Annotated in this window: 44 protein-coding genes and 4 pseudogenes; 36 read left to right on the top strand and 12 right to left on the bottom strand. The window is 36.7% G+C overall.

All coding sequences use genetic code 11. From position 1 onward, the window contains the following. Positions 1 to 653: 653 nt before the first annotated feature. Together ACHABW_RS17495 and ACHABW_RS17490 are read left to right on the top strand one after the other, a co-directional pair. On the top strand, positions 654 to 1,208 hold the full coding sequence (locus ACHABW_RS17495; protein WP_435757089.1) for a hypothetical protein: 555 nt from the start codon (positions 654 to 656) through the stop codon (positions 1,206 to 1,208). Next, a complete protein-coding gene (locus ACHABW_RS17490) occupies positions 1,189 to 1,449 on the top strand; it encodes a hypothetical protein (protein ID WP_435757081.1) in 261 nt (86 codons plus the stop codon). Before ACHABW_RS17495 ends, ACHABW_RS17490 begins: the two co-directional genes overlap by 20 nt. Positions 1,450 to 1,782: 333 nt before the next feature. Here ACHABW_RS17490 and ACHABW_RS17485 read toward each other — a convergent pair. After that, positions 1,783 to 2,689 (bottom strand): annotated as a pseudogene (locus tag ACHABW_RS17485) (IS1380 family transposase); the annotation flags it as partial. Positions 2,690 to 2,935: 246 nt separating this feature from the next. Next, positions 2,936 to 3,094 (bottom strand): hypothetical protein, encoded by a 159-nt coding sequence (locus ACHABW_RS17480; RefSeq protein WP_435757079.1) that lies wholly within the window; start codon positions 3,092 to 3,094, stop codon positions 2,936 to 2,938. A gap of 286 nt (positions 3,095 to 3,380) precedes the next feature. On the opposite strand from ACHABW_RS17480, the gene ACHABW_RS17475 reads away from it, so the two are divergent. Beyond that, the gene (locus tag ACHABW_RS17475) at positions 3,381 to 4,496 is read left to right on the top strand and encodes a Gfo/Idh/MocA family protein (protein WP_435757077.1); all 1,116 of its coding nucleotides are present in this window, start codon (positions 3,381 to 3,383) and stop codon (positions 4,494 to 4,496) included. Positions 4,497 to 4,752: 256 nt separating this feature from the next. On the opposite strand, the gene ACHABW_RS17470 is transcribed toward ACHABW_RS17475, so the two are convergent. After that, a complete protein-coding gene (locus tag ACHABW_RS17470; RefSeq protein WP_435757075.1) occupies positions 4,753 to 5,820 on the bottom strand; it encodes an alanine/ornithine racemase family PLP-dependent enzyme in 1,068 nt (355 codons plus the stop codon). Continuing rightward, positions 5,817 to 6,905, bottom strand: a complete 1,089-nt coding sequence (locus ACHABW_RS17465; protein WP_435757073.1) for a DUF1611 domain-containing protein — start codon at positions 6,903 to 6,905, stop codon at positions 5,817 to 5,819. The genes ACHABW_RS17470 and ACHABW_RS17465 overlap by 4 nt, the downstream gene beginning before the upstream one ends. A gap of 403 nt (positions 6,906 to 7,308) precedes the next feature. On the opposite strand from ACHABW_RS17465, the gene ACHABW_RS17460 reads away from it, so the two are divergent. Beyond that, positions 7,309 to 7,980 carry a hypothetical protein gene (locus tag ACHABW_RS17460; RefSeq protein ID WP_435757071.1) on the top strand — a complete coding sequence of 224 codons (672 nt, stop codon included), beginning with the start codon at positions 7,309 to 7,311 and terminating at the stop codon, positions 7,978 to 7,980. Positions 7,981 to 8,139: 159 nt separating this feature from the next. On the opposite strand, the gene ACHABW_RS17455 is transcribed toward ACHABW_RS17460, so the two are convergent. After that, positions 8,140 to 9,294 carry an MFS transporter gene (locus tag ACHABW_RS17455; RefSeq protein WP_435757087.1) on the bottom strand — a complete coding sequence of 385 codons (1,155 nt, stop codon included), beginning with the start codon at positions 9,292 to 9,294 and terminating at the stop codon, positions 8,140 to 8,142. Positions 9,295 to 9,429: 135 nt separating this feature from the next. Beyond that, entirely contained in the window at positions 9,430 to 10,140 is a 711-nt protein-coding gene (gene ric, locus ACHABW_RS17450) for an iron-sulfur cluster repair di-iron protein (protein ID WP_435757069.1), read from the bottom strand. Positions 10,141 to 10,606: 466 nt separating this feature from the next. Between ric and ACHABW_RS17445 the strand changes: the two genes are divergently transcribed. Further along, positions 10,607 to 10,804: a hypothetical protein gene (locus ACHABW_RS17445; protein ID WP_110934680.1), complete on the top strand. Its 198-nt coding sequence runs from the start codon at positions 10,607 to 10,609 to the stop codon at positions 10,802 to 10,804. A gap of 15 nt (positions 10,805 to 10,819) precedes the next feature. After that, positions 10,820 to 11,125, top strand: a pseudogene (locus ACHABW_RS17440) (peroxiredoxin family protein); the annotation flags it as partial. Between the two features lie 124 nt (positions 11,126 to 11,249). On the opposite strand, the gene ACHABW_RS17435 reads toward ACHABW_RS17440, so the two are convergent. Beyond that, the gene (locus tag ACHABW_RS17435) at positions 11,250 to 12,014 is read right to left on the bottom strand and encodes a DeoR/GlpR family DNA-binding transcription regulator (RefSeq protein ID WP_435757067.1); all 765 of its coding nucleotides are present in this window, start codon (positions 12,012 to 12,014) and stop codon (positions 11,250 to 11,252) included. Positions 12,015 to 12,280: 266 nt separating this feature from the next. On the opposite strand from ACHABW_RS17435, the gene ACHABW_RS17430 reads away from it, so the two are divergent. Continuing rightward, positions 12,281 to 12,877, top strand: a complete 597-nt coding sequence (locus ACHABW_RS17430; RefSeq protein ID WP_435757065.1) for a YesL family protein — start codon at positions 12,281 to 12,283, stop codon at positions 12,875 to 12,877. Positions 12,878 to 12,931: 54 nt separating this feature from the next. Continuing rightward, a complete protein-coding gene (locus ACHABW_RS17425) occupies positions 12,932 to 13,855 on the top strand; it encodes an ROK family protein (RefSeq protein ID WP_435757063.1) in 924 nt (307 codons plus the stop codon). A 128-nt stretch (positions 13,856 to 13,983) separates the two neighbouring features. Here the strand turns inward: ACHABW_RS17425 and ACHABW_RS17420 are convergent, their stop codons facing one another. Continuing rightward, complete coding sequence (locus ACHABW_RS17420; protein ID WP_435757061.1) at positions 13,984 to 14,442, bottom strand: hypothetical protein; 459 nt, start codon at positions 14,440 to 14,442, stop codon at positions 13,984 to 13,986. Positions 14,443 to 14,447: 5 nt separating this feature from the next. Next, positions 14,448 to 15,234, bottom strand: a pseudogene (locus ACHABW_RS17415) (hypothetical protein). A 312-nt stretch (positions 15,235 to 15,546) separates the two neighbouring features. On the opposite strand from ACHABW_RS17415, the gene ACHABW_RS17410 reads away from it, so the two are divergent. Further along, complete coding sequence (locus tag ACHABW_RS17410; RefSeq protein WP_435757059.1) at positions 15,547 to 16,089, top strand: CBO0543 family protein; 543 nt, start codon at positions 15,547 to 15,549, stop codon at positions 16,087 to 16,089. Positions 16,090 to 16,141: 52 nt separating this feature from the next. Then, complete coding sequence (locus ACHABW_RS17405) at positions 16,142 to 16,282, top strand: hypothetical protein (protein ID WP_435757057.1); 141 nt, start codon at positions 16,142 to 16,144, stop codon at positions 16,280 to 16,282. A gap of 15 nt (positions 16,283 to 16,297) precedes the next feature. Here ACHABW_RS17405 and ACHABW_RS17400 read toward each other — a convergent pair whose 3' ends face one another. The 3 genes from ACHABW_RS17400 to ACHABW_RS17390 form a co-directional block, all read right to left on the bottom strand. After that, positions 16,298 to 17,125: a squalene/phytoene synthase family protein gene (locus ACHABW_RS17400; RefSeq protein WP_435757055.1), complete on the bottom strand. Its 828-nt coding sequence runs from the start codon at positions 17,123 to 17,125 to the stop codon at positions 16,298 to 16,300. 442 nt (positions 17,126 to 17,567) lie between these two features. Further along, positions 17,568 to 17,897 (bottom strand): cyclic-phosphate processing receiver domain-containing protein, encoded by a 330-nt coding sequence (locus ACHABW_RS17395; RefSeq protein WP_435757053.1) that lies wholly within the window; start codon positions 17,895 to 17,897, stop codon positions 17,568 to 17,570. Between the two features lie 193 nt (positions 17,898 to 18,090). Next, on the bottom strand, positions 18,091 to 18,945 hold the full coding sequence (locus tag ACHABW_RS17390; protein ID WP_435757051.1) for an AraC family transcriptional regulator: 855 nt from the start codon (positions 18,943 to 18,945) through the stop codon (positions 18,091 to 18,093). 143 nt (positions 18,946 to 19,088) lie between these two features. On the opposite strand from ACHABW_RS17390, the gene ACHABW_RS17385 reads away from it, so the two are divergent. The 26 genes and pseudogenes from ACHABW_RS17385 to kduD all read left to right on the top strand — a co-directional run bounded on the left by ACHABW_RS17385 (position 19,089) and on the right by kduD (position 48,634). Further along, positions 19,089 to 19,928 carry an amidohydrolase family protein gene (locus ACHABW_RS17385; RefSeq protein WP_435757049.1) on the top strand — a complete coding sequence of 280 codons (840 nt, stop codon included), beginning with the start codon at positions 19,089 to 19,091 and terminating at the stop codon, positions 19,926 to 19,928. Between the two features lies 1 nt (position 19,929). After that, positions 19,930 to 20,892, top strand: coding sequence for an aldo/keto reductase (locus ACHABW_RS17380; protein WP_435757047.1), 963 nt, complete (start codon positions 19,930 to 19,932; stop codon positions 20,890 to 20,892). After that, entirely contained in the window at positions 20,889 to 21,905 is a 1,017-nt protein-coding gene (locus ACHABW_RS17375) for a zinc-binding alcohol dehydrogenase family protein (RefSeq protein WP_435757045.1), read from the top strand. Before ACHABW_RS17380 ends, ACHABW_RS17375 begins: the two co-directional genes overlap by 4 nt. Positions 21,906 to 21,922: 17 nt before the next feature. Continuing rightward, positions 21,923 to 23,847, top strand: a pseudogene (locus ACHABW_RS17370) (glycoside hydrolase family 95 protein); the annotation flags it as partial. Positions 23,848 to 23,907: 60 nt separating this feature from the next. Beyond that, positions 23,908 to 24,204, top strand: coding sequence for a glycoside hydrolase family 95-like protein (locus tag ACHABW_RS17365; protein WP_435757085.1), 297 nt, complete (start codon positions 23,908 to 23,910; stop codon positions 24,202 to 24,204). A gap of 190 nt (positions 24,205 to 24,394) precedes the next feature. After that, positions 24,395 to 25,225: a 5-dehydro-4-deoxy-D-glucuronate isomerase gene (gene kduI, locus ACHABW_RS17360; protein WP_435757043.1), complete on the top strand. Its 831-nt coding sequence runs from the start codon at positions 24,395 to 24,397 to the stop codon at positions 25,223 to 25,225. 152 nt (positions 25,226 to 25,377) lie between these two features. After that, positions 25,378 to 26,010: a bifunctional 4-hydroxy-2-oxoglutarate aldolase/2-dehydro-3-deoxy-phosphogluconate aldolase gene (locus tag ACHABW_RS17355; RefSeq protein ID WP_435757041.1), complete on the top strand. Its 633-nt coding sequence runs from the start codon at positions 25,378 to 25,380 to the stop codon at positions 26,008 to 26,010. Positions 26,011 to 26,015: 5 nt separating this feature from the next. After that, the gene (locus ACHABW_RS17350; protein WP_110934697.1) at positions 26,016 to 27,011 is read left to right on the top strand and encodes a sugar kinase; all 996 of its coding nucleotides are present in this window, start codon (positions 26,016 to 26,018) and stop codon (positions 27,009 to 27,011) included. Between the two features lie 101 nt (positions 27,012 to 27,112). Then, entirely contained in the window at positions 27,113 to 27,937 is an 825-nt protein-coding gene (locus tag ACHABW_RS17345) for a sugar phosphate isomerase/epimerase family protein (RefSeq protein ID WP_435757039.1), read from the top strand. A gap of 440 nt (positions 27,938 to 28,377) precedes the next feature. Beyond that, positions 28,378 to 29,913, top strand: coding sequence for a tagaturonate reductase (locus ACHABW_RS17340; RefSeq protein WP_435757037.1), 1,536 nt, complete (start codon positions 28,378 to 28,380; stop codon positions 29,911 to 29,913). A gap of 90 nt (positions 29,914 to 30,003) precedes the next feature. Further along, on the top strand, positions 30,004 to 30,546 hold the full coding sequence (locus tag ACHABW_RS17335; protein ID WP_435757035.1) for a hypothetical protein: 543 nt from the start codon (positions 30,004 to 30,006) through the stop codon (positions 30,544 to 30,546). 98 nt (positions 30,547 to 30,644) lie between these two features. Next, a complete protein-coding gene (locus ACHABW_RS17330) occupies positions 30,645 to 31,601 on the top strand; it encodes a bile acid:sodium symporter family protein (protein ID WP_435757033.1) in 957 nt (318 codons plus the stop codon). 265 nt (positions 31,602 to 31,866) lie between these two features. Then, positions 31,867 to 32,190 (top strand): hypothetical protein, encoded by a 324-nt coding sequence (locus tag ACHABW_RS17325; RefSeq protein WP_435757031.1) that lies wholly within the window; start codon positions 31,867 to 31,869, stop codon positions 32,188 to 32,190. Between the two features lie 116 nt (positions 32,191 to 32,306). Further along, complete coding sequence (locus tag ACHABW_RS17320; RefSeq protein ID WP_435757029.1) at positions 32,307 to 33,596, top strand: glycosyl hydrolase 115 family protein; 1,290 nt, start codon at positions 32,307 to 32,309, stop codon at positions 33,594 to 33,596. A gap of 84 nt (positions 33,597 to 33,680) precedes the next feature. Further along, on the top strand, positions 33,681 to 33,959 hold the full coding sequence (locus ACHABW_RS17315) for a hypothetical protein (protein ID WP_435757027.1): 279 nt from the start codon (positions 33,681 to 33,683) through the stop codon (positions 33,957 to 33,959). A 69-nt stretch (positions 33,960 to 34,028) separates the two neighbouring features. Beyond that, a complete protein-coding gene (locus ACHABW_RS17310) occupies positions 34,029 to 35,324 on the top strand; it encodes a Gfo/Idh/MocA family protein (protein WP_435757025.1) in 1,296 nt (431 codons plus the stop codon). A gap of 25 nt (positions 35,325 to 35,349) precedes the next feature. After that, positions 35,350 to 36,477, top strand: coding sequence for an SGNH/GDSL hydrolase family protein (locus tag ACHABW_RS17305; RefSeq protein ID WP_435757023.1), 1,128 nt, complete (start codon positions 35,350 to 35,352; stop codon positions 36,475 to 36,477). A gap of 19 nt (positions 36,478 to 36,496) precedes the next feature. Next, positions 36,497 to 38,515, top strand: a complete 2,019-nt coding sequence (locus ACHABW_RS17300; RefSeq protein WP_435757021.1) for a beta-galactosidase — start codon at positions 36,497 to 36,499, stop codon at positions 38,513 to 38,515. A 304-nt stretch (positions 38,516 to 38,819) separates the two neighbouring features. Continuing rightward, positions 38,820 to 40,205 (top strand): ABC transporter substrate-binding protein, encoded by a 1,386-nt coding sequence (locus ACHABW_RS17295; RefSeq protein ID WP_435757019.1) that lies wholly within the window; start codon positions 38,820 to 38,822, stop codon positions 40,203 to 40,205. Positions 40,206 to 40,494: 289 nt separating this feature from the next. After that, positions 40,495 to 41,391 (top strand): carbohydrate ABC transporter permease, encoded by an 897-nt coding sequence (locus ACHABW_RS17290; protein ID WP_435757083.1) that lies wholly within the window; start codon positions 40,495 to 40,497, stop codon positions 41,389 to 41,391. A 2-nt stretch (positions 41,392 to 41,393) separates the two neighbouring features. Further along, positions 41,394 to 42,239: a carbohydrate ABC transporter permease gene (locus tag ACHABW_RS17285; protein ID WP_435757017.1), complete on the top strand. Its 846-nt coding sequence runs from the start codon at positions 41,394 to 41,396 to the stop codon at positions 42,237 to 42,239. A 51-nt stretch (positions 42,240 to 42,290) separates the two neighbouring features. Continuing rightward, complete coding sequence (locus ACHABW_RS17280; protein ID WP_435757015.1) at positions 42,291 to 43,316, top strand: glycoside hydrolase family 88/105 protein; 1,026 nt, start codon at positions 42,291 to 42,293, stop codon at positions 43,314 to 43,316. 204 nt (positions 43,317 to 43,520) lie between these two features. Continuing rightward, positions 43,521 to 44,186, top strand: a complete 666-nt coding sequence (locus tag ACHABW_RS17275) for a YesL family protein (RefSeq protein WP_435757013.1) — start codon at positions 43,521 to 43,523, stop codon at positions 44,184 to 44,186. Between the two features lie 163 nt (positions 44,187 to 44,349). Further along, the gene (locus ACHABW_RS17270; RefSeq protein WP_435757011.1) at positions 44,350 to 46,077 is read left to right on the top strand and encodes a cache domain-containing sensor histidine kinase; all 1,728 of its coding nucleotides are present in this window, start codon (positions 44,350 to 44,352) and stop codon (positions 46,075 to 46,077) included. A gap of 30 nt (positions 46,078 to 46,107) precedes the next feature. After that, entirely contained in the window at positions 46,108 to 47,745 is a 1,638-nt protein-coding gene (locus tag ACHABW_RS17265) for a response regulator transcription factor (RefSeq protein WP_435757009.1), read from the top strand. A gap of 133 nt (positions 47,746 to 47,878) precedes the next feature. Next, positions 47,879 to 48,634 (top strand): 2-dehydro-3-deoxy-D-gluconate 5-dehydrogenase KduD, encoded by a 756-nt coding sequence (kduD, locus tag ACHABW_RS17260; RefSeq protein ID WP_110934711.1) that lies wholly within the window; start codon positions 47,879 to 47,881, stop codon positions 48,632 to 48,634. Positions 48,635 to 49,179: the final 545 nt, after the last annotated feature.

Here is a 49,179-nt window from a genome sequence, read left to right as displayed (position 1 = left end):
AAAGAAGCAAATGCAGTACTTGAAAAATACCTAGGAAACTTCTCAGAAGGTCCGATGTTTGGAATGATGAAAACGATGAAAATCAATACGCTTGCTACCATAGCGGAAGACGTATTTACTGAACAAATGATCTATCGCCTAAATAGAGAGTTAACAAAAATTAAAAAGTAATAGATAATTGAACACCTCGTATCGTGATCGATAAGAGGTGTTTCATTAATCATTAATTGCAAAAATATTTTCGGAAACTTTGTTTTTTTATCGACATGCTTGCAGAAACACGGTCTTTTTCCGAGAGAAGTGAGTCGGCAGACGAACCAAAAAATAATAGGCGAATCTGAATTCTAAGGAACATATAATGAAAATGCATGGTGTGATATTCGAGAAACAAAAAAGATAATATATTTAACCGAAGTGTATAATCAAAGGATACTATGTACGATTATCGCATTGTATAAAGAACCACCACCCCGGCTTAAGGCAGGTTGGTGGAGTATTAGAATCATCCGATAATAAGGCGTTGAAGGATGTGTCAGTTTAATGGGGACGATTAATGAACAATCTCTAGTTTCTTTAATGATTATTGCAATCGGTTATATTGTGAAACGAACAGGTTTAGTGACAAAAAAGAGGGTCAAACATTAAATAAACTTATACTCAATATTACCTTACCAGCGCTTATACTAGTAACGATTTCAGAGATGACGATAGAACCAAAACTCCTGTGGTTGTCATTGATTTGTATTGTTTATGGAGTGATTTTATTATTTTTTACAAAGACAATATTCAAAAGAGAAGTTCGACCGAATCAAGGGATATTTGTCATCTCGTTGCTAGGATTCAATATCGGTTTATTTGCTTATCCATTTGTTGAAACAATTTGGGGAACGAAAGGACTAAAGTATATTGCATTTTTTGATATGGGTAATGCTTTTCTTGTTTTTGGACTTGCCTACATCGCAGCTGTAATGTACGCGCCAGGGAACAAACAAGTCGACTTTCGCTATATTGCTATGAAACTAGCAATATTTTCCGCTATTGACCTACATTGCTGCATTAATGATAAGTTTCTTTCATATTTTATTACCGAGCTTAAGCATTCAAGTGTTGGATGCGGTTGGCATCAGCCAATAGGTTCTCATATTATTTTTACTAGGAATATATTTAGAGTTTCATTTAGAGAAGGCCTTGTGGAAGCCGTTTATTAAAGTAATCGTAATTAAATATGGCGTGGGACTAGCTGCAGGAATTATCTTATTTTTTGTTTTACCATTTGATGATATGTTTCGTGCGACCGTATTACTTGGGTTAGTTCTTCCAACAGGAATGGCTGTCATTCCTTACGCTGTTCAAAATCAATTGAATGATAAACTCGCGGGAGGGATTGTTAATTTAAAAAATATTATAAGCTTTATATTTATGTGGGTGATCTTTCTTGTACTGACTTAAGACGTAATGTAAAGAGTGGAGATTACTTCATCATCCCTTCTACTGTAGATGTAATTAGTAGTAACCATCTCTAATTGTATCGAAGACGTCAAAAGCCTGAGTAAATCTAGTTTCTTATTCCTGAATTATTCATACTTCCTAGTTCAATTATGAATATATCCGAAATCATACATTGTCTTTTTTTTCCATTGGGAAAAACCTGATGATTTCGCTACTTTTTGTTGTTTTCTATAAGGACTGCTTAAAATAGTTGAATTTTTGGGCAGAGTACTCGCTTGGTCGCACACTGAGTTTTTAAAAGCTGAGTTCAGGGTGGTTTACTCTCGCTGTAGGGTAGTTCTCCATCGTTCCTCTTTTCTGATAAGTAAGGACGATATCTTTAGGAGAAAGTGCATCTACCAAATTAGTCACAATAAAGGAGTGAATATAAAATAATTCCCCTGTAGGTCTTACGGATTTGATAATCACTTTTCTAGGCTTAGACCAGGATCTCGCTTGGCAGATTGTTTCTTCGAAATAACATAATAAACTGATTCCTTTTCACACAGTCATACAAAGCCGGAATGGCAAAACCGCTGTCTCCTCGAATGAAAGGGGGGAGTCTCTGGGAACTTTTCGTTGTAATGTTCCAAGAGAGGTTTTATAAACTCTATTACACCATTGGAGGTATACACGTTTCCAGGACGTAGCTCCATTTTGAGAAAGTCCCGGTTATGCCATCAAAAGCAACTAGTGGATGGAAGCCAACTGTTCCATAATGGGCATTATAAGCCGTGAATTCTTGATCCTCATATGTATCGGAATGCGTAGAATCCAAATCAGAGATAAGTGCCTTTGACTCTCTGAATTGATGGATGTTGTCTATAAGTTACTGATAGGCTTGATTTAATAGTTCGAGCGTTTGATGATCAAACCGTCTGAAATAACGGGACAGACTAGGTTGAGAAGCTAACGCATTAGTGCCAATGATTTGTGTGAATACTGGATCTTTTGCCAATTGATCTGCGGCGTCATCTTCGGAATAACCAGCAATCATTTGATACATATTTTGACGAAGCAAATTGTCATTTGAATGAAAATAGAAAAGCTTTTTGTCTTTTAGCTAGCGTTTTTGAAAAAACAATTTTTTCATCGAATCCCCTAAAATAAACTCACCCGTGTCAGAGGAAAGGGAACCCCCATTAGTAGATAATTTAACCTGATGATTTAAATCGAGCGCTAATTGCGGTAAAGTAGCCATTATAAGAATCCTTTCTGTTCGTTATTTGTTAGCACTTAACCCTATCAGAAATGGATTCTTTTTTCATTAGTTGATAACTAGTCGAAATCAACTAATTGCTTGTTCGCATTGCATTAGTGAGTAATCAAAGCTTTACTATGAATAATTCAGGTGAATGAAATAGAGTGTACTTCTAAAAAATATTAGAGCTAAAAAGAGCTATGAAAAAGTTTATATCAACTTTTTCATAGCTCTTTAAATAGGTACTCACCTTAGAAGGAAAGATATAGAAATGATGACAACGGCAATATAAAATACAATCTCAAACCAAGGTTTCATTCGACTGTTCAGCAAGTTAATAGCCTTATAACCACATCTGGCAATGACTATTAGCCAAGCAATTTGAATAATGATTGTTGGAATCATGACATCCCTCCATAAAGTAAGTCAATTCTTTCTATACTTATGCAGAAACCAACATTACAGAACGGACAATCTATAAAATAGTTCGAAGGGATTGTTAAATCAGAATGCAATCAAAAAGAATTTCCGCTTTATTAGGATTGACAAGATATAAATGCCGGTTTATCATAAAATAACAACGTTGTCAATCAAATATGATCATTGAAGTAGTACATGTGAACAAAATCTATAAAATGCTAGCTGCTTGCTGAGTTTTCCAATGATATGTGTGCAGAAGGGGAGTTAATTAATGGGAAATGTACGGATTGGCATTATTGGTTTCGGATCAATAGGTACTAAACATGCAGCTTACATACAAGAGAAACATATTAAGGGAGCAACACTAACCGCTATCTTAGTGAAAAGAGTGGAGCAGGCAAAGACTTTTGGAGAAAAATCAGGTGCAAAGATCAAAGTGTTTACAGATGAAGATGCTTTTTTCAATTCAGGTATAGTAGATGCAGTAATTATAGCAACACCACATTATTTTCACTCCGACTTAGCGATTAAAGCATTTGAACATGGGCTCCATGTATTATGTGAAAAACCAGCAGGCGTATATACGAAACAAGTACGAGAAATGAATGAAGCATCCAAGAAAAGCGAAAAAATCTTTTCGATGATGTTTAACCAACGGACAAATCCGCTTTATCAGAAAGTGAAAGATTTAATTCAATCGGGAGATTTAGGAGAAATCCGCAGAATAAACTGGATCATTACAAATTCTTATCGGTCTCAAAGTTATTATGACTCGGCTAGCTGGCGTGCAACTTGGGATGGAGATGGCGGTGGTGTCTTAATCAATCAGTGTTCACATCAGCTTGATTTATGGCAATGGGTGACTGGAATGATGCCATCTCGTTTAAGAGCTTTTTGTCACTTCGGTAAGTATCGAAATATTGAAGTTGAAGATGATGTCACAGCATATTTAGAGTACGAGAATGGGGCAACAGGTGTTTTTATTTCAACAACCGGAGAGGCACCAGGTACGAATCGGTTAGAAATTTCCGGTGATCAAGGAAAAATTGTAGTAGAAAATGGAGGATTAACTTTTTGGAGACTCCGTATTCCAGAACCTGAATTTAATCTTGAATTCAAAGGAGGGTTTGGTGAACCAGAGTATTGGAAGATAGATGTACCAGTCGGTGGCACATCAACTGGACATCCAGGAATCATACAAAACTTTGTCGATGCAATTACTATGGATTCAGCCTTATTATCACCTGGTGAAGAAGGTATTCAAAGCCTTGCACTGTCCAATGCCATGCAACTATCAACATGGTTGGATAATTGGATAGAGTTTCCTATCGATGAAAATTTATATTATGAGAAATTACAGGAGAAAATAGTGAATTCTGCAAGATAATAATTATATTTAACAAAGGCATCCTTCTATTCTTAGTAATAGTAGAAGGATGCCTTTGTTGGATAAGGGGACTATTAAATCGACATTCACTTAAGAAAAACGGCATAGCCGTCTTTTATTAAATACAGCGTCAGCTTCCACCGCCATCTTGGGTTTCCCTTGACACGTGCGGTGTGAAGGTAGCTGCCAATTTTATAAATTCTTATCACTTAAATAAAAAACCGTGACTTAGTAAAGCAGTCACAGTTCCTAAAACTCATATATATTTTTTAGCTACATAAGGAGAGGTCATTGCTGAAAGCAGTGCTCCATAAGAAAGGTTGAAGTCAACTTCATCTCCCACTTCCAAACGGACCTCTTTTGGGTTAAGCAAGGTATGGTCACTGCTTGATCCCAGGACCTCCAGATTTAGCTTAGGTTCCAATCCTGAAACAAGTACATCCTGCGAACCGACGCCAAGAATGGTTCTTTTCATTGGTCCTTGATCTGTAAATTGGGGATGGTTCCCGAACGCATCCTGTCCAATCTCTCCGTATGGCAACGATGGTTTTAGTTTAGACTCGATAACTTCGGCAACGAATGTAAATGCATCTGTATATAACCCTGGAATAGCACTGCGGTCAAGGGTTTCGCAGCCTAAGTAGATAGATTCACCGATTCTTAAATTCGTAATATTACCAGTATCTTCGGTGTTCATAAACCAATTGTAATTAGCTGAATTACCACCTGAAATACAAGAAAGTGGAATGTCGTATGTTCTCCTGATAATGTCCGCCAGTGAGGATAATTCAGCTAACTTATCTGTACTTGGTTTGACACCTCCGAAACAGGCAAAGTTAGCTCCTATACCTCTGATTTTAACTCCCGGAAGCGTTAATACTTCTTGAATCACCTCATCGAGATCAGCTGGCATAATCCCCTCCCGTAAATCGCCCATTTCAATCATTAGGATAATTTCATGGACGGAGAGAGAATGGGCAGCTGCTTCAGAAAGCTTTTTAATAACTTCTAGCTCGGTGTTCATGCTAATATTAGCATATTGAACTACCGAATTTATTTCACTTAAAGCTGGCGTCCTTAATAAAACAAATTCTGCTTTAATGTTAGCCTCGTTCATTTTTTGTAAGTTTGCCAATTTGGTGTCTGCAATAAGTCGAATTCCTTTATCAACCATTAGCTTAGCAATAGCTGGACTTCCACAAACACCTTTTGTAACACCCATAATATCGAGTCCCTTAGTTCCATATAAATGGATGAGTTTATCTATATTATGAGCAATTTTAAGAAGGTTGATTTCAACTCTGGGCGTACCAGAATTGATCAATTATAAAGTGCTTTTTTCTGCTTATTTTTCAAATCAGGATAAGTTTCAAAAATAGATTCAATGAGTTTACCACAACCATGCTTTAGCACATCGGAAGTAGAGAGTTTAAGATCACGTTCGTATTCTGTTACCGCATCCTGTATCTCTTCATCTGACATATTCTCATGATTAATCGTTATCGCGATAACTTTTGCTTGTGAAAAGCCTTCAATAAGTTCGATTTCACTTTCAATGGAAGGCATTGGCATATATTCAAAATCACCTAGATTTTTTCGTTTTGGCGGATGCTGAATAATAACTGAACCAGGTCTTGATCCTCTTATAATTCCACATGAACTTATATATGCAGGATGACTTAGTGCTCCTTGACCCTCCACAATAATGATGTCAGGCTCTTCATTTTCATAAGCTCTTAAAACTTGATTCTCAATCTCTCCGGTCATAAATTGAGACGGTATCGCATCAATCGCTACTCCGTATTTTGCACCTTGAATAAGTCCCGTTTGTCCAGTTGCAACAAAGGCAACGTTCAAGCCCATATCTAATAAAGCCTCTTCAAGCAGTACGGATGTTGTTCTTTTTCCTACGGCACTATCTGTGCCTAAAACAGCTACGATCGGTGTTCTTACATCTAATATTCTTCCTGAAAAAAGATGCATGTCTTTTTTAGCAGGCGGTTTTCTAACATCATTTATGCGAACATTACATTTCTCAGCGTGATTCATAAATTCTTCGTCATCCGTTAAGAATTCATGCAAAGGATTTACGATATGCAATCCATTTTCCATTGCTTGAAACACAATGTTTCTTTCCTCATTTTTTAGAAGTCCTTCAGAAGGAGCAAGTCCGAATACGAATTGATCAGGAATCCTTGGCAAGTTTTCGAAAGCGCTATCAAGATTCTCAAATATAGGAATACCATTCTTAACATTCTCCAGATACTCTCCAGCATCCATACCAGCTTTAGTACTATCAATCACACCGGCAATCTTGTAATTCCTAGAGCTTCTAACTAGCCCGTTTGCAGTTTTCCCGTCCATCGTTCCAAATTTACCTTCACAATAAATAATTGCAGTTTCCTTCATGCTTCCACTCCTATCATATTTGCCCGTTTCGCCTTTAAGAGGAAAAATTTTATGGCAATATATATAACAAAAAAACACCTATCCATTTTAGTAGAAAGCTAAGCAGACGAATGGGCAGCAAATGTAAAGGTGTTTTTAATATAAATATCAAACTTTTCTCTCGAATCCCAGTATAACACAGTTAAAGAAACACCCTTTTAAAAGTTCCACTAATTTACATGGAAAAGACTAGTTAAACTGTTAATTATTCAAAAACTGATGATATTCGAGCGATTAATCTAGTTCCTTAGTAACAAAAAAAAGATTATGTGAAATTATTTAAAGTATTTCGTTGTTTATCAATGAGAGAGAAGCTAATGTGATAAAGTAAGAGAATATATTATTTTTCTTGAAGGGGAACCGTATGATACAGGAACCAGATTATGAAAAGGAAAGAAAGGGCATTCTCGAATTGATTTATGAAGGCTGTATGGTCATATTGGCTATAGGTGCAGTGGCAACCATTTGGTATCAAACGAAATATGATTCCGTGATTATATGGGGAACGTGGGCGATATTTTTCGTTGATTTCCTATATAGAATCTATCGTGTCGAGAATAAATTGCAGTTTATTAAAAGTAATCCATTTATCATCATTGCCATTATCCCCTTAGATGCGATATTTCAAATGGCAAGGATTGCAAGAATTCTTCATTTTTTAAGATTAAAAGTAATTACAAAATACTATACAAAACCAGTGATAGAAAAAATACGAAAGCAACACTTTTCACACATTATACCTGGAGTTTTTTTCGTTTTATTTGCAAGTATTATTCCGTTATATCTACTAGAACCAGGGTTAGAAAGTTATGTTGATGCATTTATAGGTGGCCTCGCATCTCTAGTTTTTTTCGGTTATTCAACGATTGATCCGCAAACAACAGTTGGAACAGTAATCATTACCTTACTGACTATTTTCGGAGTCATTATGCATGGCGTTATTCTAAGCTATTTGTTTAGTATTATTGGATCTTTGAGTGTTGTGAAGAAGTGGAAAGAAAAGAGTAAAATGAATAAACCTCGTAATCATGCCTGACATGGATACGAGGTTTTTGCTTTACTATTAGTCCAGTAACAATAACGGTTACGTAAACGAAGAATCCACGGAAAGAGAGCGGTCATTCTTCCAAACGACCTTCCATAATAATATAGCAACAAAATAGATATTTGATTCTTAGTTATTTAACAAAAGACGCTACGCGTTTTTCTTAGATAGAAATAATGCTGAAACAATAATGACTAGCAAAAGTGCACTCACTAAAAAAGACGAAGAAGGAGTGAGTGCCAGAGATCCGGCAAAAAATGAGCCACCAACAACACCTAAGGAGAAACAAGAATAAAAGACTCCAAATGCTTTTCCTCGTTCCTTTTCCTTTGAAAACTCGATGACAGTCGCACTAGTAGACGGGAAAAGTAAGGCAAATCCTATTCCGTAAACCACCATTGCAAATACCATATGGATCAGAGTGGATGATAATGAAAGAAGGAATAAGGCCAAAGCTATCGTTGCTAGTCCGTAGTTCATCAGTAATGACTTATTCAGCTTATCAAATAATTTATTCGTAGGAAGAAGAAAAAATAATATGGCCACCGTTCCAAAGGCACTTAATAGAATACCTGTTATCTCCGAGCTGATCAGAAGTGCTTCTACCTTTAGAGGTAGTGAATATGTTAGAACTCCTAGTGTGAAAAGAAGTAAGAAAATGGATATGTATGCGTGAAGAAGCGGTTTTTTAAAAAGAGTAAAACCAGTCTTAGTGACAGGCTTTATTTCTTGTGATTTTATAGAAGTTTCCTCACCTGTATTCGGTTTGTCTTTTAAGAAAAATACGGCAAGTAACCCGAAAAAGATCATCGCTGAAGCAATGATATAAAAGAGCCAATCAAACCCGAGTCTGGCACTAATTAATGCTCCGGCAGCTGGACCTAGGATTGCAGCAGTTCCCACAGAGGCACCGGAAAAGGCCATTGTTTTTCCATTAGATTTTCGTTTATCTTTAGAGCCAAAGAAAGTAAATGCTGCGGGAACAATAAATCCTCCTGCTATTCCGTGTAAAAATCGGACGAATAATAACTGATATGGGGTAGTGACAACGGAGTAAAAGAAGACAATCACTCCGACTGTAAGCATTCCGATGCAAAGAACCTTCTTCGGGCCAATTTTATCAGTCCAAATTCCTGATAATATATTGCCGATAATATTAGAAAACGAGTACATTCCAATGATAATACCTATCAAGAGTGGAGTTGCACCAAGACTGCTGGAAAAAGGTGCGATAATAGGCAACTGAGAAAATGTATCGATAAATGCTACTGCAATAATGATGTAAAGTAATTTCAATGGTTTCACCTCAAGCGAAATATTTGAAGTCATCATACCACAAAAAGCGGTATAGAAATAAACGTAATCACTTAGATTAACCGTGAATAATACAAAAAATACACGAAGGGTTTCCCTCCGTGTATTTATAAATGCTAACCGTTTTTATAATGCTTCGTTTGCCAGGCGTGGAAATAGGATATTGTTTTCAAGGTGAATGTGCTGAAATAAATCTGATTCAACCTCATCTAATTTAAGGTAGGTTAAGGTATACGTAGTGCAAGCACCTTCAGGCAGCAAGTAATCATTCGTTACTGATCGAAGTTCTTTTAAAATATCTCCATCAGCTTCATGTTCTGACTCCAACACTTCAATCGTTCCAAGGGCAGCATCCAAATCTGACTTAGATCCATTTTTTTCATAAGCAAGTATCTTTGGAAAAACTCTTTCTTCTTCTTGAATCAAATGATGTTCCAATTCCATTTTAAGCTTATGAAACAGGTTGAAAACAGCTTCCAATTCAGGATGTCGTTCCCCGTGTACTCGGTATACTTTTGTCAAAAATCTGCTTAATTCAGGCAAAACATCATTTAGATAAGCGTGATGTATATTTATAATATGGTCAATTAACGTGGAGTAAGTTGCTTCGTTCCAATTCGTGTTTTGATTATTCAATCGTTTTGCTTCTTTGTATAATGTATTTAGTGTTGTTAAGACTTCTGTTCCGTCTAGATTTTTTTCTTTAATGGCTTCGCCGATTGGACGGTTTCCACCGCAACAAAAATCAATTCGATATTCTTTAAAAACTTGACTAGCTTTAGGAAAACGGGTAACAATATCACCAGTTTTTGTAGTTTCATTAAATACAGCTTCCATATAAATTCCTCCTTTTTTCTTGTAAGTTAAATGTATCGTATTCGTTTTAGTGTAGCTGTGATTTACATCACAAACTAGAAATATTATTATTTATAGGTCTCTATAAAATCCGAACTTTGTTTTTTAAGAATCCTTGAGACCCTGGTGAGCGGATTCGAGCAAACACACTGTTCTAATTAAAGTAACCAAATTCAAGTAAATACCCTTCCTAAAAATAACATTCAATGAACTATGTCTTTTTTAAAAGATAATTTATAAAATTGGCAGCTATCTTTACGCCACAAGTATCAAGGGAAACCCATCCTTGATACTTAAGTGATGGTGGCTAAAGATCACGCTGTATTTAATGAAAGACGGCTCTGCCGTTTTTCTTATAGTCACAATGTTTATAACATCCTGTTTCCTTGTGAAGATCTTCGTTTAAATGGTAATCTAGGATATAGTAATTCAAGAAAGGGGTTAAATAATGAAGAAATTAATGTTTCGTGGCATAAGTGCTGTATTATTCTTATTAATTGTTACAGCTTGTGCTTCTGATGATGAATCCGGAAGTGAATATAATGCTGATGACTATGACTTTACTCTGTTGAATTCGGCAGGAGAGGAAGTTGATATTTTTACTGATGAAAAAGCATTGTACCTGTATTTTACTGGAGTCACCTGACAACAATGTTTATCTCAGCTAGTTCAGCTGAACTCAAAGTTAGAAGAAATTGAAGAACTTGGTTATTCGGTTTATGCGATTAGTCCAAGTGATCCAGAAAGCCACTTAACACTTCGAGAAGTGAATGGATTGGAATTTCCGGTGCTGTCAGATACAGATTACGCAGTGGGAGTTGAATTTGGCTTCATTGAACTGGAAGAAGAAGCAGTTTACCGAGGTTTTACCGCTGTTAATCCCGAGACTGAAAAGATGACTACTAGGATTGATTATTTAGTAGGAGACAACTTTGAGGAATTATCGGGAATTTTAGAAGACCTTTAAGGGAGTTTTCTTCTTCCATATAAAAAAATGTTGTTTGGAAGAATCCGCGAGACTCCTGCGGATCATCCGCGGAAAGGGAGCGGTAATTCTTCCAAACAACCTTTGATGATAAAGATGTATGAAATTAAAAACTAGCTCTAGTTACAGGAACTCCTGATTGCAAAAACTTTTGATAGAGATCATTATTGAGAGAAACATCCGTAATAATATGACTAAGATCTTCGACACTGGCAAATTGAATGAGTGCATCCTTTTCAAACTTCGTTGCGTCAGCTAAGAGAGTAACATGTTCGGAACAAGAAAGAGCCTCTTTTTTCCAATCGGCGTGGATGCCATTAAGCACCGTAAGACCATTTTCAAGAGAAATTCCAGTTGTCCCAAAAAAGATGTTGTTCACCCGAATTCGTTTTAGAAGATTAGAGGCTTCGGATCCAAAAAGAGAACCAGAAGTCCCAATCCGGGTGCCACCTACCATCATTAACTGGACACGTTCTTTCGTTAACAACTCGTAAGCGATGTTAATATCATTTGTGATAACAGTGACAGGGAAGTCGCCTAATAATGCTGCAAGTGCTTGTGTAGTACTTCCACCGTCAATTAACAAGGTGTCGTTTTCTTGAATCATTTTCAACGCTTCTTCTGCAATTGCATTCTTCACTTCCCCATGTTGCAATTGTCTTTTTTTAATTGGCAAAATTGGATTCTCTTCCTCTAGAATGGTTGCCCCACCATGAATTCGTTTTAAAAGTCCGTTTTTCTCTAATGTTTCTAAATCAATCCGAATCGTTTTTTCCGTGACTTGAAGCAGTGCGCTCAAGTCAGACACTTTAATAATGGTATTCTTATCTAGTTGATGTAAGATTTTTTCGTGACGTTCCACTGAAAGCATTGTTTCCCTCCGTAAGCGCGTATTGTATCCCTCTATTATATGAACAATAATGAATGTTTGTAAACATTACGGAACAAATAGTGTCTTGATAAGTTAATATTGCGTATTTTTACACTGCGTGATGTGTTAAATTAAAGATAGCTCTTCCATGCAGGTTTTCGTATGGATGATCAACGAGTATCTTCGAGCTAAATGCTCTGCGGCGTCTCACTTAAATCGATCAGAACTTAATAAATCTAAAGAAGCTGTAAAAGGAAGTTGATTGTATGGACAATAAAGGATTAATTGGTGGTTTTTATAAATTAACAGAGTGGATTATGAGATTAGCCTATTTAAATATTCTTTGGGTTGTATTTACATTAGTCGGGTTAGTCGTGCTTGGCTTAGGTCCAGCAACGGCAGCAACGTTTGCTGTAACAAGAAAGTGGATCACGGAAGACGTGGAGATAGCGATTTTTCCGACATTTTGGCGTTCATATCGAACGGAGTTTTTGCGAGCAAATTTCTTTACGTTAGGAATGGCTTTTGTCGGGTGGATACTTTATATCGACTATTCGTTTATCATTACGTTTGAAGGAACAACGTTTTATTTTTTAATGGGAGTATTTTATATCGCTGTATGTATCTTTATTTTGATGTCTTTTTTCCTGTTCCCTGTGCTTGTACATTTTGACCTTAAAACTTTTACCTATTTAAAATATATGATGCTTATTAGTATTTCGTTTCCGCATATGGTTTTTGCGATGCTTGCAGGAACGATTATTATTTTTTATCTTACTTTGAAATTTCCTGCCCTACTTTTCTTTTTTGCGATAAGTACGACAAGTCTATGCATCATGTGGTTCGCAATGGTAACATTTTAAAAAATGGAAGCTAAAAAAGAGCAAGAATAAAATAAGTAAAGGAGAAATTTGACGATGAAAGAGTATGCGGTAGGGATTGATATCGGTGGAACTAAAATTGCAAGCGGTATAGTAGATAGCTTTGGTGAAATACATAAAAGTGAAACGATCAAAATGGATAAACTAGCAACACCAGATCAAATGGTGAAAAAAATTGCTGCATCTGTGAATCAATTATTGAAAGAAAGTAAGTTGACCGCAAGTGATTTACGTGGGATAGGCATTGGAGCACCTGGTCCTCTAAATCCTAAAAAAGGAATCATTACTGCTCCTCCTAATTTACCCGGATGGTGGGACTATTACCTAGTAAAAAACTTGCAGGACTATTTTCAATCAGGAACAAAGATCATATTAGAAAATGATGCAAATGCAGCAGCTGTTGCAGAAAAATGGATAGGTGCTGCTACCGATAGTAAAGATTTCGTTTATTTAACGATCAGCACTGGCATAGGTGCGGGCTTTTTCTCCGATTCCAAGCTTTTCCAAGGAACATCAGGAAATGCAGGAGATATCGGACATATCGTCATCGATCCATCTAGAGGGACATGTTCTTGCGGGCAAAAAGGATGTTGGGAATTTATTGCATCTGGAACAGCTATTGCCCGAAGAGGCTCTGAACTTCAAGGTCAGAGCCTCACAACGCAAGAAGTTTTTGAACTAGCAGACAAAGGTAACCGAGAAATGCAACACTTGGTCGAGCAATCCTTTGAATATATTGGGATGGGATGCGTGGCTCTGATTAACATGCTTGATCCGGAAAAAATCGTTATCGGAGGCGGTGTATCCCAGATAGGAGATCCATTGTTCCAGGCTATTAAAAACTATGTATCGAAATTTGCCTTGAATCCTTCCGGAAGAACAACAGAAATTGTGCCAGCGGGACTTCAACAAAATTCAGGACTCATCGGGGCAGCTTCACTCATCCACGCTAATTATTGAGGAGTTATAGAGAGGACTCGTAACTTCTCTATGCGGCACACCGATTCTACTGCATTTCTAAAAGCGCTCCATGAATCAGTGAAACAAAATGGATATAAAAGACTGCTATTTTTTGTAGGGGAACATATTCAAACTACTTTGTCTACACCCAAAGCCAGGTGTTCCCATAAAATACTTTCCACTAAATCGCCTTCTGTATCTTCACATTCAATAATGAGAATGACCTCAGATTGTTTTCCTCTTAGAACTCTCCTTCGCTTCTTAAGGATAAATTCCGTATAGAGTCTAATCGCAAATCCTATGACGAAGCCAATGAATGCAGCGATTAATCCACAAAAAATAGGGCCCCATGCCAATTCAAAACCCATACTCGCACCTACAACTGAAAAAGCGGTTGCGAGTGCTGCTGCTATATCAATCATAGAGGTACCATCTGACTTATGAATACTGTCAAAAAGCTTCCGTTCTTCAACACGATTATCCAGCGGGACTGCATAGATTTTTTCTTTTTTTATCCCTTTCTTTTCAAGTATCGAAATGGCCATTTCTAAATAAATGTTGTTTTCGAAAGTGGACAACAATTGCATAATGATTACGTCACCTTTTTTCCTTGTGAAATTCGGAAACTTTGATGCTGATAATTTTCTTGCAGAAATTTCCGTTGCTCTTTTTCAAAAAGTTTATTATTTTCTATTGTATTTACATAGGAATCATAGATTGAAAAACCGTATGTTGAGGGTAAGAATAAAAACCATTGGACATTTAAAACTGCGGTTGACTGTTGAATATCCCCTAAAAATAAGAAAACTATGGCTTCAAGGGCATGAGAAAAGTAAAAGAACACGACAGTCCAAATTATCACAAAAAAAGCCGTAACAATTCTATGAATATAAAGCTGACCTAAACCTGGAATAAATAATGACCACATAGCTGACACGACAGGATTTCTTTTGTCCAGATAATTAATTTCCAGTGCCCCAATACTAAATGTATTGAAGGTATGCTGCTCCCGCTCTGCAAGGATATAGATTTTGTTCAAGTCTACTGTTGTTCGATAGCTATCCCATATGCCAAAAAAATAAACAGGCGTATATAATAACCCACCTCGTATCTAACACACTTATTGCCGATTCGAAATTCCCTTGAAAGGAATAAGCAATTGATAAATTAATATGCGCTTGAACATTTACAATAACTTCCCAGATAAAAAGTACGAATCCACGAAGGTACTTAGATAAAAGTAAGTGTCCGAAGCCTGGAAAAGCTGCGCTCCACCAGGCAATGGCATAAGGGTTTCTTTTGTGTAATTGTGTTGTACCAAGAATGCTAACGTGAGCGGTATATCGCCTTGCAGTGTTATCATTTCTATAATTATCCATATAAAAAACCCCTATAAGAAAAACGGCATAGCCGTCTTTTATTAAATACAGCGTGATCTTTAAGCCACCCCCCGAGTAGCACCTACGTAGTGTGTGTAGGTGCTACTCGAATGGATGTGGTTTTCCCTTGATACTTGTAGCGTAAAGACAGCTGCTAATTTTATAAATTCTTATCTTTAAAAAAAGTCCCTTGTTAAAGGATAGGTTTTCCTTAAAAACACCATTTATCCTTGAAATTATTTTGCAATGTATATATTATTTTAGAATACAAAACATAGAGGATAAATAGCATTGGAAAGGTGACTTATATGAATGAATCCCGAAATTATAAATGATATTATTGAAGTAAAGGAAAACTATACTTATTCACAAAAAGAGCACTTTTTTGAAAATGTTCTTTTTTCCTATCAATGGTGGATTCTTTTAATAATTACTATTGCCCTATGGATGATCTGGGTAATTGTGGTGGATCGCAAACGGATAAAATCGATTTTAGTGATAGGGTTGAGTGCAAGCACGTTAGCATTATTACTGGATGATATAGGTGCTACATTAGGATTTTGGGTATATCCTTATAATCTATATTCTTCTTTAGATCAGTTATATACGGTTGATATCGCGATCGTTCCAGTAAGTTATATGCTTTTGTATCAATATGCTAAATCTTGGTTAGCTTATAGTATTTTCTTGATACTTTTAGCTTTTTTTGCAGTTTTTGTAGCTGAACCAGCATTTGTGAAAGTGGATATTTTTATTCCGTTACAATGGAAGCTTTGGTATGCCGGGCCTATATATGTTGTTATTGCGGTAGTGTTGAAATGGCTAGTTGATCGGTTAGAAACGAAGTTTTTATAGAGGAAGGTATTGGATCCGTTCGAGGTGGACGCCTTCAGTAGGCAATGCTTCAATGGGTACGCGATTATATGTCACATGCAAACAGATTGTTTCTATTCCTGCAGAACTCGGTGAGAGAAAAAAAGAAAAAGGGAACTGTCACATGGTTTACGTGACAGTTCCCTTTTTGATGGCTACTTTGGCCATCGAATAAAAAAGTGATTCAATTTTATCGCTGATTTACCTTGCGAATCTCATCTACAGTTTCTTCTACTTCAGTTCTGGACATCTTTTCTCTGCCGCTTTTCAATGCTTTAAGTGTTTTCTTTGCTAATTCTAACGGAATCTTACAAAATACGAGGATACTCCGGCTGTTTATATCTTTCATGTATTCATCACCTAACGCCAAATTATTCTCTGCGTATTGGAACGTATCATCGATGTCCCAACCATAAGGTATAAAAGAAACACCGCGTTCTTTATCTTCCTCGATATTGCGTAAAATATTAACTGTTTGCAAACCACGGCCATAACCTATCGCAAATTCTCTGTCTGTTTTGGTGCCATCGCGCCATTCCCAAATGTCTGAAAGCATGACACCAACTAAGCCGGCTACATAGTACGTATAATCATTTAGATCTTCTTTTGTTTTTATATGCCAGTTTTTCTTTGCCCAAAGTGCCATACCCTCGGCCATCGTACTTGTTGACTCTTTTACTTTTTCAACTATACCAGTGGGACAGAAGGCAAGCCAATCACCAAGTCTTACTGTCACTTCGGGAAGAAGGCTTTTATATGGAGCTAGTAATTGAGTGTAAGCTTCATTGTCAAAGGTGTTCTTTAAAAGAAGACTTGTCTCTTTTAACAAATGTTGTTTTGTTGCTGAATCAAGTATTTCATTATCTTCAATTTCATCTATCGCACGCATACACAAATACGCGGAGGCTACAGCCTTTTTTAATGTAGGTTCTAGAAGAGTGATCGGTATGTAAAAAGTTCTGCTAGTGAGCTTTAACATATGCATAGCTTCTTTTTGCAATTGCTTTTCGTTACTCAACTTATTCTCCCCCTCAGACATCTTTCTTCATCAAATTAGATTGATGCTGTCTCATTGATTTCAATTTCTATACTCTATTATAACTAATTTGAGGCTTGAAGTCATAGATAATAAATGACAATTTATTATCTCCATCCATAAACTGAAATCAACTTTATCATTTTCGTATGATACTAATCAACTGTTTCGTTATAAGTATTTATGAAATAGGTTATTAAAAATAAAAGGTTTAGATGAATCAATTAACTTTAGCGAAGGCTGAATGAAGGAAGAGATATGATATTTGCAATTGGAAGGAAATAAAATAATGAGGATATGTATGAAGCACCTAAACGGATACATAACGGTCATTAACCCGTTTAAGTGCATGATAGTAATAAGTCTAGGTAAAAGAATTGTTTGAAGTGTTCATTATAGTAGGACAAGATTCAACAAATCGTTCCTATCTTAAAGGTAGTGGACGTAATTTTATGATAATGTTCTGCGGCATTTTCCATTCATCTTGAGCGCTTTTTAAGTACTTATACATCGCTTTTCCGGCACCTGCATTTGCTGAGTGAATCGTAATACTCTCCGCAAAAAGTTGTTTGGCGACCATCATTTCCACAAGCATGAAACCATTACGATACTTATTTTCTAAGTCATGATCTAATGATAGATGGTTTATTTCATTATCCTTCATCATTAGAAGACAATCATCAATTGTTTCCACGAGAAAATAATCTACTGGGCACGTCCGGTAATCATCAAGAAATACATTGATTTTATCCATACTGCCTCCTCTCATGTTCACTTAAAATATTAACATATTATTCTCTGTGTTAATACATGTATATTTGAATATACCTAGTAAGAACCCTTTATATAAAGGGTTCTTACTAATATAAGATACTAAATTAAGATCTGTTTCAGGTCAATTACTACAGGGTGGGAGATTTGTTTTGAAAGTTCTCGATTTTGAAAATTCACTGTTTTTTGCGGAACTCTCTTGGAGTGAGTTTTGTGTATTTCTTAAAAGTCCTAAAAAAATGAGGCATACTTGTAAACCCTGAATTTCTCGCAATTGCTTCAATAGTGTCACTTTCCTCGCTAAGTAATTTTTTAGCGAGGGAAATTCTTTTCATACGAATGAATTCATTAATATTCATTCCGATATGAAACTTAAAGACTCTGCTGAAATGTGAGGAGGAAACAGCTGCTCTTTTAGCTAATATCTCTAAAGATAGTGAACAAACTAAATTGCTATCAATGAATTGAATAGCTTCCTGTATCCAAGGTGTTTGATTCAACTTTTCATTTTTTGTGTTGGGAACAGAATACCGGTGAATGTCTATAAGAAACAGATGTAGTTGTAATATTACAGCTTGTTTGTAGTCAGATCCCATTTCTATATTTTCTTCATTTAAGTTCGATAATTGGTGTTCTAATTCAATGCTATGCTTTGCTGAAAAAGTGTAAAAAAAATTTGATTGATCTTCTTCATTGGATTGAAAAAGCTTAGTGTAAGCAAGATCATTGAAAAATTGAAATTTAGTAACTAGTTCAGGTTTAAAAAATAAGGCCGTAGATGTGATCAACTTAGAAGCATTGGGTGAGGTGAAATGTACTGTGTTTGCGGGAACAACTAATAAATTACCTGCATTCACCTCGTAGAATTCAGGGCTAATATAAAATGTTCCACTGCCTTGATGAATATATATGATTTCATGCCAATCATGAAGGTGATTAGGTAATTCTTGTTGAGCTTCTTTTGTATCTTTATATACAAGGAAGAAAGGAAGGAGATTATGTTCAGGCATTTTCTTACGAATAACGGTCATTTTCATGTCCTCTTTCGTTTAGGAAATTATGTTAAGGCTAAATCTCATCATATCAAAAAAAGGTATAAAGTAAACGGTTATAGCTATAAATGTATCTTTTGATTGATGGTATGATAAATGGAAATACAATTGGAGGTTGTGCTATGAGAATAGATGCCCACCAGCATTACTGGGATATCTCACGTGATGACTACGGATGGATCACACAAGATCTTTCATTGCTTTATCGCAACTTTTATCCTAGTGATTTAAAAAATGAGTTATTTGATCATAATATTGATCGGACAATTCTTGTTCAGGCAGCAGCAAGTATTTCAGAAACAGAGTTTCTATTAAAATTAGGTAATAAGGAAGATTCTATTGCAGGAATAGTAGGTTGGTTGGATCTAGAAAAGGACAATTACAAAGAGCAGCTTAAAAGCTTTCAGTCAAATTCTAAGTTTTTAGGCATTAGGATCATGATGCAAGATATGGAAGATGAAACAATTGTTTTAAATCAACGATACTTAGAGGCTTTTACCTATTTTGCTAACATCGGTTTGCCAATAGATATACTTGTAACTCATCAACAACTGGGAACCCTCGTAAAACTGATGGAGGAAGTACCGAATCTGCGAGGTGTCATTGACCATTTAGGCAAACCTGATATTCACAGGCAACTCTTACATCCTTGGTGTGAAGAAATGAAAGCCTTATCATCCTATCCGGAGCTCTTTTGCAAAATATCAGGAATGATTACGGAATCCCGACCAAATTGGAAAACAGATGATTTTAAACCTTATATTGATCACATCATAGAGTGCTTTGGTTCTCACCGAATCATGATGGGAAGCGACTGGCCGGTATGTTTGTTAGCCGGTAGTTATACGGATGTCATTACGATTATAGAAGAAAGTTTACGTGAAAAGCTTAGCAAACATGAAATGGAACTACTTTTCGGAACAAATGCATACGAATTCTATAAATTAGGGGAAGGTGATTAATTTGAAGTATAGAGCTTTAGGAAAAACTGGACTTTTTGTTTCGCCCTTGAGTTTTGGAGCATCTTCCCTGGGGTCTGTCTTTCGGGATATTGATGAAAAAGAAGGAATAAATACCGTACATGCTGCAGTTGACGCAGGGATGAATTATATCGATGTATCGCCTTATTACGGCGCAACAAAGGCAGAGATTGTACTAGGAAAAGCACTAAAGGAGCTTCCTCGAGACAAAATATTTTTATCCTCGAAAGCTGGCAGATATGGTGGGGATTTGTTTGATTTCTCCTATGACCGGATTATTAAAAGTGTACAGGAAAGTCTACATCGATTAAATACGGATTACCTAGATATTCTTTATTTACATGATATAGAGTTCGGAAGCTATGCCGAAGTGATCGAAGAAGGTATCCTGGCACTTCAACATTTAAAAGAACAGGGCTATATTAGATTTTTTGGTGTATCTGCCCTTCCTTTACCACTCTTAAAAAAAGCAATGGATGAAACGAACTTGGATGTGATTCTATCGTATTGCCATTATTCTTTAAATGATACGTCATTACTAGAACTGATTCCCGCCTCAATTAGCAACCAAGTAGGTGTGGTTAATGCGTCGCCTTTATCTATGGGACTTCTACATTCCAAAGAAACTCCTGCATGGCACCCTGCAGATCAAGAGATTATTCGTACTTGTAAAAAAGCTGCAGACTACTGCTTAACTCATGGTGAAGACATCGCCAAGCTTGCCATTCAATTTTCTACAAGAAATGAACAAATACCAACAACGTTAGTGAGGAGTGCAAGTGTAAAGAATATGCAGAAAAATATAGAGTGGATGGAAGAGACGGTTAATGAGAGTTTACTTCAAGAGGTTCTTTCTATCCTAGCCCCTATTAAAAATAGAACATGGCCTAGTGGAAAGCCTGACTACCATCAGAGAGTTTCTCGACTCGGAGGAGAATATCTATGAAGCAAATAATATGTAATGAACCTGAGAGACTTTCTTTCATAGATGTAGAGAAACCACTCCTGGCTCCAAAACATGCACTGGTAAAAATTCAACGTATTGGTATTTGTGGAACGGATTTGCACGCTTTTAAAGGAGACCAACCTCTTTTTACCTACCCTAGAATTCTTGGGCATGAATTATCAGGAACGATTGAAGAAGTTTACCAGAAGGAATCAAATTTTGAAAAAGGGGATCAAGTAGCAATTATTCCGTATCTCCATTGTGAAAATTGTGCAGCATGTAAACTAGGAAAAACAAATTGTTGCGCAAGGTTGAAAGTAATTGGGGTGCACAAAGATGGAGGTATGCAGGAATACCTTGCCGTGCCACTGCAGAATTTAATTCAGATTAATGATTTGACACTGGATGAAGCTGTATTACTAGAACCACTAGCTATAGGCGCTCATGCAATCAGGAGGGCCAAAATAGAGGAAGGGGATGAGATTCTTGTAATTGGGGCCGGACCTATCGGTTTAGGAGTAATGCTATTAGCTAAAGAAATTGGTGCAAAAGTTATGGCTATGGATGTTAATAAACAGCGGCTAAAATTTTGTGAAGATTGGTTGGGGGTCGAGGAGACAATAGATGCTCTAGGGGCTCCCGCCGAAGAACTGACATGCATCACAAACGGAATGTTTGTTCCGACTGTATTTGACGCAACGGGAAATAAACAATCGATGGAAACCGCTTTTAATTACATATCCTATGGAGGACAACTTATATATGTAGGTCTTGTCAAACAACCTATCCAATTTTATGATCCGGATTTTCATAAACGTGAAACAACATTATTGGGAAGTCGAAACGCCACTTTGGAAGATTTTCAATTCGTCCATGATGTTTTGAAGAAACGAAACATTGATATTTCTGCTTTTATCACACATCGAACATCTTTTCACAACGTGATTAAGACTTTTCCAAGTTGGTTAAAAACAGACTCAAACGTGATAAAAGCTGTTGTAGAGTTAAATTAATCAAGGAGGTTGAAGACATGAGACATAAAAAACTTTGGTACAAAGCCCCTGCTAAAGAATGGAATGAAGCATTGCCGATTGGGAACGGACGACTCGGTGGGATGGTATTTGGAACTGTTGAGACTGAAAAAATTCAATTAAATGAGGATTCTGTATGGTATGGCGGACCTCGAGATCGAAATAATCCAGATGCTTTATTGTATTTACCTGAGGTTAGAAAACTATTGTCAGATGGGAAACTTAAAGAAGCAGAAGATTTAGCAAAGCTTTCGTTTCCAGGCTTGCCATCGTCCCAGCGTCATTATGAACCATTAGGAGAATTATTCTTAACCTTGACAGATAGTGAAAATAATATCTCGGATTACCATAGAGAACTAGATATGAAAACCGGTATCGTTCGAGTAGAGTATACAATGAACAACATCGATTATAAGCGGGAAGTTTACACCAGTTATCCTGATCAAGTGATGGTTATAAGACTTACTTCTTCCGTAAAAGAATCCATTTCTTTTCAAACTTTTTATGATCGCGGTAAAACGAGAAATATCGATAGTTTGGAAGGGTTGTCTTCGGGTAAAATCGTAATGAGGGGAGTGACGGGTGGTCAAGGAGGGATTTCCTTTCAAAGTGTTGTGCAAGCAATTCCTGAGAATGGGACTGTAAAAGTCATTGGTAACAGACTTATTGTTGAAAATGCAGATGCAGTTACGTTGCTCTTAACAGCAGCAACATCTTATCGTTTTGAAAGTGTCGAGGCGCAGTGTGTCAACACTCTCCGACGTGCTTTAAATAAAAAATATGCTTCTTTATTGCAAACACATCTAGAAGATTACCAATCACTCTTTGACCGTGTTGATTTACGGATAGGTGAGGAAGAAAGTTTTCACCAATTAGCAACTGATGAAAGATTGGAACGTGTAAAAAATGGGGAAGAGGATGATGATTTAATCAACCTGTATTTTGATTTTGGCCGTTACTTATTAATATCATCTAGTCGCCCGAACTCACTACCAGCAACTCTCCAAGGGATTTGGAATGAGAAAATGATTCCACCTTGGGATAGTAAATACACGACAATGTAGAGATGAATTATTGGCCGGCAGAAGTTTGTCAGCTATCCGAGTGCCATAAACCCTTATTTAACCATATAGAGTCGATGAGAAAACCAGGAAGGGTTACCGCTAAAAAGATGTATGGCTGTCGCGGTTTTACAGCTCATCATAATACGGATATCTGGGGTGATACAGCCCCTCAGGATATTTATATGCCGGCTACCATATGGCCATTAGGGGCAGCGTGGATGAGTTTGCATTTATGGGAGCACTATGAATTTACAGAGGATATAGAATTTCTGGAAAACGCTTATGAAACACTTAAAGAAGCGTCATTGTTTTTTGTGGACTTTTTGGTCGAAAATAAAGATGGATTGCTTATAACGACTCCATCTGTTTCACCAGAAAATATGTATATACTGCCAAATGGTGAAAAAGGAACGCTCTGCGAAGCGCCATCAATGGATAGTCAAATTATTTACGCTTTATTCACAAGTTGCATAAAAGCGAGTGAGATCCTTGAAAAGGATAATGAATTTCAAAATGAATTGAGAAAATCACGAGAAAAACTTCCACCTTTTAAGATTGGCAAATACGGACAAATTCAAGAATGGTTAGAGGACTACGAAGAGGCAGATCCTGGACATCGGCATATATCTCACCTTTTTGCGTTGCACCCAGGAGATCAGATTACCCCTACGAAAACACCGGATTTGGCAGATGCTGCAAAAATAACGTTAGAAAGACGCCTATCACATGGTGGAGGCCATACAGGATGGAGCAGGGCTTGGATTATTAATATGTGGGCACGTTTAGGTGAAGGTGATTTAGCATACGAAAATATGATGGAGTTACTATCTTCTTCGACGCTACCGAATTTATTTGATAATCATCCTCCTTTCCAAATTGATGGAAATTTTGGAGGTGCAGCAGGAATTATAGAAACATTAATGCAAAGCCACGCTGGAGAAATACATCTTCTCCCGGGGTTACCAAAAAAATGGTCATCAGGAACAGTTAAAGGTTTACGAACAAAAGGGGCATTTGAAGTTGATATGGAATGGAGTAATCATACGCTTCTGCGTGGTAAGGTTCGTTCATTAAAAGGAAACAAATGCACTTTAAGAGTGAAGGGATCAATAAAAATAATCGATGAAAAAGGAGAAGTTAAAGTAGATAAACTAGAAAATAATGTTTACCAATTTCAAACAAAGATCGGGAAAGATTATATGATATTGCATGAATAGCTTAAAAGGCAGTAGCTAGTTCATATCTTAAAGTGACTGACCAGTTATTTTCGCTAACCTCTCTCTTTTCTAACCTATCGGTTGCCATTTTCTAAAGCCCTTGTTATAATCGAACTATAACGAACAAAAACAAACTAAAACAATCAGTTTAGAATCAATTATCGATTATTTTTTGAGAGGAGAATGTTAAATGGAAATTAGACATGCAACAAATCCGGAAGATTTCAAGCAGTATACGACGGATAAAATTAAAAAAGAATTCATGATAGAGTCTCTGTTTCAAACGGGGGAACTCAACATGGTTTATTCTCATTATGATCGTGTAGTAGTAGGAGGGGTTATTCCTACCAATAAAACTCTAAAGTTAGATGCGGGGGATGCTCTTCGGACGGAGTATTTTTTAGAACGCCGTGAAATTGGTATCGTTAACATTGGACCAAAAGGGAAAGTTGTTGTTGATGGTGAGGAATTTGAATTAAACAAACGTGATTGTCTTTATATAGGTTTAGGAAAAAAGGATGTTACATTCCACAGTGAGGATCCTTCAAATCCTGCAAGGCTATATTTTGTTTCAGCTAATGCGCATAAGGAATATCCAACGAAGAAACTTCCGATTAGTGATGCAGCACCTACCAAGCTCGGATCAGATGCAGAATCTAACAATCGTACAATCTATAAATATATTCATGGTGAAGGAATTCAAAGCTGTCAGTTAATGATGGGAATGACGTTACTAGAGCCTAATAACATGTGGAATACAATGCCTGCCCATGTTCATGACCGCAGAGCAGAAGTATATCTCTATTTTGATATGGAAGAAGAATCGCGAGTGTTCCATTTTATGGGCAGACCCGATGAAACTCGTCATTTATTAGTGAAAAATGAACAAGCAATCTTATCACCACCGTGGTCCATTCATTCAGGTGTTGGAACAAATAACTATACATTTATTTGGGCGATGGCCGGAGAAAATTATACGTTTAAGGACATGGATTTTGTTCCAATGGATGATTTAAAATAATCAATTAATTACATTTGTCGTACCTGTTTATAAATTCATGCAGGTGCGATTTCTTTCTATTTAGTAGGAAAAATCTAAATTAATAGATTACTTCTATTAAAATGTAAGCGTTCCATGTTAAAATAAACAAAAACACGAAAAAGAGGTTGATTATGGCTAATCTAGTAGAACAACTACAAGCTAAAAAGATTGTTGCAATTATTCGAGGGATTTCATATGAGCAAGGAGACCCAACGGCTCAGGCGCTTTTAGATGGAGGGGTTCATTTTCTTGAAGTAACCTTGAACACAGATGGTGCTTTGAAAATGATCAGTGAAATGAATGAGAAGTATGGAGATAAGTTAAGTATAGGTGCCGGGACTGTGTTAAACCTGGATATGGCTAAAGATGCCGTAGCGGCAGGTTCAAAGTATATTGTTTCTCCTAATTTAGATGAAGCAGTTATCGATTACGGGGTGTCAAAAGGTATCGAAGTTTGGCCGGGAACGTTGACACCGACGGAAATTGTTCGCGCATATGAGATGGGAGCATCAGCAGTTAAGGTCTTTCCAATTGGTTCAATGGGAGATGACTACTTGAAAAATATTCGGGGCCCTCTTCCCCATATACCAATGATGGTAACTGGTGGTATAACCATTGATAACATGAATCACTATTTTTCTCAGGGAGCAATTGCAGCTGGCCTAGGAGGGAACCTCGTAAATAAATCGCTTATTCAACAAGGCAAGTATGAGGAAATCATTAAACTAGCAAAACAATATATCGATAAAGCGCAGGAGGGGTAACCCATATGGCAAATGGAAATCAAGTAGATGTTGTTACGATTGGCGAAAGCATGGTCTTGTTTCAGCCGATGCCAGAGGGGACAATTACTTATGCGCCTTTATATGCGAAGTCAGTCGGAGGAGCAGAATCCAATGTAGCTTTAGCTTTGTCCCGACTTGGCAAAAGAACCCGTTGGATAAGCCGGTTAGGAAATGATCCTTTTGCTGATATTATTTTGTCTACACTAGCTGGTGAAGGGGTCGATATTTCTCAAGTAATTAAGGATCCGGAAAACCAGACGGCTGTTTTTTTCAAAGAGTCAAAAGGTTATGGAGATCCAAACGTATATTATTATCGTAAAAATTCAGCCGCAAGTATGTTATCAAAACAAGATATTGCCGAAACTTGGTTTGAAGGTGCTAAGCATTTACACGTAACTGGAATTACTCCGGCTTTAGGGGAATACACTACAGAGATGATCAAGGAATCGATGAAGCAAGCGAAAGCCAGTGGTTTAACGGTTTCGTTTGATCCTAATCTTCGGAAAAAGCTATGGAGTGAAGAAAAAGCAAAAGAAACGCTGCTCTCACTCATTCCTTTATGTGATATTTTCATGCCAGGGTTGGATGAAGCGGAGTTCCTTTTAGGGGAAAAACAAGAAGCGGATTATTTACATTTATTCCAGCAAATGGGGCCGAAAGTGGTCGTCTTAAAACTAGGTACACGAGGTTCTCTGATTCAATATGGACAGGAACAAAAAAAGGAAGAGGTTTATAAAATAGATCATATAGTAGATACCGTAGGAGCAGGAGATGCTTTTGCTGCTGGTTTATTATCCGTCATCCTGGATTCAGAAACTCCGCTTGCGGATGAATCTTTAAACAAGAGTGTGCCGAAAGCGATCAAACGAGCAAATCTTATGGGAGCATTGGCAACTCAATTTAAAGGTGATTGGGAAGGTTCGCCTACACTTGCAGAAGTCGAGAGTCTAGCCGAGGGGAAACAACATACAACTAGATAGGTAGCAAAACCACTTCCCTCTTTAAAAGTTTAAATTCCAATAGTATCTCAGAATCTTACTACTTAAAAAATAGTGAAGGATTACAAAGGAGAGAAATATGTATGTCAGTTGGTGTTCTTGCACATTTATTTGGAAAATTACCTTATAAGGAACTAGCATCGAATATAGGTGAATATGGCTTTGATCATGTTCAATTAGCGCTTTGGAAGGGGATAGATGATTATGATTTCTCTAAACCTGGTTTATTAACACCTAATTTCGCACAAAAAATAGGAGATGCTTTTAATAAAAATGGCGTGTCTATTTCGGTTTTAGCTTGCTATTTACACTTATTTGAAAGAGATGAAAAGGTTAGAAGAGAAAATTTGGAAAGATTCAAAGAACTTATCCGACATGCAAAATTCATGGGTGCTCCAATGGTAGCAGCGGAAGTTGGAAAACCAGATGGCAAAGTAGAAGCAAGCGATTGGAAAACCTTAGTGCAATCTATTGAAGAACTCACTGAGGAAGCGGAGAAGTGGGGAGTCTATCTCGGAATAGAAGCTGCGAATGGTCATTTAATTGGTACAGCTCCAGAATTAAAACAGCTTTTGGATGAGGTTCCTTCTTCAAATATTGGAGTCGTATTAGATCCGGGAAATTTAATGGATGAACAGAATTTTAATCATCAAGACCAAGTAATAGAGGAAGCTTTCTCATTACTCGGTAACCGTATTATAGCCGCTCACGCAAAAGATAGAAAATGGAATGGAAAAACTCTCGATGTGTTACCTGCCGGTCAAGGTACAATGAATTACGAAAAATACCTGCAATTATTAGAGCAATACAAGCCATTTGCACCAATTATTATGGAAGAATGTAAAAAAGAAGAGTTATTGGACTCTAAAACATTTATTGAAAACATTCAATATAAGCTTCGTAACTAGGACAATGTTCATTGTGAGTTGTGTGAAATAGAATAGTCAGTTTAAGACCCCACGGAACAGATTTCCGAAAGAGCGCTGAAGAGGTGTCCGCGGAAAGCATTCATCTGGAGTGAATTAATTAAGCGTGAACAACCTTCTGATAAGCAACACTTGTATCTGCGGGGTCTGTAGCTGCTGAGCGATTACTCATCTACTCCTAAAAATAACAACGTTGTTATTTTTAGACATCTTTTAGAAACATAGTCTTTTAAAAAAGATGATTTTTAAAAGATAATTTATAAATTGACAGCTATCTTTACGCCACAAGTGTCAAGAGAAACCAGACTCATTTCGGGTAGCACCTACACGCAAAACGTAGGTGCTACCCGCGGCGGCGGAAGCTGACGCTGTATGTAATAAAAGACGCTACGCGTTTTTCTTAGATAAAAGGAGGAGTTACAATGGAACGATTAAACGCCGCTATGTCGAGAAAAGAAATATCTGAGGACGTTATTGATGAGAGAATAGCAAATTTACCTGAAAAAGCAATACAATTTGGTGGGGGGAATTTCCTTCGCGGGTATTTGGACTGGATGATCCATCAACTGAACAAACAAGGTCTTTTCAACGGGTCTGTAGCAATTATACAGCCGAATTCCGTCGGTGGAACTATGGAGAAATTAAAAGAACAAGATGCATTATACACGGTTATATTAAAAGGTAGAAAAGACGGAGAAATTGTTAATCAAAGTGAGATTATCTCATCTGTATCACGCATATTAAATGCAAAAAATGAGTGGAATAATATCCTTGAGATAGCTGCCTCTTCTGAGCTTTCGTTCATTTTCTCTAATACAACCGAAGCTGGAATTACGTATAGTGAAGAAGCTTATCCATCCCTTAATGAGGTGCCAGAATCCTTTCCCGGGAAATTAACTGTGTTCTTATATGAACGCTATCAAAAAATACAAGACAGAAAAACTAGCGGGTTAACGATTATTCCGTGCGAATTAATTGAAGAAAACGGTACAAGGCTGAAGGAAATTGTGTTGAGAAAAGCAAGTGACTGGAATTTATCAGATGATTTTAAAAGTTGGGTAGAACAGAATAATCAATTTTGCGATACATTAGTAGATCGGATCGTAACTGGCTATCCAAAGGATTCCATTAAAGAATATGAGAATTCACTTGGCTATAGCGATCTTGCATTAACGGTTGGAGAACCTTATCATATGTTAGCGATTGATGGAAATAACACTGTAAAAGAGGCGTTGCCCTTGCATCAAGCCGGGATAAATGTAAATTGGGGAGATATTACACCTTATAGAGAATTAAAGGTTAGACTATTAAACGGACCACATACGATGATGTTTTCAGTTGGTTATCTTTATGGAATTGATACGGTTTTGGGGGTAATGGAAGATAACCATTTAAGTGAGTTTGTTCAATCAGGATTCGATGAAATTCTTCCAACAGTTGATATGCCGAAAGAAGAAAAAACAAAGTTTGTAGAAGAGGTCAAGGAGCGTTTTCTTAACCCTTTTAATAAGCATTATTTAACCGACATAGGTTTGAATGCTTTTTACAAGTTTAATTCTCGATTAATTCCAACCCTAAAAAAGTACACAGAGCAGTATGACGAACTGCCAAAAACAATTGTATTTTCGTTAGCAGCATTAATTGCTTATTATCGTCCTGAAAAACAAGAAGAAGATAGTTTTTATGGACAACGAAACGAACAGCTGTATCCGCTTAATGAAAAAGAGGAAGTACTATTATCCTTAGAAAACTGGTGGATAAAAGTCAAAAATGAAGAGATTACATTACTCGAACTTATTAACAATGTTTTAAGATATGAGCTCATTTGGGGAGAAGATCTTACGAAAATAGAGGGGCTTACTCAACTGACAGAAGATTATTTAAAGCAAATTCAAAACAAAGGGATGTCCTCTTCTGTGAAAGAATTACTCGCTGAGAAGGGGAATGAGGTAAATTAAATATCCCTAAAAAATAACTAGTATTACAGCTCTATTAGATTACCAAAATATGATACAATAAACCCAACTTATAGAGCTAGGGTGAAGAACATGAAAAAACTGATGATAATATTAATATTTGCTGGCAGCGCCTTCTTACTGAGCGCATGTGGAAATGAAGAAGAAGAATTTACTGTTTTGTTTTTTACGGAAGAGTTGAACGAAAAGATTGATGAAGAAGAAATCGAAAAACAGATTCTAGAACGGATGCCAGAGATCGATGAGGAAAATTTCTCAATAGTTTTTCAAGTTCCTATGCTGGAAAAATTATTTATGGAAATTGCGGCACACCAAGGTGTTCTTCTAATAGTTGATGAACATTTATTAGATGCTACTGCTAATCCCGATGGAATACTTCAGTTAGATAACATTGCTCCTATTTCAATTAAGGGCTCCATGAAAGAACCTTATCTGCAAAGGAATCCAGAAACTGGAGAAGAGGAACTGTATGTATTACCGATAAATAATGATACAACTGTTATTCAAGAACTAGGATTGGAATTAGAGCATCAAGTAGGCGGATTCATTCCAGTCTATGTAGATAATGAAGAACTGTCAAAGGAAGTCTTGGAGTTTTTGGTTAAACAGGATTGATTAGTTGAAAAAATGTCGAAGGGATTGAAAAATTGAGTATAACTTTTCAGTCCCTTTATCTGTGTTAAATATAATCGCAACCTGGAGTGAAAAAGATCATGGATAAAGTAAATCTATTTTTGAATGAGAGAATGGCGATAGTGACTCCTATCGTTTTATTTGTTGGTATCTCAGCCTCTTCATGGATTGGAAATTGGACATTCATTGTTCCCTGGTTATTCATGATCATTACGTTTGCGAGCAGCACAAAGATCGCGCCGATGGAACTGGTTAGAACCATAAGGTCTCCATTGCCAATCATCCTTTGTATTATTGCACTACAAATCATTGTTCCTTTATTAGCATATGGTATTGGAAGTTTATTTTTTTCTGATGATCCGATGACGCTGGTTGGAATTGTGTTAGCTTTTATCATTCCTACAGCAATCGCAAGTTTACTTTGGGTATCCATCTATAAAGGTGATACATCCTTAGCTTTAACGATTGTATTTATCAATACGTTAGCAGCGCCAATATTTATTCCAATAACGTTATACCTTCTATTTCAAACTTCCGTATCATTTGATATACCGGCCTTAGTATGGGGGCTCATCCAAATGATTGTCATTCCTTCTATTTTAGGTATTCTTGTAAATCATTTTACAGGAAAAGAATTTGTAAATTATCAAATTTCTCTTGATCTCATTGCGAAGTTTTGTTTGTTAACTGTGATTTTAATTAATGGGTCAGTAGTAGCTCCTTATTTTATTCCTTTACAAAGTAATGTGGTGATCATTACTGGATTGATTTTTTTGATATCTGTTATTGCTTATATGATAGGTTTTGTTCTGGCGAAATTGTTTAAATTTAGTTTTCAAAAGTTAATCGCTGTGATGTTTTGTACAGGGATGCGTAACATTGGAGTTGGATCTGCGCTTGCAGTAGTATATTTCCCTGCAGCTGTCGCTCTACCAGTTGTTATTGGAACACTGTTTCAGCAATTATTAGCTTCATTTATGGGGAAGGCTCTGATAAAGTTCAGTGTTGAGAATAAGATAGATTCAAAAAAACAATAAAATGATTTGGTTTACAATAAAATAAGGAGAAGGTCTTGGCTTGATAAATATAGTTTGCTAAATTAGATGTATAAGAATAATAGCTATTCCTCTTTGAAATTTTTCATTGAAAGTTAGTTGACAGCTGTCTTTACGCCACATGCATCAAGGGAAGTTCGTCCTTGATGCTTAAATGATGGTGGCTTTAAAGATCACGCTGAATTTAACAAAAGATGCTACGCGTTTTTTGTTAAATGAAATCGCTTACTAAGGACGGGGTGATCAGATGTGGAAAGGTCAATACTATAGATTAACAGAACATACAGTAATCGATCCACCACGAGAATATTCTAAAGCTGTACAACACGGATTAGATATATTTTGCCGAGATATGACAATTGTCTTTGGAAAAGAACCTAAGATTCATGATACGTCTTCAGGGAGTATTCTTCGTCTTACATATGCAGCTAAAGAAGAATCACTAGGACGGCCGGAAAGCTATCAAATTAAATTTTACGAGGATGTTGATCAGCAGTTAGTCATGGAAATTTCGGGTGAAGATGATCTAGGAATAATTTATGGGTTACTTTATCTTGTGAGACATATTTAGGAATCGATCCCTTTTGGTATTGGGCAGACCTTCCCATTACGAAGCATAACTATGTTGACATTCCAATGGAGCATTATAGTTCTCCTGAATCTATAGTGAAGTTCAGGGGCTGGTTTGTGAATGATGAAGTCTGCTTAATAGGTTGGAAAGAAGAGTATCCTCCCACGAAAGAAGTATGGCAGCCTGTTTTCGAAACACTCTTAAGGTGTGGAGGGAATATAGTGATTCCTGGTACGGACTTGCCTAAAACAGGGATTCATCAAGAGCTGGCGGTTGAAATGGGGTTATGGGTTACCCATCACCATGCAGAACCTTTAGGAGCAGAAATGTTTTTAAGGGCTTATCCGAATGAAACAGCTAGCTACAAAGAAAATGCAGCTCTTTTTGAAAAATTATGGATCGATGCGATTAACAAGCAAAAGAATGACAAAATTATCTGGACGCTGTCTTTTAGAGGACAGGGAGATACACCATTCTGGAGTACAGATCCAAGTTTTGATACGCCTCAAAAAAGAGGGAAACTGATTTCAGAAGTGGTTCATCGACAGTTCGAATTAATTAAAGAAAGGGTTAATAATCCTGTATGTTGTATGGCTTTATATGGTGAAATTTCAGAGCTTTATAAAGGTGGTTATATTAACGTACCTGAAGATGTCATTAAAGTCTGGGCGGATAATGGGTATGGAAAAATGGTTTCCAGACGGCAAGAAAATGAAAATCTAAGAATTTCCTCATTACCTATGGATAATGACACTTCTCCTCAAGGGATTTATTATCACGTTACATTTCATGATTTGCAAGCATCCAACCATTTAACGATGACCCCGTTACCGATAGGTATTCTCACGAATGAACTTGAAAATGTTCTGGAGACAGGCGGAAAAGATTTGTGGTTAATAAATAGCGGTAATATACGTCAACATTTATACCCACTCGATCTGATAAAGGAAATGTGGAAGAAGGGGAAAATAAACTCGAGTGACCATCGTGGTGAATTTTTAAAACGAACGTATGCTTCTGATTCTAAGAAACTCTCATTACTCTATGAAAAATACAGTGAAGCAACCTTGTATTTCGGGAATCATGAAGATGAAAAGGCAGGGGAACAATTCTATCATCATCCAGCAAGAAGAATAATTAGTCACTGGTTAAGCGGTGAAACCGATACTGCAATGAAATCTCTAAAATGGGCAACTGGTGAAATGTCATTTGAAGAGCAAATCACATGGTTTAAAGACAGACTAACTGTTGGTTTAACGGACTTGCAATTGTTAAGAGAACAAGCAAACGAAATAATGGATACATTATCAGAAGAAAATAAACAAAGATTCCATGACCAGTTGATGGTATCGATCATACTCCATGAATCAGGATGCAGAGGATTTTTATTGTTACTGAAAGGATAGGTTCACAGCTATTCAGGAAAATATCCCGAAGCTTTTGTTTATGTAACAGAGGCACATCGAGCTTACAAAGAAAGTTTACTTGCTTTGCATCAATCAGAACACGGCAAGTGGCGAGATTTTTATCGTGCTGATTGGCTCACGAATATTGCTAGTACGATAGATAATGTTAATACCGTTCGAAAGTTCTTGCGAATGCATGGAGACAGTCCAGACTTTTTTCAATGGTATAAAGCATTTATAATGCCTGAGACTGAGAAACATATTTATTTAGAAAATACGCATCGTAGAGTCAGGTCAGATGATGAACTTTCCGATCTGCTTAAAGAAGAATTTTTGAAAGATGGCAGAATAAAGCTTATCTAGTTTTATTCTACTTGGTATTAACAACGTTGTTAATTAAGTGTGCTCAAAATAAATTCAGGAGGAATGAAGATGAATAGAATAGCAGTTTGTGGGTTAAGTAACCGTTCAATGGGGATGTTTATCGAGCCCTGTGTAAAAAAGTACAGTTTAGAAAATAAAGTCGTTGGTTTATTGGATATGGATGAAAAAAGGGTGGCGATCACAAAGAGACGCATTCCAGAATTGGCTGATGTCGCATCTTATAACCCAGACCAATTTCATCAAATGATCGATGAGACAGAGGCTAACACAATCATTGTTACTGGTCGCGATGATACGCATATTTTCTATATTTTAGAAGGACTGAAGCGTGATTTGACAGTTATCACGGAAAAACCAATGGTTACTACTGCCTCTGATGCAGCGAAGGTCGTCGAAGCTGAAAAAAATAGTGACGGAAAGGTTATTGTCGCATTTAATTATCGCTACAATGCCTTTCACAGAAAAATAAAAGAAATTATTTTGGAAGGTAAAATTGGCAGAGTCACATCGATTGATCTAAATTGGTACATCGATACGTATCATGGCGCAAGTTATTTTAAACGATGGAATCGAATGAGGGAATTTTCCGGTGGATTATCGATTCACAAATCTACGCATCATTTTGATTTGATTAATTGGTGGGTGGATCAAAACCCGGAGCAAGTGTTTGCATTTGGCGCCTTGAATTACTACGGTCCTGAAAGCGAGCATAATCCTAGTAAACAAAACGGGAGACATTGTGTGACCTGTAGTGAGCAACTTGATTGTGATTATTATTCACGTTGGTTTAGTCGTACGAGTGGAACGACGACTGCAAAAGATGATCATCTTCAAGGAAACAGTTTTGAAGGGGCTTATAATGATTACACAAACTATAGACCGGATCAATGTATTTTTGATGAGGAAATAAAGATTGAGGATACGTATACTGCTACTGTGAAATATGATAAAGGAGCTTTATTGAGCTACTCGATTAACTTTTCTTTGCCATATGAAGGCTACCGGTTAGCCATTAACGGAACAAAGGGGAGAATAGAAACAACAGAATTTCATGAGCCGAGCCGGGTTACATTTCCAATTCCTGAACAGACGATTGACTATTTCCCTTTGTTTGGCGGTAAAGAAACGATTAATGTTGTGCAAACAGAAGGAACCCATGGTGGTGGTGATCCTTTAATCCAAGAAGATATTTTTCTTGGCGAAAACCCCAAAAGAGATTTTGATATTTTAGCAGGGGCGGAAGCCGGAGTTTGGTCGATTGCAACAGGTGAAGCTGTTTGGAAGTCTGCAAAAGAAAATAGACCTTACAATATAAAAGAACTTGTCCCACAGATGTATGAATGAATTTAACGAATGGAGCTGAAACGAGTTGAACGATTATTTTCATCAGATTTTTAAACTGAATTGTGATAATAAGCACGTCCAATCAATAGTAGATGGTACTTCGATAGATTTTAAGAAGGGATGGATCGAGAGAAAATCGCCTAAAAACGATGATGAAACGGAGCCGTACTTTCCTGGGGAATACGCATCAAAGCCTCAATCTTCCTTTTGCATGAAAGTGCCTAACGGTAACTACCTTGTCACAATGACACTTTCTTCCGATTCATGTGATTCTATGACGACAGTTAAAGCAAATAATGGTCACATAGTATTGAAAGATGTTCATGTAAAAAAGCGGGGAACAAGAAAATTAAGTTTTACTTCCCGTGTGGACGACTACCTGCTAAAACTAGCTTTATTACCAGAGATTAAAGGAGACCTGTCGGTTGAAGTAGAATTGGTTTCTTCTATGCCGACAATATTTTTGGCAGGAGATTCAACGATGACAGATAATTCTTCTTCTATGTATCCTTTTACAGGCTGGGGACAAATGTTTTCTTTATTTTTATCCAATCAAATTGCTGTAGCAAATCACGCAAAATCAGGAAGGAGCTCAAGAAGTTTTATTGAGGAAGGACGCTTAGACAAGATTTGGAAAGACACAAAGCGTGGAGACATCTTAATGATACAATTTAGTCATAATGATGAGAAGCCGGATGAGAGAGGTACGGATCCGAAAACCACTTTTCCTGCTTATTTAATGGAATATATCGTAGGAGCTAGGGAAAGGGGTGTCACTCCCGTTTTAATTACGCCTATGCATAGGCGTTTCTTCGATGAAGGTGGCATAGTAAAGGATACTCATGGACCCTATATCAAAGCAATTGAAAAATTAAGTATAGAGGAAAGTGTACCTCTTATTCCACTTGATCGAAAAAGCAAAGAGCTTTATGGGAAATTAGGTGTGGGAGGATCGAAAAAATTGTTTATGTGGCTTCAAGAAAATGAATACCCGAATTTTGCAGAAGCTCTAGAGGATAATACGCATTTCAACGTAGAAGGAGCAGTGGAAATAGCTTGTCTCGTTGCTGAAAGTATACAGGAAGAAAATATTCAGTCGTTAATAAAATACTTGAAACTAAAGGAATTTCAAACAGAAGAACCACCACTATAATTTGAAAGGGTGATCTATTATGGTTAAAGAAATTCAAGAAGTACTCCCCTTTATGTCCTACGGGGGAGATTATAATCCGGAACAATGGTCCGAAGATGTATGGCTTGAGGATGCCCGTCTGATGAAAAATGCTGGAGTAAATCTAGTGTCGGTAGGCATTTTCAGCTGGGCAGTGTTGGAACGACAAGAAGACGAGTTTGATTTTGGGTGGCTTGACAAGGTCATGGATATCCTTCATCAACATGGGGTGGGAGTTTGCCTCGCTACAGCGACTGCATCAACTCCAGCTTGGTTTACGAAAAAGTATCCCGATTCTGTGGCGGTAGATGAAAAAGGTGTTCCATACTCCTTTGGATCTAGACAACATTATTCTCCGAGTAGTCCATCTTACCGAAAAGGAATCAGTAAATTAGTGAGAAAGCTGGCAGAAAGGTATCAGAATCATCCAGCATTAAAAATGTGGCATGTGAATAATGAATATGGTTGTCATCTTTCTGAATGCTACAGTGAGCATTCCTTACGTGCCTTTCACGATTGGCTGAAAGAAAAATATAAGAATATTGAAGGTTTAAATGAAGGTTGGGGAACCAATTTTTGGAGCCAACGTTATAATAATTGGGAAGAAATTGACTTCCCAGCCAATCAAGTTACCTTTTATAATCCAGGACAGATGCTTGATTATAAGCGATTTATGAATGATAAAATCTTTGAACTGTATAAAATTGAGAAAGCTATATTGAGAGAGATCACTCCAGATATACCTATTTTCACGAATTTTATGTATCAGTTTAAACCTTTGAATTACTTTGAATGGGCGAAAGAAATGGACCTCGTAACTTGGGATTCTTATCCGGATCCTAGGGAAGGAATACCTGTTTCTCATGCTTTTCATCATGATTTAATGAGAAGCTTGAAAAAAGGACAACCTTTCTTTTTAATGGAACAAGTATCTAGCCACGTAAACTGGAGAGATATTAATCTCACAAAAAAACCTGGTGTGATGCGACTGTGGAGTTATTCTACGATTGCTAAAAGTGGAGATGGCATTATGTTTTTCCAATGGCGCCAAGGTCGCGCTGGAGCGGAAAAGTTTCATGGCGCAATGATTCCTCATTCTAATAGAGAAGATAGCAGAGTTTATAAGGAAGTTAGTCAGCTAGGAAACGAACTAAAAAAATTGGATTCTTTAGTAGGAACGAAGATAGATGCTAAAGTTGCGATTGTTTTTGACTGGGAGAATTGGTGGGCAGTTGAGTTAGAAGGCAAACCTCATAATGACCTTGATTATTTAAGTCGCGTAGAAACATACTATAATGCTCTATATGCTTTGAACATTGCTGTTGACTTTGTGCAGCCAAAAGATGATCTTTCTTCCTATGAAATAGTCATTGCACCAATGCTGTACATCATTGATGAAGCCGAAGCTGCGAATTTCGAAACGTTTGTGAAAGATGGTGGAACGTTAGTTATATCGTTCTTCAGCGGCATTGCTGATAAGAATGACCGGATTCATCTTGGCGGATATCCAGCCCTTTTAAGAAATCTTCTTGGTCTGTACGTCGATGAATTTGTTCCTTATGAACATGGAAAAGAGCAACTGTTTCGATCAAATAATGATACTTACTCCTGCTCGATGTGGACAGACATGATACGACTGGAAAGTGCGGAGGCAATAGCTTGTTATGATTCTGACTGGATAAAAGATACACCAGCAGTGACGGAGCATACTTATGGAGACGGTAAAGCCTATTATGTTGGAACAGAGCCAGAGTCAAGATGGGTGAAAGAATTTGTAAGTCAATTATCAGCCAATAAAGCAGTTGTTCCTCCTCTAACTGTGCCAGTTAATGTAGAAGTGACCAAAAGATCCGGTAACTCTGGGGAACACCTTATTTTCATCAATCATAATGAAAATGATAGTGAGATTAAACTGGGAGAAGGAAACTCCTATACGAATTTATTAACCAATGAGGTTATATCTCAGAATTTCAGTTTAAAAGGAAATGATGTGGCAGTTCTTCTTCTTTCTACTAATTAAGAAGGATAGTTCGTAAACTTTTTTTATAATAGTACTCGAATTTGCTCGGAGAGAATTCGAGTACTATTGAGAAAAAATAACAACTTCCTTATCGAATTATACCTGCAATGAATAATCTTAGGAGTAGAATAATGTCTTATTGAGCTAGTGAAATAATTACATTTTAATAGATTCATTGTTTTTTTTATAGAAGGTTTGTTGTTTTTCAATATTTATTTAACTTTTATTGTCTACAAACGCTTACAAAAACAAACTATAATATGAATGTAAGCACTTACAAAAATCAAAAGGGGGAAATACTAGTATGAAGATGAACAAATTAAAAGCAGTGGTAATGATGTTTTTACTCGTAGGATTGGTCACGATAATGGCAGCCTGTGGCGGAAACGAAGATTCCAATGCAAATGTAAATAATGGCGCAGACAACAGTGCTGATCCAGAAACAAATGAAGCAAATAACGGTAATAGTGGAGAAAATAATGCAGCAGCAGGTGACGAAGAAGAAGTTACGATTCGCGTAGCATGGTGGGGTGGTCAAGAACGCCATGACATGACAATTGAAGCAATTGAACTATTTGAAGCAGAGTATCCAAATATTACCGTAGAACCAGAGTACACAAGCTGGGATGGTTATTGGGAAAGGTTAAGTACGCAAGCAGCCGGAAATAACTTACCGGATATCATTAACATGGATAACTCAAAATTGATGGAATACAGCAGTAGAGATCTTCTTGTAGACCTTCAACCATTAATTGATGAAGGACATATTAACATGGATGATGTAGAAGATGTCTATCAAGATATTAATGTCGCTGATGATGGCACTGTTATGGGAATTTCATTAGGGGCAAATGCTCTTGGAATTGCAGAAAATAAAGATTTACTCGCTGAGCATGATATTAACTTAGAGCCTGGATACACGTACGATGACATGATTGATGCAATGCACAAAATCCAAGACGCTACAGATGAAGAATTCTTTGGATTTGACTTCGGTAATGCAGAATACGAAATGTTCTTTGTGTATGCCCGTCAGCACGGAGAATCAGTTTTTAATCCTGAAGGTGATGGACTAGGGTTTGAAGAAGGAACTTTAGTAGAATTCTTTGACATGGTACAGACAATGGTTAATGAAGAGGCAGCAGCTTCACATGATATTATGATGGATTACATTGATGGTGGGAATTCTATGCTTGGAGAAGGAAAAGCAGCAATGAATATGACTGCTAGTAACCAAATCATTGGAATTCAGCAATCTTCCGATATGGAAATTGGTTTAAATGTCATGCCATCGATAGAAGGCGGGGAAGATGGTAACTGGATCCGTCCGAGTATGTCATTCTCTATCTCTTCTCATTCAGAACAACACGAAGCATCAGCAAAATTCATCGATTTCTTTACGAACAATTTAGAAGTAAACGAAATTTTACAAGCTGACCGTGGAGTACCAGTTTCTTCAGTTGTAAGAGAGCATTTGGCAGGAATTGTAGACGGTGCCACTGCAGAAACGTTTGCATATCTTGAGCTTGTTGAAGATTACACAAGTCCTGCAGATCCACTTTCACCAGCTGGAGAGTCAGAAGTACGCGGTTCTTTCCAACGAGTAGTGGAAACATTGAAATATGATCAAGCGACACCAGAAGAAGCGACGCAACAATTTATGCAAGAAGCACAAGCGATTTTACAATAGATTGATACTGGTTAGTAGGGGCTGTCTTCAAAATGTATAAGCCGCCTAGTTTATGAATCATTGCTATTGAACCTCATCGTTGCGTCGTAAGTCAAGTTCTCACATAGGGAAACCTATTACAAGGGATGATGACTTACGGCGCATCGGTATTTTCAGAGCTGATTTACACACTAAGTGCAAATATTGATAGGATGCTCTACTAGTAAATAGGAGGAAAAATATCATGGCAAAAGCGGATAATGAGGTGAGGATCAACCAAGCACCACCTCCAGATCGTGAAATATTAAGGATGGAGAAGAAAAAAGCTCTTAAAGAAAGCTTAACTGGTTATGCAATTATTTCTCCGTGGCTTTTAGGTTTTTTTGTTCTAGTTTTAGGACCAATCTTAGCATCCTTTTATTTATCTTTTACGGATTATGATCTTCTTTCAAGTCCAACTTGGATAGGATTCGATAACTACGTTCAGATTTTAACGAATGATCCTAGATTCAAAACTTCAATTATTGCAACATTAGTATTTGTGTTTGTTTCCACACCGCTTAAATTGTTATTTGCCTTAGCTTTGGCAGTGTTATTTAATACCGGAAGAAAAGCAACAGGATTTTTTACAACGATTTACTATATTCCTTCTATTATTGGAGGAAGTGTGGCGATTGCGGTTGTCTGGAGACAATTGTTTGGCCGAAATGGTGCTGTGAACGATATATTGGATTCTTTAGGAATTGCAGGATTAAACTGGATTGGAAACCCGGACACTGCGTTGTCGGTTTTAATTATTTTGGTTATTTGGCAGTTTGGTTCACCGATGATTATCTTCTTAGCGGGACTTCGCCAAATACCAACAGAATTATATGAAGCAGCAAGTGTTGATGGAGCAGGACGTTTTCAAACATTTTTAAAAATCACGCTCCCAATGCTTACACCAGTTATCTTCTTTAACTTGATTATGCAAACTATCGGGGGATTCATGTTATTTACACAAGCGTATTTAATTACGCAAGGTGGACCAATGGATTCAACGTTATTTTATGCTCTATACCTATACGAAATGGCTTTTGAATATTTACGAATGGGTTATGCATCTGCAATGGCATGGATTTTATTAGTGCTTATTGCAATTATTACGATAATTATTTTCAAAACATCTAGTAGATGGGTATTCTATGAATCTGAAGGAGGGCGTTAATCATGAAAAAAAAGAATGGAACGCTCTCAAACATCATTTACTATATATTTGTTATTGGTTTCGGCTTTGTTATGATATACCCAATCCTGTGGATGATCGGCAGCTCATTAAAGCCTGAAACAGAAATATTTGGTAATGCAGCTTCGTTAATTCCAGGAGAGTGGTTGTGGGGGAACTATGCGCAAGGTTGGGAAGGTTTTGGAGGGATCGGATTTGATGTATATTTCCGAAACTCTATGATCGTAACCACACTGGTAGTAATAGGTACCGTTTGTTCGGCCAGTATCGTAGCTTATGGGTTTGCGAGAATTAATTTTAAATTCAAAGCAATTCTGTTCGGATGTTTGATGGCGACAGTTATGCTTCCAGTTCAAATTACACTCATTCCGCAATATATTTTGTTTCATAATGTTGGATGGGTAAATACATTCTATCCTTTAATTGTCCCGGCGTTTCTCGGGGGACAGCCGTTCTTTATCTTTCTTTTGATACAGTTTATTAGAGGGATACCACGTGAACTAGATGAAGCGGCGATTATTGATGGATGCAGTAAATTCGGTGTATTTTTAAGAATTATCCTCCCGTTACTGAAACCGGCTTTAGTTACAGTGATAATCTTTGCATTTATGTGGACATGGGATGATTTTCTTGCACCTTTAATTTACTTAAATAGTGCAAGTTTGCATACGGTAACTATTGGATTACGTAATTTCATGGATGCTGATGCCGGAACGAACTGGGGACCTTTATTAGCAATGTCATCCCTTTCGTTATTCCCTCAATTTGTACTGTTTGCTTTCTTTCAGAAGTATTTAGTACAAGGGATTGCGACTACTGGTATAAAATAACGAGAAAGAACTTCATATGAATTTGATTTAATTGGTAAGGAGGAGATATATTTGCCTGCTCTAGAATTTGATGAACAGCAAATAAAAGATGTCATTGATAAGGTAGTCGAAAGAACGTTTAATATGGATTTTCCATGGGATTGGCCAGGAGGTGTTGCTTTCTACGGTGTAACAGAGGCGTATGAAGTAACCGGGGAAGAAAAGTATATGAACTATATCAAAGAGTGGATTGATGAAGAACTAGAAGATGGTCTCCCACCTCTAACAGTCAATGCTTCTTCTATTGGGCACATCTTACTTTCGCTTTATAAATATACAGAAGAAGAAAGATATTTAGAGATTGCTACCCAGATGGCAAATTACTTGTTGAATGAGGCAGAGCGTTTTGATGGAGATGTATTACAGCATACGGTAAATGGAGAAAAATACAATTTTCCGGAACAAGCCTGGGTAGATACAATGTTTATGGCCGGTTATTTCCTTTTACGAATTGGAAAATTGTTGAATAGGGAAGATTTCTTTGAGTTTGGCTTGAAGCAGTATCACGGTCATGAAAAGTTCCTTCAAGATGATTCAACAGAGCTTTATTACCATGGCTGGGATAACATTGCTGGTAATCATATGTCGAGTGTATTTTGGGCTCGCGGAAACAGTTGGGCAGCGATCACTATGGCAAGAGCATTGGAATTAGTGGAAGTACAACATCCTTCGTATATGATTATTGATGGATCCTTAAGAGACCAACAGAGTGCTCTCGTTCGATTACAATTAGATTCTGGTTTGTGGTCAACGGTCCTAACCGATCCTGCTTCGTATGAAGAATTATCCGGTTCGTGTGGCATTGCAGCTTCTTTATTAGTTCGAGGAAAGCTTTACAACAAACATATTCAAAAATCAATTTCGGGTATATTAAGTTATATTCGGGAAGATGGTTCGGTAATGAATGCTTCGGCGGGTACAGCAGTCATGAACAATGAGCAAGGCTATAAAGAGGTGCCGGCAAAACGTGTACAAGGATGGGGACAAGGACTAGCTTTAGTCTTTCTTGCTTCATTATTAAAACGAAGAAATATTTAATAAATGAATGTCGAAAAAACCTAAAGGAACTTCCTTTAGGTTTTTTTCGACAGGTCAAACGAAGCCCAACTTAGTTTAAATACTCAAATTGTTGTTTTTCAAAAGTCATTTAACATTTTTAAGCTATATATATAAGACATAATTAGGTAAGATGGTATGTAAGCACTTACATTGAATGAAGTGCCTAAGGAGGGATAGATCACTATGCACAAATTTTCGACTGGATTTTATGAAGTATTCGAAAAGTTAATGAATTTAGCAATTTGGAATACCATATGGGTATTGCATACTTTGCTTGGTTTAGGAATATTTGGATGGGCACCAGCAACACTAGCATTGTTTTCGGTGTTACGTAAAAGCAAATTAGAGGAAAATGAGTTTCCAAAAATGAAAACATTTTTCAAAATCTATAAATCTGAGTTTATTCGGGCAAATATCATCGGTTTCTTTATCTTATTCGGGGGATTATCTCTCTTTTTCTCTTTTTACACACTATTAGATATGGATATGTGGTTACGAGTCTCGTTTGGAGCACTTTTATTTGTCGTTTTTATTTTGTATATTATTGTAAGTTTATATATATTTCCGGTGGCAGCACACTATCAAACATCTTTAAAAGAGCACGTTCGCTATTCATTAATGATTGGATTGGCATATTTACCGCAGTCATTTTTGCTAGCGTTCCTACTTGTTTTAATAGGCTTTATCTATCAAGCATTTCCAGGACTGATTTTATTTTATTTAGTTAGTTTTCCAACTACTTTAATGGTATCAATTGCCTTACATGTCTTTCAAAAAATTGAAGAATCGAATCGGAAAGCAGATGTTACGGAAGGCAAAAGTCACTCCTTGGCTAATTTACAACAGTAAAACATGTAATTAAGTCACTTTGTAAACGATATCTTTGTTAAAATGAAAAATGGACTACCATTATGAATGTAATAAATGAGGTGCTCCTTATATTACTCGTCGATTAAATATTAACACCTACACCGATCGTCTCTAGGTGCTAATCGAGGATGTGGAGGTAACGATGAATGTTTTTAAAAAATATCGGATTAACAGTATTTTTTTCGGGAGCTTTTTTTTATTTACTCTATTGATCTTAATTATTATTATATTATTTAGTTACAGATACTCGGCTAATCAAATTGTAGAAACAACAACAGAGCATCAAAAAAATAATTTATACCGACTTAGTGAAGAATTAGGAAGTAATCTTAAAACATTTCAAGACTATTCAGTTATTTTATCCAGACAGCAAATGTTTCGTGAAGTTATAAGTGGTCGGCAATCGAGTGGTACAACTTCACTAACGAATGATTTTTCTAATGTTATCTATAGTGTTCCTGCTATTCATTCTGTAGAAATTTATATGAACTCACCACCAGTGGATAATGTTCAATATCCTGTCCGTTATTTTGAACTTGACGAAGTTTATGAAGCAGAATGGTATAAAGATTTAGAGAATATTTCTTATTCTTGGTTAGGAACGAGAGACGTTGAAACGATGGCGGGACAACATTCGGTTATAAGTTTGGGGCGAAAAATAAATTCCTCTCGCGGAGAACTGCAATCGATGATTGTGATTAATTTAGATCCAGTTACTGTAGAAAGCTGGTTGAGAAAATATCATGAAGATTCACATATGGTTCTATTAGATGAAAAGGGTTCAATTGTCTCTTCTACTGGCAATAATGACATTGGTGATGAACAATATCAGGAACTCATTGATTTCTCTCATACAGAAGAAACCTTTTTTGATTCCCCTTCGCAGGATCAATTGCAAATCGACAATGATATCATAGTGACTACGTCAATTCCAGCTGTTAATTGGACAGTAATGGAAGTGACACCTTATGAAGATATCATTCAGGGAAGCAAGGAAATGGCTAGAACCTTAATCGTTATTGGTTTTTTAGCAACAATAATTGTATTATTTGGGACCATGTTTTTAACGAAAAAATTTACTGATCCAATTCTCGAGTTAACGAAGGTAATGAAATCCTATCAATTAACGAAATCTCGAGTGAGCCTTCCGAGCGGATATAAAAATGAGTTTGGCGAATTATTTAATGGTTTTGATGAATTAACCAATAGAGTGGAAGAATTATACGCTTCTTTAGATGAACAGCATCAACATCAAAGAAAGGCAGAAATAAAGGCACTGCAAGCAAATATAAATCCGCACTTTTTATACAATACGTTAGATCAAATAAATTGGGTGGCTATTGAAAAAGGGAATATTGATATTAGTCGAATGATTGAATTACTTGGCAATATGTTACGTATAGGTCTTTCTAAAGGAGAAAGTATTATATCAGTAGGTGATGAGCTGAAGTATTTGGAATATTATATGAAGCTTCAAGAAATCCAATTAGAAGATCGATTCAGCTACACAATCGATAGTCCGAGAGAAGTGCTGGATTATTTTATTCCTAAGCTTACTTTACAGCCATTTGTGGAAAATGCGATTATTCATGGTTTTCGTGATCGTAGAGAAGGAGTAGTAAAATTAGCAATAACAGAAGAAGACTTTCAACTAAAGATTGAAATTTCTGATAACGGAATTGGCTTCCCGACAAATACAAACTTGCAGAAGGAAAACGACCTCGGAGGATATGGTATTAAAAATGTGATGGAACGTCTTCATATATATTATGGGGAAAAGACAACAATGAGTATAGATAGTAATGATAAAGGAACATCTGTTTTTATTCTAATTCCAAAAGTTAATGATAAAAAATTATTATCAGGTTAAAAAGTCTACTTTCATGAGGAGGTTAACTACATGTGGAAAGTAACGATTATTGATGATGATGACAAAGTTCTACGGGGAATGAAGAAAATTATACCTTGGGATGAGCTATCCTGTGAATGGGCAGGAGAAGCAAGAAATGGACAAGAAGGTTATGAATTAATTAAACGAGAAAAACCAGATCTAATTATTACAGATATATATATGCCAGTTTTAAATGGATTGGAAATGATTAAAAAACTTAGAAACGAAGGTATTGATAGTAGAGTTATTATTTTGAGCGGTTACAATGAGTTTGAATACGCACGTCAAGCAATGAGATTAAATATTGATGACTATTTATCCAAACCTGCATCCCCTGATACGATCAAAGATGTGCTGGAGAAAAGTGTGGCGAAATTGGAAAGGGAAATTAGTGAAGAAATAGAAATGTGTGACCTCAGAGAAAAGGTAAGTTTGTATGAACCTCTAGTGGAAAAAGAATGGATAAAAGCGATTGTAACTGGTGCGAGTACTAATTTTACAAATTTACCGCTAACTGTCGATAAGATCACAAAAAAATGGTCGAAGCAAAAACATGTAGTCATGACATTAACCTATGACCGATCATTGGAGGAATCTTCCTTTTATCGTTCAGATTGGTACCTGTTTAGATTTACTACAAACAACGTTATCAAAGAAGCAGTACATGCCTTTTTTGACGACATCCATTACATTGAACTTCATAGTCACCAAACAGCTATTTGCATTCATTTGAATGAAGAGAACAATGATGATGTAAAACAATCACTTGAAAAACTCCAAAAAATTTTAGTGGAGAAATTCCAGGAATATTTTCAAGTACATGTGTTAATCAGTACTGGCAGTATAAAAGATGATTGGGGTAATATGGCGGATTCGATGAGAGAAGCTTTCGCAAAAATATCTGATAATAGTCAGATGAATGACCCTTCATCAATGTTAGGACAAAACCCGGAAGTAGCATTAGTTGATAAAGATCATAAAACACTGTGGTCTGATTCTATGGAAGCGAATCAACAGATGTCTGAATCTATTCGTTACGCTGACGAAAAAGGTGCGATGGCAGTCATTGATAGGATTTATGAACAAAACAAACATGAATCATTTTCTCGGGGAGAGGGGATAAGGCTTGGTATTGAAATGTGGACAATTATGACTTATTCTCTCTACGATATTGGGATAAAAATCGATGAGATGTACTCTGAAGAATTTGATTTTCATGCAGAATTATTAAAGACCAATACCTGGATTGAGTTTAAGGACTATATGGATGGAGTTGTACGACACATTTGTGAACACCAGCAGTGGGATGAAAATCTTAAACATCGTCAGTTGGTAGAGCAAATGTTAGATTATATACAAAAAAATGTAGGTGAAAATATTACACTTCAAGATATAGCCGATGACTTGTTTATTTCCAGAAATTATTTAGGACAAATTTTCAAGAAGATCGTGGGGGAATCATTTAAAAACTATTTGACTCGTGTACGAATGGAAAAAGCTAAAAAAATGATTCAAGAGGGAAGTTACTTAATCTACGAGATATCCGAAAAAGTAGGTTTTATTAATCCTGCATACTTTACCACAACGTTCAAAAAGTACACCGGATATACGCCAACAGAATTAATTAATAGAAGAACCATATCTTAAAGGAAAGAAGAGATTTTACTAGAATGAAAATGGATAGCTAGATGTTCATTTCAATTTCTTGCGGTCCATGATATAATCGAACTATAACGAACGCAAACGAACATATAAGGAATCTAGTGGAGGAGTGAGTATATTGGATAATCAATTTTCATTACAAGGAAAGGTCGCGGTTGTGACCGGTGCGACAAGAGGATTAGGTCAAGGTATGGCTGTTGGCTTAGCTAAGGCAGGAGCGGATATTATTGGTGTAGGTTTTAGTGAACAAACAGAAACAAAAACAATAATAGAAGATTTAGGTCGTAAATTCTATGAAATTAATGCAGATCTATCAAAACAAGATGAATTGGCTTCAGTGGTTCAGGAAGCGATCAATAAAACTGGTAGAGTTGATATATTAATAAACAATGCAGGGATTATCCGTAGAGAACAGGCAGAAAACTTTTCTGATCAAGACTGGGATGATGTCGTTGATGTGAATTTGAGTGCGGTTTTCCGTTTAACGCGTGATTTTGGAAAACATATGATTGAAAACGGTTCAGGAAAAATTATTAATATTGCTTCGATGCTTTCGTTTCAAGGTGGTATGAAAGTACCCGCTTATTCGGCAACAAAACATGGAGTGGCTGGACTAACTAAGTCATTCGCTAATGAATGGGCAAGTAAAGGTATTAATGTGAATGCAATCGCTCCAGGATATATGGCAACAGACAATACAGCCCCTCTTAGAGCTGACAAGGATAGAAATGCGTATATTACTTCTCGTATACCTCAATCAGAATGGGGAACACCGGAAGATTTAGCAGGTCCTGCAGTTTTCTTAGCTTCAGAGTCGGCAAGATATGTAAACGGGCACATCTTATGCGTTGACGGTGGCTGGATGGGATCATAAATAATAATAGATTGAAACTTTAATTCTATTATTTGTGATTTATTAATAAATTGGATAAATAATCTAAATTGTCGTTTACTTCCAGTTATATATAAGGTATGATAAGAAAAGTAGAAAAAACGACAAGAAAAAGGAGGCTTTACAATGATGACAGTATCAAAAACAAACCTAAACAAACTTTATATGTCTGATTTTTCAGCCTCCGTTAAGATGATTCGTAAATAATAATTTATGACAGTGAAATATGTTGATGTCATGCGTTTACGTAGCAAAATGTATTTTAAGTGATACGTTAAAAAAGGGAGGCTGAATATACCATTCGGTCTCTTTTTTTTATGGAATGAAAATGCTTTTTTGTCATATCATTCATTATTGAAAACCAAGGCCGATTGCTGCCTTGGTTTTTTTGCCGGAATTTATATAGGGTTATTAAAGATTGTTGTTTTCGTCTATCAGAGAGACCCGAATCCGTTCTAGGCGGACGCTTTCCGCGGGTAAGCCTCCTCGGGAAAGTTCGCCCTGCGGGGTCTTTAGTAGTTGCTTTC

This window comes from Salipaludibacillus sp. CF4.18 (genome assembly GCF_051262595.1).
Classification (GTDB): domain Bacteria; phylum Bacillota; class Bacilli; order Bacillales; family Salisediminibacteriaceae; genus Salipaludibacillus; species Salipaludibacillus neizhouensis.
This window is presented reverse-complemented; position numbering and strand designations above follow the sequence as displayed.

What these genes read in the sequence shown, in the direction of transcription:
- ACHABW_RS17480 (WP_435757079.1), bottom strand. Translation starts at nt 3,094, where the DNA reads ATGATTCCAACAATCATTATTCAAATTGCTTGGCTAATAGTCATTGCC.
- ACHABW_RS17475 (WP_435757077.1), top strand. Translation starts at nt 3,381, where the DNA reads ATGGGAAATGTACGGATTGGCATTATTGGTTTCGGATCAATAGGTACT.
- ACHABW_RS17465 (WP_435757073.1), bottom strand. Translation starts at nt 6,905, where the DNA reads ATGAAGGAAACTGCAATTATTTATTGTGAAGGTAAATTTGGAACGATG.
- ACHABW_RS17460 (WP_435757071.1), top strand. Translation starts at nt 7,309, where the DNA reads ATGATACAGGAACCAGATTATGAAAAGGAAAGAAAGGGCATTCTCGAA.
- ric (WP_435757069.1), bottom strand. Translation starts at nt 10,140, where the DNA reads ATGGAAGCTGTATTTAATGAAACTACAAAAACTGGTGATATTGTTACC.
- ACHABW_RS17445 (WP_110934680.1), top strand. Translation starts at nt 10,607, where the DNA reads ATGAAGAAATTAATGTTTCGTGGCATAAGTGCTGTATTATTCTTATTA.
- ACHABW_RS17435 (WP_435757067.1), bottom strand. Translation starts at nt 12,014, where the DNA reads ATGCTTTCAGTGGAACGTCACGAAAAAATCTTACATCAACTAGATAAG.
- ACHABW_RS17430 (WP_435757065.1), top strand. Translation starts at nt 12,281, where the DNA reads ATGGACAATAAAGGATTAATTGGTGGTTTTTATAAATTAACAGAGTGG.
- ACHABW_RS17425 (WP_435757063.1), top strand. Translation starts at nt 12,932, where the DNA reads ATGAAAGAGTATGCGGTAGGGATTGATATCGGTGGAACTAAAATTGCA.
- ACHABW_RS17420 (WP_435757061.1), bottom strand. Translation starts at nt 14,442, where the DNA reads ATGCAATTGTTGTCCACTTTCGAAAACAACATTTATTTAGAAATGGCC.
- ACHABW_RS17410 (WP_435757059.1), top strand. Translation starts at nt 15,547, where the DNA reads ATGAATCCCGAAATTATAAATGATATTATTGAAGTAAAGGAAAACTAT.
- ACHABW_RS17405 (WP_435757057.1), top strand. Translation starts at nt 16,142, where the DNA reads ATGGGTACGCGATTATATGTCACATGCAAACAGATTGTTTCTATTCCT.
- ACHABW_RS17395 (WP_435757053.1), bottom strand. Translation starts at nt 17,897, where the DNA reads ATGGATAAAATCAATGTATTTCTTGATGATTACCGGACGTGCCCAGTA.
- ACHABW_RS17390 (WP_435757051.1), bottom strand. Translation starts at nt 18,945, where the DNA reads ATGACCGTTATTCGTAAGAAAATGCCTGAACATAATCTCCTTCCTTTC.
- ACHABW_RS17385 (WP_435757049.1), top strand. Translation starts at nt 19,089, where the DNA reads ATGAGAATAGATGCCCACCAGCATTACTGGGATATCTCACGTGATGAC.
- ACHABW_RS17375 (WP_435757045.1), top strand. Translation starts at nt 20,889, where the DNA reads ATGAAGCAAATAATATGTAATGAACCTGAGAGACTTTCTTTCATAGAT.
- ACHABW_RS17365 (WP_435757085.1), top strand. Translation starts at nt 23,908, where the DNA reads ATGCAAAGCCACGCTGGAGAAATACATCTTCTCCCGGGGTTACCAAAA.
- kduI (WP_435757043.1), top strand. Translation starts at nt 24,395, where the DNA reads ATGGAAATTAGACATGCAACAAATCCGGAAGATTTCAAGCAGTATACG.
- ACHABW_RS17355 (WP_435757041.1), top strand. Translation starts at nt 25,378, where the DNA reads ATGGCTAATCTAGTAGAACAACTACAAGCTAAAAAGATTGTTGCAATT.
- ACHABW_RS17350 (WP_110934697.1), top strand. Translation starts at nt 26,016, where the DNA reads ATGGCAAATGGAAATCAAGTAGATGTTGTTACGATTGGCGAAAGCATG.
- ACHABW_RS17345 (WP_435757039.1), top strand. Translation starts at nt 27,113, where the DNA reads ATGTCAGTTGGTGTTCTTGCACATTTATTTGGAAAATTACCTTATAAG.
- ACHABW_RS17340 (WP_435757037.1), top strand. Translation starts at nt 28,378, where the DNA reads ATGGAACGATTAAACGCCGCTATGTCGAGAAAAGAAATATCTGAGGAC.
- ACHABW_RS17335 (WP_435757035.1), top strand. Translation starts at nt 30,004, where the DNA reads ATGAAAAAACTGATGATAATATTAATATTTGCTGGCAGCGCCTTCTTA.
- ACHABW_RS17330 (WP_435757033.1), top strand. Translation starts at nt 30,645, where the DNA reads ATGGATAAAGTAAATCTATTTTTGAATGAGAGAATGGCGATAGTGACT.
- ACHABW_RS17325 (WP_435757031.1), top strand. Translation starts at nt 31,867, where the DNA reads ATGTGGAAAGGTCAATACTATAGATTAACAGAACATACAGTAATCGAT.
- ACHABW_RS17310 (WP_435757025.1), top strand. Translation starts at nt 34,029, where the DNA reads ATGAATAGAATAGCAGTTTGTGGGTTAAGTAACCGTTCAATGGGGATG.
- ACHABW_RS17300 (WP_435757021.1), top strand. Translation starts at nt 36,497, where the DNA reads ATGGTTAAAGAAATTCAAGAAGTACTCCCCTTTATGTCCTACGGGGGA.
- ACHABW_RS17295 (WP_435757019.1), top strand. Translation starts at nt 38,820, where the DNA reads ATGAAGATGAACAAATTAAAAGCAGTGGTAATGATGTTTTTACTCGTA.
- ACHABW_RS17290 (WP_435757083.1), top strand. Translation starts at nt 40,495, where the DNA reads ATGGAGAAGAAAAAAGCTCTTAAAGAAAGCTTAACTGGTTATGCAATT.
- ACHABW_RS17285 (WP_435757017.1), top strand. Translation starts at nt 41,394, where the DNA reads ATGAAAAAAAAGAATGGAACGCTCTCAAACATCATTTACTATATATTT.
- ACHABW_RS17275 (WP_435757013.1), top strand. Translation starts at nt 43,521, where the DNA reads ATGCACAAATTTTCGACTGGATTTTATGAAGTATTCGAAAAGTTAATG.
- ACHABW_RS17270 (WP_435757011.1), top strand. Translation starts at nt 44,350, where the DNA reads ATGAATGTTTTTAAAAAATATCGGATTAACAGTATTTTTTTCGGGAGC.
- ACHABW_RS17265 (WP_435757009.1), top strand. Translation starts at nt 46,108, where the DNA reads ATGTGGAAAGTAACGATTATTGATGATGATGACAAAGTTCTACGGGGA.